The following is a 45,895-nucleotide window of genomic DNA, read 5'->3' on the forward strand; positions in this document are numbered from 1 at the left end:
CGCAAAAAGGTGGTTTTGCCCGCGCCGTTTTCGCCAAGTACAGCTAAACGTGTGCCCGCTTCCAGAATGAGGCTGCCATTTTTAAACAAGACTTCGTCAAAACCGTGACCGATATTTTCTAGGGTCAGGGCTTGGCGGTGAAGTTTTTTGTCTTGTTTAAAACGGATATAAGGTGACTGGCGGCTGGAGGCTTTAATTTCATCCAGCTGAATTTTGTCAATTTTCTTGGCCCGCGATGTTGCCTGTTTTGCTTTAGAGGCGTTGGCGGAGAAGCGACTCACGAAGGCTTGCAAATCTGCAATCTGGGCAGACTTCTTCGCGTTTTGCGACTGCATCCGCTCGCGGGCGGCGGTGGCGGCAGTCATGAAGTCATCGTAGTTGCCGGGGTAGACACGCAGCTCGCCGTAGTCGATGTCGGCCATGTGAGTACACACTTCGTTTAAGAAGTGGCGGTCATGCGAAATAATAACCATGGTGCTTTTGCGATCGTTGAGCACGCCTTCCAGCCAGCGGATGGTGTTGATGTCCAGGTTGTTGGTTGGCTCGTCGAGTAGCAAAATATCTGGATCAGAAAACAGTGCCTGGGCGAGCAGTACGCGTAGTTTCCAGCCTGGCGCCACTTCACTCATGGGGCCAAAGTGCAGGCCAAGCTCGATGCCGGCACCCAGCAAAATTTCACCAGCGCGGCTTTCGGCGCTGTAGCCGTCCATTTCCATGAACTGGGTTTCAAGATCGGCGACTTTCATGCCGTCTTCTTCAGACATTTCGGGTAGCGAGTAAATGCGATCACGCTCTTGCTTGATTTCCCACAGCTCGGTGTGACCCATGATGACGGTGTCGATAACCGAGTATTGCTCAAAGGCGAACTGGTCTTGGTGCAGCTTGCCAATACGCTCGTTGGGGTCGAGAGACACATTGCCGGAGCTGGGCTTTAAGCTGCCGTCCAGAATCTTCATGAAGGTGGATTTGCCGCAGCCGTTTGCGCCGATAAGGCCGTAGCGATTGCCACCGCCAAATTTAACGGAGATGTTTTCAAAAAGCGGCTTGGCACCAAACTGCATGGTGATGTTTGCGGCGGAAATCAATGTTGTATACCCAATGAGTGATGAAGTGGAAATTGCTAAAAGAGGACAATGTGCGGGGCGCGAATTATACGGGTTTATATACCGTGGGTCGAGGTGCCGCTGGTTTTTGGCGGGATATTCGACGAAAACGAGCTCAATTTCGAGCAAGTACAGTGATTTAGCGGTGATGAAGCGGCAACAGACCCTCGGCTCTCGTGCGAAAGTCACCCTTTGCCGACTTGCCCATGGTGTCTCGCCAAGCTATGTCGTTGATTAACAGTGAAGTCGTCGCGCGCCGCTATTCTAATTTTGACTGGTCGGCGTAGTTTAGAAGGCTTCTAATAAAACCATAATAAGCGAGGTAACTATGAATACGGTAACACGAGAGCCCGTTCCATTCTGGGCGCGGTTCTTTCTAGCTTTTGCAGATATCACCATCTTTAATGCCCCTGGGCGGCCGTTCATTAAAGTGGCGTGGGCGGTCGACCTTCATAAAATTTTCACCCTTTTTATTATTTACGCAATGATGAGTTACTACGGTAATTTCAGTGCTGGCGCTTGGGTGTTCTTAGCTTTACACGGTATCTATGGCTACTGTTGGCTGATCAAGGATTTGGGGTTTAGGGATCATCAGCTTGAGAATAAATTAAGCTTTCTAGGTTTTATCAATTTATATGTGTTGCTGATTGCCTGGTACTGGTTAATACCGTGGCTGTTTATTGCGCGGGCGATAGAGCCTAGCGGTTTGATGTTATTTATTGCCATTGCCATTCACACCCTGGGTGTCGTGACGATGGTTGCGGGCGACGGGCAGCGGCACTGGATTCTAAAATACCGCTCTGAACCCGGTTTGATTAAAGAGGGAATGTATCGCTACACCCGCAATCCTAATTATTTGGGAGAGTTAATGCTTTACGCAGCGTATGCTCTGCTGGCGAGCCACTGGATTGCGTGGGTCATTTATTCGTATATGGCGATTTACTTTTTGGCGCGAATGAAGGGCAAAGACAACGCGATTTCCCGTCACCCCGGCTGGCAGGAATATAAAGCGCAATCGGGTTTGGTCATTCCCTGGGCGCTTATAAACGGGCGGGCCCTTTTGGATAGAATCAACAAGAATAGTAAGAAAATCACGGGGACCCATATTCATGAAAAATAGCCGTGCTTGGCGGGGATTTTTTCAGTTCTCCGCAATTTTTAATTTTTCTGCCGCGTTTATGATGCTATTTGTACCAGAGTTTTTCTTTAGTATTTTGATGATGAGTGAGGCGCTTACTGCTGAGGCCATTCCCTGGCTTCATCAGTTTGGCGGTTTAGTACTGGTGTTTGGGATGGGCTATTGGCTTATATCTACCAACCCGATGCTGCATAAAGATATTGTCTGGATGGGCTGCGTAGGGAAGATCGTGGTCTTTACCATCGCGTGGATCGATATTGCATTTTTTGCTGCGCCAATCGGTTTTGGCATTTTGGTGATAGCGGATTTAATTTTTGCGATGTTCTTTGCAGCGTTCTTTGTAAAAAGAGGGGAAGCTAGGAAATAATTTTTCTATTAGTTTAGCCGTCTATTATATAATGATCCGACTTGTGAGATTCTATATCTGTTTGGGCCTCTAATCCAAACAGATATAGAATCTCACAAGCCCGATCAGTTTATCGCCGTGTTACAGCCAAGGATTGTTCATATATCCCAACTTGTGGAATTTCTCTATTAACTCGCGATGACCGAATGCGCCCGCCGCAGATTGGAAGCCAACCGCTTTAAGTTCACCGTTGAGGAGGCGCTCTGAAGCCTCTGTACATATTTCGCCGGTGAAGGTATAGGGTGCATTGAGTGACAGCGGGAATACGGTAGTGACCTGTCGGCCCTGACCAATACAGGTGATGACGGTGCGGTGAATGTCTGGGCTGTCTTTGGGTGGTTCTGCTGGCGTCATTTCATCGCCGAACTGGTTAGTCAGCTCTTCTTTTTGAGCTTGATTCATTCCCACTGATTCTTTGTTAAAGCGATGAATTAAGCCGACTACGCCTTCGATAATTTCGTCGCCAAAGGCGGTTAGAACTTTACAGTTTCTTACGCGTTCATCGTGCTCATACCAGACTGGTTCACAGCCGCCGCTCCAAGGTAGGGCCAGCGCGGGTTGCGACATATGAGGAACCGTAATGGTGAAGTGGCGGTCGCCCTGCCATTCAATCATTTCGTTGTTTTTGAGTAGATACTGGGGATTGTTCACCATGCGTAGAAAAGACTTTGTCGACGCTTGCGAGGGCAGTGCATCGTTAATTTGGTAGGTGAGATCCAGGCTGTCTACACCCTCTGTTTCAAGCGTCACTTCTGCGGCTAGTGCGCCGGCGCACCACATGTAGCTGTTTGCTGGACTAAGTAATAGATTTTTTTCTGCGAAGGCTTTGCCGTATTGATCGCGTACCGCGATAACAAAGTCTTGCTCGCCGGTGGTGTCTAGGTAGTGGCAATTTGCTTCGAGGCAGGTTTCAACAACCGGCCACGCTAATTGCATAAAAGGGCCGGCGACATTGATGACGACTTCGACTTTGTCGAACCACGGTAGCAGCTCCTCGCGGGAGTTGGCGGCTTGAACAATTGTCGCCGGTGCTTTGCGGCCCAGGCGCTCTTCAACGATGGCGAGTGAGGCCTCTAATTTGTCTTGGTTTCTACCAGCAAAATAGAAGGGCATGTCGCGTTGCGCCAGGCATTCGGCCACTAGTTTTCCGGTATAGCCGCTGGCACCGTATATGAGTATGCGTGGTGAGTTAGACATAAAATTACTCCGTTATTGTCATTATCAAAAATTATTATCAACCAGCGTGCAAAGAAAACTGGTGGTGATTTAAGGTATAGAAAGTGGCTAAATCTAAGAATGCGAATTACGGACAGGTTCTTGCGAAATTCGGACAGCGGTGCTAATTTAAAAATAAAAAGGTCGATATGAAGCCAAAGTATCATTCAGCAAAAACCATACTTTCTCCTCTGACACGTTTGCGAGAAGAGGGCATTTCCGTTGGCCAGGCCTTGACTGGAACAGGCCTTTCACTGTCGATATTAAGTAAGCCAGAGCAGCACGTTAACCTCAGCCAAGAGCTTATGTTTTTGCGTAATTTGCGCAAGGCGACAGGCAATCCGGCAATTGGTCTGAAGGTTGGCTCGTGCTATCCACTTAGTCTGTTTGGTATCTATGGCTATGCCTTGATGAGCGCGGCAACAGTGCGGGATGCCCTCAAACTAGCTTACGAGTTTGTCGAGCTGAGTTTTGCATTTTATGAACACAAAATGTCATTTCGCGGTGATCATATTGTGATGAGTATGAGCGCTGACGATTACAATGACGATGATGTCGCGATGCTGAATGAGCGCGAAATGATTGCCACGCTGATGATTTTGCGCGGTCTAATGGGAGAGGAATTTCGCTTGCATTCGGCAACGCTACGCAATGCGCCGCAGGCGTCTGCTGCCGAGTACGATAAATATTTTAATTGCCCCGTCACGTTTAACGCCGATGAAAATGCCTTAGTTTTTTCCGCTGATTTACTGCAGATTCCAATTCTGCAAAGCGATAGTGATACAGCGAGCTTGTGCATTGAGCGCTGTGAACGGTTAAAGGCAAGGTTGACAGAAGAGTATGATATTGAAGATGAGGTGCGGGAGTTAATACTGCTGCGACCGGGCTATTTTCCGACTATTGAAGAGTTAGCTGCCAAGCTAAATATGTCTGGCCGGACCTTGCGACGCAAGCTCACAGCGCAGGGAATTGGCTATCAAAAGATAATTGATGATTTACGTTTTCAACTGTCCCGGGAGTATTTGTCTACTACTAACATTAGTGTTGAGCAGATGTCGCTACTGTTGGGCTATAGTGATCCCGCGCATTTTTCTCACGCCTTTCGCCGCTGGGCTGGGGTGGCGCCATCAGCGTTCCGCTCGTCATTTGTCTCGGCCTCGCGATGACGGAGATCGCTGGGGTTTACGCCCGTCCAGCGCTTGTAGGCGTGACAAAAGCTGGATGAGTCTGAATAGCCAAGTCTTACTGCAATTTCCTCTATTGTAAATGTTGTGCTTTGCAGGTATTCGATCGCGAGATTTCTGCGCACATCTTCAAGGATATCTTTATAGCTCGTGCCTTCTGCGCTGAGTTTCCTCTGTACCGTACGCGCAGTCATATTTATGCGATCTGCAATCGTCTCTAGGGTAAAAATTTCCCGCGGTGAAGACAGGATGTGGTTGCGTACAACATCTGAGAATGTGCTGTTTCGCGCCAGCTGTAAGCAAATTTTGGCGCATTGATTGCTATAGATTCTCGCGGTTTCGGGCTCAGACTGCGCGAGTGGGTGATACAGTAGTTTACTGTCGAATGCGTAGTAATTTTCAGACGAATTAAAATGAATGGGGCATTTAAAATAGTCACTGTAGACGTGGGCATAAGTGGGCTTTGCTTGCTTTAAATGTACCTCAAAAACTGGGAGGTCTTGGCCCAGTGCTTCTTTAAAAATAGTGTGGGATGCAACCAGACCGCGATCGACCATATATTGGTAACTGCCACCTAGATCTCGCAATTTCTCTAGACTAACGTAGGCTTTATCTCCTCTAACTGTTGTATTCCACTGCATGTAGGTCCACGTCATTAGTATATTTTTATACAGCACCGCCATGCCAGATAGCAGGTTCTCGCTAGTCATTACCGCAAGGCCTAGTAGGCCGTAGGCAGACAAATGGTAGCGCCCACCTACCATTAAACCGAGTTCGGGGATGTTGATGCTTTCGATGACGGCGGTCGTAAAGTTTAGCTCTTGATGGGGTGTCAATTCGTATGTTGGATCTTCAAGTGCCTGAGGTGGAATACCCGACGCGTCAAGCATGGGGGCAGGATCTAACTTGTATTCCTTTAGTAAGGAGATCAAGGGGTTAAGCCCGTAGCTCAGATGTCGGGAGGGCGGGGTGCTTAATGACGACCTTAGCTCCATGACTGGAATCTCTTATTTTGATTATGAAGGCTGTCGTAAATTAACAACCATAATGTCCTCTGTAAACATCTAACTTCTCATTTTGCGCGGATAGTATGGTCACCTAATTATCGATTTCTCGAAAAACCATAAGAATAGAGGTGAAAAAATGACTAGTCAGTCTGCCCAAGAGCTAACACATCCAGAAAGTAGTGATCACAGAAATTTAGCTGCTCCCATTTATACTTGGGAAAGCACGCCAAAAGGCGCCTTGACTATGTCAGGTGCCGAGGCTGAGCTGCCTGAGCACATTGCTGAATTTCAGAAAACGCTGCGAAATTTTGCGCTGAATGTGATGCGTCCGATAGGCATAAAGCTAGATCGTATGACGCCGGAGCAAGTTATTGCGAAAGAGTCATTGTTTTGGGAATTTCGCAAAAAATATTTGGAGCTTGGTGTTACGGTTGAAGCACTAGGTGAAATGGAGCCGCAGGAAGCGGCCTTGCTGTTCTCTATTTTATTTGAAGAATTGGGCTATGGCGATGCAGGCCTGGCGATATCGGTCGGTGCGGGAATATTGCCTCAATGGTTGTGCGCGAAGTTTGGCCGCCAAGATTTACTTGATGAGTTTCCTGATGCGGTATTGGGTTGCTGGGGTATTACCGAGCCAGATCATGGCACGGATATGCTCGACCCGAGTCGTCAAATTGTTTATCCCGGTAGCTCCTACGGTCGCCCCAACTTAGTGGCCGATTTAACTGGTGACGACATTGTATTAAATGGTCAAAAGTCTGCGTGGGTTTCTAACGGGATTATTGCCGATGTGTGTATTTTGTATTGCGCGGCAGATTCGGGAAATGGGCCGTCAGCCACTGAAGGCTGCGCGCTGGTTTTTCCAATGGATTTACCCGGTATTAGCCGTGGCAAGCCATTAGATAAAATGGGGCAGCGGGCATTAAATCAGGGCGAAATATTTTTTGATAATGTGCGTATTCCACGCAAGTATTTGCTGGCCGGGCCAGAGGACTATCAGCGTGCCGTGTACTGTATTCACGCTGAAGCCAACGCCTTGATGGGGGCAACATTCACTGGTCTCGCGCAAGCGGCGGCTGATTTAGCGCTCGACTACGCCCACGAAAGAAAGGCGGGTGGCGTTCCGATTATTCAGCATCAATCTGTGCGCAGTCGTTTGTTTCATATGTTTAGAAAAGTAGAAATTTCACGTTCGGTTACCCGCCGTGGTTTGAATTTTAATAACGACCCTAAATTGGGCACGCCGTCGCTTTGCGCCGCGATGTTTTCTAAAACAACCGGCACTCAACACGCCTTTGAGGTCACTAGTGATGCCTTGCAAATCTTTGGTGGCAACGGCCTGAGCAAAGAGTATCCGCTAGAGAAAATGCTGCGCGACGCGCGTGCGTCTCTTATTGAAGATGGCTGTAATGAAGTCTTGGCCATCAAGGGCGGCAGCTACCTTATCGATAGTGAAAAACTTTCATAAGGAAGTAATACAGTGAAACAGAATGCTTATGTTGCCGGCGTCGGAATGACGCCGTTTGGCAACGCTATGGATAAAACCCTTAATGATTTGGCCTGTGCATCTATCAAGGATGCCCTGCAGGACGCCGGTATCCCCAAAGAGGAGTTGAACGCGGCCTATATGGGTAACGCTGCAGGTGGCGTTATTACCGGCCAGGTTTGTGTGCCTGGGCAGGTCGCCCTGCGCAGCATGGGGATTGGCAAAATACCGGTTATCAATATTGAAAACGCCTGTGCAACGTCTGCGACCGCTTTTCAGCAGGCTTGTACCATGGTGACTCTCGGGGTCTATGACGTGGTGTTGGTTTGCGGTTATGAAAAGCTTTATCACGAAGATAAAAACAAAACTTTTTCGGTTTTTACCGGCGCGATTGATGTCACCCAAACCGAGGCAATTACGCAGCGATTGCAAGCTCGTAATGACGCCATAGGCCAAGCGCTGGATATGAGTGGCGCGGGCAGTAGCCGTTCTATTTTTATTGATATATACGCGACGTGGGCGCGTGAGCATATGCATCAGTACGGCACGACCCGCGAGCAGTTGGCGGCGGTGTCAGCTAAAAACTCCGTGCACGGTAGCCTGAATCCAAAATCACAGTTTCAAAATGTTATCTCGATAGCGGATGTCCTCGCTGCTCGCGAAGTAGTTGCGCCACTCACCTTGCCGATGTGCGCTCCGATTGGTGATGGTGCGGCAGCGGTGATTGTTGTGAGCGAAAGTTATGCCAGGAAAATAGGCAAGGGACGCTGCATTAGGGTAAATGCCTCTAGTCTGCACAGCGGTTGGGATGCCGGTGAAAATGAACTGCCAATGGTGTCGGGCGCAGTTGCACAGCTTTATGAACAGGCAGGTTTGGGCGCTGAAGATCTTAACTGCGTGGAGCTTCACGATGCATCAGCGATTTCAGAAATAAAATATTACGAATACCTGGGTTTGTGCGCGAATGGGGCGGGCGGCGAATTTGTCGCTAGCGGAGCGTCATCCCTGGGTGGGCGCGTGCCGGTTAATACTTCCGGCGGATTGATGCGCAAGGGGCATCCTATCGGTGCCACTGGCGCGGCGCAAATTGTAGAGCTGGTCATGCAGCTTCGCGGCGAGGCCGGTGCGCGTCAGGTTGGTGGTGCCAGGGTTGCGCTTGCCGAGAATGGGGGCGGTTATATTGGTGCAGATGCAGCTGCCTTGGTACTTAGCATCTTGTCAAAAGAATAATAAGGGAAGGGATATGAAAGATCTCAGAATATTTTCGAATTTAATTGAAGATAAAAAAAATTCTAATCCAAACCTTGATGTGCTGACTTTCGTCAATGTGCTTCCCTGCGGCGATCTTGAGCATGAAACGAGAACGTATCGGGAGTTGTGGGAGCAGGGGCAGCGCGTTTTTGCCGGTTTGAAGAATGAAAACATGGCGCCGGGTGAAAGTTTTGCCATTGTTATGCAGAACCATCCGGAATTTGTAGATTGTATGGTGGGGAGCTCGCTCGCCGCGACCGTATTTGTTCCCATTGATCCGCGTACCAGCGGCGAGCGTCTGGAATACATGTTGAGTTGGGCTGATTGCCAGGGCGTTGTTTGCGCTGATTACTGCCTGAACAATGTATTGGCTGCCTGTAAAAAGTTACCGCAGATACGCTGGATCTGGGTTATGCACAGCGGCGAGTTAATGAAAATGCCTGGCAATGACCCGCGGTTGAAGAAATGGAGTGATATAGCGCACGCGGCGATAAATGAATCTGAGGGGCGTGTGCAGAGTGCAGATGAAACGATGCAAATGCTCTATACATCCGGTACCACCGGTGACCCAAAGGCTATTCGTGCACCCTACACTCGGTATGACACGGTGGCGTCAATAGGGCCAATGATAGGGCTCCGGGAAAATGACAGGCCTTATACAGGTTTGTCTTTTACCCATGCCAACGCCCAGTTAATTAGTTTGGGAAATATTTTAAAAATGGGTTTGCGTGGCGTTATCAGTCGCAAATTCACCAAGTCTAGATTGTGGGATATTTGCAGAGCTTATAGTTGCACCACGTTTAACTTGCTCGGCGGTATGACAACCGCAATTTACAGCGAACCGGTGCGGCCAAATGATGCCAATAATCCTGTGCGATTTATATTAAGCGCCGGCATGCCTGGTGCAATTTGGAAGGACTTCAGTAAGCGCTTTGATGTAGAGCTCTTTGAGTTTTATGGCGCTGCGGAGGGCGGCATGATGTTCAATCCGCCAGGTGTGGGACCTATTGGGAGTATTGGTAAGCCGCCTGCCAGTTTAACTGCCCGGATCATAGATGAGCAGGGTAATTCATGCGCACCGGGTGAGCGCGGTGAAATTGTTTTTGAAGCGGCGTCAGGCGAGCCCTTGGCTGTTGAATATTACAAAAACCCGGAGGCATCCAAAAAGAAGACGTCCGACGGCGTGCTGTATATGGGTGATATTGGGCATCAAGACGAAGATGGTTGGTATTACTTCGACAGTCGTAAAGGGGATGAAATTCGCCGCAACGGCGAGTTTGTTGATATCGCCAAAATAGAAAAAACCATTGCCGAATTTGATGATGTTGAAGATGTTTTTGTCTACGGCATTCCCTCTTTAAATGGTGCTCCGGGTGAGAAGGATGTGATTGCGGCAGTAGTGCCGGTAGAGGCCAGGTTATTCGATCCGGATGTGCTGGTGAAGCATTGTCGAGAGGTGCTGGGGCGCAACGATTTACCGAGTTATATACAGGTCATGTCGGAGATTCCCAAAACCGCATCTGAAAAGCCACAGTCACGTTTTTGCTACGAATTTTTTATGGAGCAAAAAAACCATGTCTATGACGTGGCTTCGTAAATAAAAAACAAAATAATAAATATTTTTGTGTCGTAAATTAACAGTGAAAGGGTCGGTAATGAGCATTACCGAAATGCAGGTTTAAAATTAGCATATGGTCATGATCTGATAAAAATATTTTGTACGTATATGAAATAAGAAGTGCATTGAATAAGCAACGAGGTCGTAACGCTAAATTTACAAACTTCTACATCGCGAAAGCAGGAAGTTTGTCGATGGATGAGATTCGGTTTCACTGCACAAAGATATCAAAACGAGATATAGGTTTGCGGTTATTGAGCCGAGAGCGCTTGTCGTTTCAGTTAAAAAGAAAAACCTCCCCATTTGGGCAGGTCTTTTCTAAATGATCGCGAAGTAGGATTGGTCCAGCAGGTTCTCAGGCAATAACAGCGCAAAGTGCTAAGTGTGTGCATTAGAGATTTATTGGATGATATGCGTGGCTAAGTGAGATGTAGCCGAACAGCGACACGATAATTGTGTGTAAAGAGCGTTTCATAGTGTCTCTTTGCCATGAAAGAGGTAGAAAACCTTAATGAATACAATAAGAAATAGAATAGCGTTAGCGGTGCTGGAGAATAGGAAAACTGCGTGGTTTTTCTTTATCGCCGTGACAATATTTTTTGCTATGGGCTTAAAGAACGTTGAGCTTAAAACGATATTTTCTGACTTGCTGCCCAAGGATGACCCCTTTATTCAAGTCTTTAAAGATCACCCAAATTTTGGTAATCCCTTAACCTTTACTTTGATGGTAAAAACTAAATCAGGGGATATTTACAACTCGGAAACGCTGGCCAAGGTGTGGCAATTAACACGTGATATCGATCTGTCTCCTGGTGTGGATCACGATCAGATATTGTCAATCGCGTCGGCCAAAGCGCGCTATGCGGAAGCAACCCCTTTCGGTATTGATGCGCAGCCTCTGATGGGTGATTCGGTGCCGGTTACCGATGAGGACATCGCGCAATTTAAGGAGAATGTGCGTAAATCACCTAATGCACAGCAGTTCTTAATATCTGGCGACGAGACCGCAACGATCATCTCGGCAACGTTTATTGAGCAGCGCCTGGACTATGGCGTCGCTTTTAAGTTTGTTAAAGATCTTGCCGATAATGCCCGCGATGCAAACCATGAAGTCTATATGGCGGGTCAGCCGGCGCTGACTGGCTGGGTGTACGAATACCAGCACCAAATGATCGGAATTTTTGCGATCACCTTAGGGGCCCTGGTTATCGCCTTAATTCTGTACACCCAAAATATCGCCGGTGTTGTTACGCCGGTGTTTGCCAGTATGGTTGCGGCAATTTGGGGGTTTGGTTTCGCCGGTTGGATGAAGCTGCCAATAGAGCCCTTGCTGATGATTGTGCCGCTATTACTTATAGCGCGGTCGTTCAGCCATTGCGTGCAGTTTACCGAGCGCTTTTATGAAGTATTTGCGCAGGTGGGTGACAAGGTGCGTGCTGCCGGTATTACCACTGGGCTTATGCTGGCGCCGTCAATCTTGGGGATTATCACTGACGCGGCGGGTATCTTTCTTATATCGATTGCGCCGATCCCCGCGATGGAACGTTTCTCTTTGTTTTGCGGCTTCTGGGCGATGATGCTTGCGCCAACAGGGGTCTTCCTTGCGCCGTTGCTACTGTCGGTATTACCTGCGCCCAAAAACCTTCACAAAATTATTTCCGAAGAGTCGGGCGGTGTGCACGGCCGAGTGAAGTCAGTACTCGCCTGGATTGCGACCTTTTCACAAGGAAAGCGCGCTCGCTATACCGCCGTGGTTGTGGTGCTGATAGCCGCTTTCTCTACCTACCACGCGATGCGTATTCAAATAGGTAACCCGGTCGAAGGCAGTAATTTGCTATGGGAAGACTCTGAATACAATGTGTCGGTCGCAAAAATTAATCAGCATTTTCCAGGCGTGAATACTCTTGAAGTTATTCTAGAGGCTAAGGACCCCAATAATTCAAACCGCGTTGCCCGTCAGGCGGAAACGGTTTCCACGATATCATGAAGTTAAGCCCCTGGGAATATCTTGAGGCCAGCTTTAAAAATCGCGGGCAGGCCAAATTTGATGACAAGGGTAATGTTGTCACACTGGATGGAAAACCGTGGATCGGAGGTATGCCCTTTCCCGATGCAAAAAACGGCCTGGAATTGTTTGCGGGCTTGACCATGAGCTGGGGGCGTCACGACGCTTCTTTTTATGCCATTCGCGAATACGATTTAAGTCGTGAAGGAAAAATAAACTACCAGTATGAAAACGGTTGGGCTGAGTATGCGCCGACTGGGCGACTGGTCTTGCCAGGAGTTTATTGGACGGGCCATGAAGATAAGTTGCGTTACCAGAGTGTCTTTTTTTCCGAACCGGATAGTGTGCGGGGCACATCGTATCTGAATATCTGGCATTACGATCAGAATAAATTCCCTGAGTTATACGGCTATATTCCTGACTTCAAGCGTATTCGACGCTTTCCTACTGACCAACGCTTTGAGCCCTTGGTGCCTGGCTCAAGTTTGTACTTGTCCGATGCCTGGGCCGCCGGCGACCCACTCCACACCTGGGGTAATTACAAGATTGTCTCCCGTGGTCCTATGTTGGCTGGTGTGAGCGGTGGCTGGAATTCGGCCAGCGAAAGCTGGGCGCACACAACCCACGGTGGCCCAAAAGGTGAGACCTTTTGGGATACCGATGTCGAGTTAGTGCCAGAGGCCATAGCGGTAGACGCCGAGCCGACCGGTTTTCCACGCGCCCCGGTGGGTAAGAAACGGGTGTGGTTTGACGCGAGAACACAGTTGCCGCTCGGCATGGTGTCCTTTGATCGGCGAGGGGAAATATTCCGCTCCTTTGATGGCGCTTACGGGCTCTATGAAGATGGCGACAAGCGGGTGATGGACGGTAAGCATCCGTATTGGTCGTGGGGCCATGTCCATGCCTTCGACGTTCAAACAGGGCAGATGACTCGACTCGAACAGATGGCCAGCATGAGCGGTGGCCACAAAATGATGGTGAACTCCCAGGATATTTACGATCGCTATTTAACGAATGGCGCACTGAGACGATTAGGTAATTAATAGTTTATTGTGAGGCAAATCCTATGACACAAACATACAAGGCATTAGTTGGCACTCGCCAGGATGGCAAGCTATCAGTGGGCTTTGCCCAGCTCGATGCGGCGGACATTGGTGATGGCGATGTGGAGATTGCAGTTGAATATTCTACATTGAATTACAAAGATGGCCTGGCGATAAGTGATGCCATTCCCATTGTGCAACAAGAGCGCCTGATCTTAGGTATTGATATGGCGGGCACCGTTGTAAGCTCTGACAGTTCCCGCTTTGCCGTCGGTGATAGGGTGGTGATGAACGGCTACGGTGCGTCCGAAACCCACAATGGTGGCTATACCGAGCGGCTGCGTACCAATGCGGATTACTTAGTAAAACTCCCCGACGGCATAACAACTCGTCAGGCGATGGCGATTGGCACCGCCGGCTACACCGCCATGCTCTCGGTTATGCGTTTAGAAAAATTAGACGTTGTGCCTGAGTCAGGCGTTGTCTTGGTAACGGGGGCATCCGGTGGTGTAGGGACGGTCGCTATTTCATTGCTCTCGGCGCTCGGCTACAGAGTGACGGCGTCTACCGGCCGAATGGAAGAGGCCGATTTTCTAAAGAGTCTGGGTGCCAATGATGTAATTAACCGCGCAGAGCTGTCCGAGCCTGGTGAAATGATGCAGGCGCCGCGCTGGGCGGCTGCAGTGGACTCCTGCGGTAGCCACACCTTGGCAAACGTCATCGCCCAGCTGCATTACAGCGGCGTTGTGACTGCCTGTGGTTTGGCGCAGGGCTTAGACCTACCAAGTAATATGATGCCATTTGCATTGCGCAATGTAACGCTGCTGGGTGTGGATTCGGTTCACGCACCTATGAGCTTGCGCGAAGAGGCGTGGCGGAGATTGGCTAAGGATTTGGATATGGCGAAGTTGGAAGCCTTAACGATCAATATTCCCTTTGATGATATACCGAGTGCCGCAGGGAAAATTTTGCAAGGCCAAATTCGTGGTCGCGCGGTAGTCGAGATCGCGAAATAATATTTTTTAACTAGCTGTAAATTAGAATAATAAGGGCAATGTTATGAGTAAAGAACTCGCCGTTTTTGGTTTGGAAGGTAAGGTTGCGGTGGTCACCGGCGCCGGTGCCGGGATTGGTGAAGCCTGCGCGCGCTTGTTTGCAAAAGCTGGCGCCGCTGTTGTGCTGGGTGATATCAACGTCGAGGCCTGCGAGCGCATAGCCGCCGAACTAAATGGACAGGGCTTGCAGGCTAAGGCCGTGCGCTTGGACGTGACCAGCGAGGAGGATTGGGCGGCGCTAAAGCAGACCCTGGTCGCATGGAAAAATCGTTGGGATGTGTTGCTGAATAATGCCGGTATCTATATAGGCGGTATGTTGGAAAACAATACTAGCGCGCAGGTAAGTAAAATCAACCAGATTAATATTGAGTCGGTATTTCTCGGCACTCGCGCTGCGGTCGAGTGCATGAAGCCGGGTGCATGTTTTGCGAATGGCGGTTCGATTATTAATCTATCGTCGATCGCGGGTTTGATTGGTGTGCCGGGGCATAGCATCTACGGCGCAACCAAGGGTGCGGTGCGCTCGCTTACCAAACATAGCGCCGTCGAGTTCGCCAAATTTGGCTACGGTGTGCGCGTTAATTCTCTACATCCCGGGCTTATCGAAACCGCGATGGGTGACCAGGCCTTGCAAGATTTTGTCGATATTGGTGTGGTAGCCAATGTGGACGAAGCCGCAGCGCTGCTTAAATCGGCCATGATCCCCATGGGGCGGCTTGGCAATGTGCAAGATATTGCCAACGCGGCACTGTTCCTGGCGTCGGATGCTAGCACTTATGTGACCGGAATTGAGTTGACCGTGGACGGCGGTTTCTGCGCAGCTTAAGGAGAATACTATGTCTTGTCAGGGAAAGGTGGCACTGGTTACTGGTGGTGGCGTGGGGATCGGTGAAGCCACCTGCCGAAGTTTGGCGGCGGCGGGTGCGATTGTTGTGGTAACGGATATTGATGAAGCGTCTGGTAGTCGTGTCGCTGAAGCCATCAATGCCGAGGGCAACTCAGCCATATTTATGAGGCTGGATGTCTGCGATGAGCCGCAGTGGCAGGCAGTGATTGCTCAGGTCATTGAGCGTTATGGCCGCTTGCAAATTTTAATTAACAATGCCGGTATAGCTAATATTTGCGGCATAGAAGATGAAACCTTGGCGGGGTGGAGAAAGACCAACACCATTAATAGTGACGCGGTGTTTATTGGTACCCGCGAAGCGATTCGCGTTATGAAAGAAACGGGTGGCAGCATCGTTAATATTTCTTCCATCGAGGGCATTGTCGGTGATCCTATGTTACCGGCTTACAATGCAAGCAAGGGCGCAGTGCGTGCGTTTACTAAGTCGGTTGCCTTGTACTGCGCAGATAAGAATTATGGCATTCGAGTTAACTCAGTACACCCCGGTTATGTGACGACACCACTGGTGAGCGGTGCTTTGGCGCGGTTAGCACAGAGCGACGCCGAGGCGTTTGCCCAACGCGTAGTGGCGAGCATTCCGATGGGGCGGATGGCGGAGCCAGCCGAGATAGCAAAAGGCATTGTGTTTTTAGCGTCTGACGATGCCAGTTATATGACGGGCTCTGAGTTGATTATGGATGGCGGGTACACGGCGCGTTAGCAATATATTCGGCTATTTGCTTCGGAAATAATAAAATTAAGTAAGCTTTGTCAGGGCTTCGTATGCGCGAATATTTAATTTTTCCAATGATCGCGCTGCTGGTCGGCGCGTGTATTCCGGTTCAGGCGTCGATGAATGCGGTGCTGAGTAAGTCGTGGGGAAACGTTTTTTATCCAACCTTGATTCTGTTTTCTGTTGCCTTGCTTTGTATTGCTATTGTGGTGGTTGCAAAGGGCATTAGGCCGCCAGATTATTCGGCTGTTATTGGTGCGCCCCCATACGGATATATCGCCGGCGTGATTCTGCTTAGCAATATATTGTTGATTACCTATTTAGCCCCCCGTATGGGAATGGGCAACGCGATATTCTATATTGTGACGGGGCAGATTGTTGCCGCAGTATTAATCGATCACTTTGCCGTGTTTGGGGCGCTTAAGGTACAGCTATCCTGGCAGCGAATAAGCGGCATTATGCTAATGGTGCTGGGAATAGGTTTGGCACGACATTAGCGCTCGCAAGACATAATGGCTTAAGTATAATGGGGCGACAATTAATCGCTTATCTGACGAGCCCCGGTGACGAGCCATTCCCATGACAGAAAATACCGAACTTAAATTATCTCCGCTGTGCCGTGTTATCGAGCAAGACGGCAAAACGCTTCGCGTTGAAATTTGTGAAGATGGCGACGGTGGCTGGCTACTTGAAGTCTTCGATGAGTTTAATAACTCCACCGTGTGGGAAGACGCGTTTGAATCTGATCAAGATGCCTTGTTTGAAATAGAAGCAACCATACGGGAAGAGGGCATCGATTGCTTAATTGGTCCTGTTGATGGCGGTATGCTGTGAGCGAAACACTTACAAACATGAACACGCCCGTTGCACTGGTCACTGGGGCCGCCCAGCGTCTTGGTGCGGAGATTTGCCGAACGCTGCATGCGCGCGGCTATAATATTATTATCCACTATCGACATTCCCTGGCACCAGCTGAGGCCTTGCGCGATGAATTAAATGCGCAACGTGACGCTTCGGCGGCAATACTGTGTGCTGATATGAACTCTGTGCTCGACGTGCAATCACTTGCTGAGCAAAGCTTGGCGCAATGGCAGCGACTAGATGTGTTGGTGAATAATGCCTCGGGGTTTTATCCGACAGCGCTTGAAAGTGCGGCTGAGAAAGATTGGGATGCCTTATTTAACAGTAATCTCAAGGGGCCATTTTTTCTTTCGCAGGCGGTGGCCCCAGCTTTGAAAGAAACTACAGGTTGTATTGTCAATCTCGTCGATATTTACGCTCAAAAGCCACTGCAGGGATTCCCTATCTACTCGATGGCGAAAGCTGGCGTAGCGATGATGACCCAGTCTTTGGCGCTTGAATTGGGCCCGGATGTTAGGGTCAATGGCGTGTCGCCCGGTGCTATTTTATGGCCTGTGGAAGAAACCGAATACAGTATCCAGGAAAAGCAGGATGTTAACCACCGCGTGCCACTGCGGCGTCAAGGTGAGGAAAGTGATATTGCTAGGACGGTGGTTTTTCTAGTGACGGATGCGCCTTATATTACCGGTCAGATTATTTCGGTTGATGGTGGTCGAACGGTGTCGATGTGAAGTGAGTCATTTGGCGAGTTATGAAAAAGTCTGCGTTAAAATATAAAAATATTATTTATCTTTCGATAAGTATTCTAAATACTGGGTCCCGGTTCGTATAGCTTGGGAAAGCGCCACATTCATTGCCGGCGCTTTCCCTGTAGGTCTATTTGTTGAGGCGATGATTGACGAGGTCGTCTACGACGGCTGGGTCGGCCAAGGTCGACGTGTCTCCCAGGGTGTCTAATTCATTCGCTGCGATTTTGCGAAGAATGCGGCGCATAATTTTACCCGAGCGTGTTTTTGGCAGACCGGGTGCCCATTGTATTAAGTCTGGCTTCGCTATGGGGCCAATCTCTTGAACACAGAGCGCGATAAGTTCTTTGATTAGCTGTTCGCTTCCTGTGATGTCATGCATTAGCGTGACGTAGGCATAAATTCCCTGACCTTTTAGGTCGTGCGGGTAGCCAACCACAGCGGCTTCCGCGACAGCCTCGTGTAGCACCAATGCGCTCTCCACTTCGGCTGTCCCCATGCGATGGCCAGAGATATTTAAAACGTCATCGACGCGGCCGGTGATCCAGTAGTCGCCGTCAGCGTCCCTGCGGGCGCCGTCGCCGGTAAAATAATAGCCGGGATGGGTGCTGAAGTAGGTTTCGATCAGTCTTTGGTGGTCGCCATAGACGCTGCGAATTTGTCCGGGCCATGACCGTTTGATGACGAGCAGGCCTTCACCGGCGCCTTCAATTTCATTGCCGTCGCTGTCTAGAATAGCGGGCTCTACGCCGAAGAAAGGACGGGTGGCTGAGCCCGGTTTCATATCGATGGCGCCGGGCAGTGGCGTGAGCATATGCGCGCCGGTTTCGGTTTGCCACCAGGTGTCTACGATGGGGCAGCGCTCCTCGCCGACGACACGGTGGTACCACTCCCACGCTTCCGGATTGATGGGTTCACCGACGGTGCCGAGTAATCGCAGGCTGCTGCGATCTGTTTTGTTAACGAATTCATCACCCGCGCCCATCAGTGCACGGAGTGCAGTGGGCGCAGTGTAGAAGATGCTGACATTGTGCTTATCAATTACCTGCCAGCAGCGCGAGGCGTCGGGGTAGGTGGGTACGCCTTCAAATAGCAGAGTGGTCGCGCCGTTGGCCAGCGGGCCATACACGATGTAGCTGTGGCCAGTAATCCAGCCGACGTCAGCGGTACACCAAAAAACTTCACCGTCTTTATAATCGAAAACGTATTTGTGACTCATTGCCGATTGCAGTAAGTAGCCCGCGCTGGTGTGCAGTACGCCCTTGGGTTTGCCGGTTGAGCCGGAGGTGTAAAGAATAAATAAGGGGGCTTCGCTTTCGACCTCGACGGCGGGGCAGTCTGCAGATGCGTTTGCTACTGCGTCGTGGTACCAAATATCGCGATTATCTTGCCAAGCTATATCGCCGCCGGTGCGTTTAACCACTAGGCAGGACTCAATACTTGGGCAGTCGCGGAGAGCGAGGTCGGCATTGTTTTTGAGCGGTATTTTTTTTCCGCTGCGCAGTCCTTCGTCGGCGGTAATTAACATTTTACAATCGGCATTTTGGATGCGGTCTTTTAACGCCTCTGGCGAAAAGCCCCCGAATACCACCGAGTGAATAGCGCCGATGCGAGCGCACGCTAGCATCGCATACGCGGCCTCTGGAATCATCGGCATATAAATGCAGACGCGATCGCCCTTGGCGACCCCTTGGGCGAGTAACACGTTGGCGAGTTTGCAGACGGCGGTATGGAGTTCGCGATAAGTTATATGGCTGGAGTCCGCTGGGTCGTCACCTTCCCAGATAATGGCGGTTTGATTGCCGCGGGTCTCAAGGTGACGGTCGATACAGTTGTAGCTGACGTTTAGTTTGCCGCCGTCGAACCAGCTGGCTTCGCCCTTTTTAAAATCGTACTTGTTTACGGTGTGCCAGCGCTTATCCCAGCTTAAGAATTCGTCGGCCTGTTTTGCCCAAAAGCTGTCGGGATCTGTAAGCGATTCTTGGTACATCTCTTCATATTTGGCTTTATTGATATGAGCTTGCGCGGCAAAGGCGGCTGGAACGGGGTGGACGGTAGACTTACTCATGACCTTGCTCTCTATAATGCGAATATTATGATTGTTGGGCTGCGGTAAGGCAGGAAACAGATCACTTTGAAAAGTGTATAAAGAGTCAGGATAACGGCTTGGCCGATAGGATTGAACCCTCAAGTAGACTAATTTTTATGGTTCATGGTGATTGTGTGGCGCAGGAGTAAGCTACCGCGACTTGGCAGTTTAAGATCTATTGGGGGGAGTGGCAGAGGCGAGCGCCTCTGCCAGATGATCAGGCGACCTGAACAGGGATGGCGTTGCTGGCGTGGCTAACGGTGTTGTCCGCATTCATATAAATAAGGCGCGGCTTGAAGTTGATTAGCTCCGCCTCTGAATATGTAGCGTAGGCGCAAATAATGATGACGTCGTCGACATTGGCTTTATGCGCCGCTGCACCGTTTATAGAAATGATGCCGCTATTGTCTTCGCCACGAATAGCATAGGTGGTGAAGCGCTCGCCATTGGTGACGTTGTAAATTTGAATTTGTTCAAATTCACGGATGCTCGACATATCGAGCAACTTACCGTCGATGGCGCAAGATCCTTCATAGTCAAGCACGGCGTGAGTCACGCGGGCTTTGTGAAGTTTCGCTTTCAGCATAACTGACTGCATAACGCTGTTCCTTTCTCTATCGGTCGTAACTGGCTTAATTAGCGGCCAGCATTCCCCAGTCGGCGCTGGGGTTAACATTCAGGGTGACGTTGTCGATCAAACGCGTACTGCCAAGTTTGGCCGCGGCGAGTATGACCACTTCTTCGGTGTCCAGATCAACTGGACGCAGAGTACGCGCATCGCAAATAGTAAAGTAGTCAGACTCTAAGCCAGCCTTATTCAGGCTGATTTTGGCGTGCTGTTCTAATTTACTGTAGCTGTCGTACCCGCAGGCAATTGCCTCTCGAGTTTCCTGTAACACACGATGTAAAACCGGTGCAATTCTGCGCTGATCGGCATTGAGATAGCCATTGCGCGAACTTAGCGCTAAGCCGTCTTCTGCTCGCGCAGTCGCCACACCAACGATGTTGATGGGCATACACAGATCGCGCACCATTTTACGGATAACGCTAAGTTGCTGAAAATCCTTTTCGCCAAACACCGCGGTGTCTGGTTGCACGATATTAAAAAGCTTGGTCACTACTGTTGCTACGCCGGTAAAGTGCCCCGGGCGACTTGCACCGCAGTGGTCGTCAGACAGCTCTGGCACAGAAATTTTGCTGTGGCTGTCCATGCCTTCCGGGTAAATTTCGCTTACCTGGGGAAGGAATAAAAATTGTGCGCCGGCGGCAAACAACTTTTCTTTGTCTGCGGCTAGGGTGCGTGGGTAGCTGCTGAGATCCTCGTTGGCGCCAAACTGCAGCGGGTTAACAAAGATACTGACTACTACGATGTCAGCGTGCTGGCTTGCTCGCTGAACAAGGCGCAGATGTCCCTCGTGCAGATTGCCCATAGTCGGTACAAAGGCGACGGTTTTACCCGCGCGTCTTCCCGTATTTAGAGCGGCCCTTAGTGATGCGGCTGTGCTATATGTTTTCATACCACCTAACTTCCCAATCTCATACTTCGCAGGGCGAAGGTAGTTTGCTGTGAAGTCAGTCCGCGCACATCGCGGGCTGGCGACCAATACACTGGCAATAAGGCCTTTAAAAGCTGAAAAGATTGTTCATAATCTGATCAGTTTGGCCAGTGGCGGGCAAGTATGCCCCAATCGGAATGGCCGTTCAATGCTTTGGTAACAAAAAAATCATGACTTTGTTACCTCAAAAAATGTTCCCCGAGGTAACAGTTTGGGATTATAAGCTCTTAGTCAAAACTATGCTCCTCTGCGGGGAAGCTACTGTCAATGACCGCGTCATTATAGCGTTTCAGGGCATCTTCTACACCGTGACTGCCCTCCGCAAAGTTACGTACAAACTTTGCGGTTTTCTCGGTGATACCCAGTAGGTCGTGTAACACCAGTACTTGGGCGTCGGTCACATTGCCGGCTCCTATGCCAATTACGGGGATTTTTAGCTCAGCGGTGATTTCAGCGGCGAGTTTGCGGGGTACGCACTCAAGTACCAACATCGCTGCGCCAGCGGCTTCTAGCGCTATGGCGTCGGCGAGAATGGCTTTCGCTTGACTGTCGTCGCGGCCCTGGACACGGTAGCCTCCGAGTACGTTAACGGATTGCGGGGTGAGTCCTAGGTGGCCGCACACGGGAATTCCGGCTTGATTGAGCAGTGTTACGCTCGCTGCTAGCCAGCTACCGCCCTCGATTTTCACCATGTGCGCGCCTGCGCGCATTAATGTGGCGGCGTTGTCGGCACATTGTTGCGGGCTATTATAGCTGCCAAAGGGCATGTCGCTGATGATGAGGGGCTGCTGGCAGCCACGTGCGACACAGCGGGTGTGGTAGGCCATGTCATCAATGGTGACCGGTAGTGTGGAGTCGCGCCCCTGCAGCACCATGCCCAGCGAGTCGCCGACGAGAATGGCGTCTATTCCCGCCTTTTCGACGAGTCTGGCAAAGCTTGCGTCGTAGCACGTCACTACCGCAAATTTTTCCTGCTGTTGCTTCTTGGTTAGCAGTTTGAGGATGTTGACCTTGCTCATTGAGTGCCTCGCAGGTACTTAAAAAAATGTGGGGTTAAAGTAATGGCGACCGCTTGGTATTTCCAGCAGATATTTTAATAATTGCTCATATTGACGGTCGTTGTTGGCGAAATCGATATCGCTGGCATTAATGATGAGCAGTGGGGAGTCGTTGTATGACAGGAAAAACTCACTGTAAGCGGCATTAACCTGTTCTAAATAGTCGCCACTCATACTCTGTTCAAACTGCACGCCGCGGTGCTGTATACGCTCTTTTAGAACCTTCACCGGAGCTTGTAAATAAATCACCAAGTCTGGGGTTGGAATATCAACCTGCACCTGTTGATAAACTTTTTTGTATAGCTCCAGCTCATTGGCGTCGAGCGTGATTTGCGCGAACAGAGGGTCTTTCTGAAAGAGAAAGTCGGCGATATGAGTTTGGTTAAACATATCGCTTTGGCGCAAGTCACTGAGCTGCTGGGCGCGCTGAAACAAGAAAAATAACTGGGCTGATAGTGCGGCATGACGCTGATTGGCGTAAAAGCGCTCTAGAAACGGGTTGTCCTCTGCTTTTTCGAGCAGCGTGTGGTAGCCGAGTGATTCCGCTAGGCGTCGCGTCAGGGTGCTTTTGCCAACGCCGATGGGGCCTTCAATCGCGATAAAGCACGGCGGCTTCTCGGCATTGATGATGGGCTCGTTAGGGTGTGATCGCTTTATCATCTGGTGCTAAAACCCATAAATTGTCGTTGTCGGAATAGTGTATATCGGTGTTCTCGCCCAAATAGTGGCGAAGTAGCTCGGGTGGTGCAATATCTGCGAGTGGGCGTAGCACAAAGTCCCTACTGAACATTCTGGGGTGTGGGACAATAAGTTCTGGTGTTTGAATATTTGCAGTGCCGTATAACAGCAGGTCGAGATCTAATGTTCTGGCCGCCCAGCGAATCTCGCGCTGTCTATGGTGCTGGGATTCTATGGACTGCAGGGTGGCTAGAAGCTTTGGCGCCGTGAGTGTCGTGTCGATAGCGATAACGGCATTAACATAGTTGTCCTGCTCGCCGGGGCCAATCGCGATCGATCCATAGAGCCGAGATTGCGAAATTAAAGTGCAATCTGGGGTGTTGGCAAGGGTCGTTATTGCCGTCAAAACTTGCTCTTTGGGCAGGTTTAAGTTGCTGCCCAGCGCAATATAGCTTCGAATCATCTGGGCTTGCGGGGGCGGCGGCGTCGCGGAGCGCGAGGTTTTTCACCAGCGGGAACCTGAGTGAGCATGGCGCCACGGGTGTCTGCGTGAGCCTCTTGGAATGCCAGCCACCACTGTCCTAATCCTGCCTCTACTTCTCCTGCTTGTTCGCGCAAAAGTAGGAAGTCGAAGCCCGCTCGGAAATAGCGATGATCTAAAAGTAACTCGGCGCGCTTACCTGTGCGGCGGGTGAGTCGGCACTGTAATTCCCATATGTCGCGCATTGGCAAAGAAAATCGCTTGGGAATGGCAACAGTTTGCTGTTGTTTATGCAATACGCGCTCGGCGGCTTGGTGTAGTGCTGGAATTTCTGGAACACCGCTATCCAGAATTTCTTTGTGAATACGTTTTACGACGGGCCACAGTAGTACCGCGTAGATAAATGCCGGGGTGACGTGTTTATCTTCGGCAATTCTCGCGTCGGTATTGATGAGGCCTTGTTGAATAATCGCCTCTGCAGCCGGCTCGTGCTGATTCAGCATTTTCTGGGTTGCGGGGAACAGAGGGCTGAAAAGACCGTAGCGCTGCAAAAGCGCGTAAGTTTGAATGCCCTGGCCAGACATTAGGAGCTTGATCACTTCATCAAACATCCGCGCAGCGGAAATGTCGGTCAGCAGTGGTGCCAGGCGTTTTAGTGGCTCTTCGGTGCGTTGTTCGATATCAAAGTTGAGCTTGGCGGCAAAGCGGACAACTCTGAGCATTCTGACGGGATCTTCGCGATAGCGTGTCTCAGGATCGCCGATAATGCGTATGAGCTTGCGCTCTAAGTCTTGCATGCCGCCAACATAATCGTAAACGCAGAAGTCGCGACTTGAATAATAGAGGGCGTTGATGCTTAGGTCGCGGCGCGCGGCATCTTCTTCCACCGATCCGTAAACATTGTCACGGGTAAGCATGCCTGATTCAGTGCGGGCGGAGTGCTTGTTGCGCTGAGCGCTGGAGGCGGGGGCGTCGTGGCCGCCCCGAAACGTGGTGACCTCAATGATTTCGTTGCCGAAGCGCACGTGCACAATGCGAAACCGGCGGCCGATGATTCGGCTGTTGCGGAATGCACCGCGAACTTGCTCAGGAGTTGCATTGGTCGCGATGTCAAAATCTTTGGGTTGGCCGCCCAAAAGCAAGTCGCGAACGCCGCCGCCCACCAAGTAGGCATCGAAGCCCTCTTCGTTTAGGCGTCGAATAACTTTAATTGCGGCGTCGCTGATATTTTTGCGGGAAACGCAGTGCTCATCTCGCGGAATAATGGTCGCGGAGTTTGGCGCGTATTGGGTGGGTTTGGAAAACTTGCCAGAGAGTTTTTTCCAGAGCCCGGTCACGGAGCTAGATGTCATTGATGTTTGTGCTTAGCCGATAACTATTATGAAGCCGGTATTCTAGCACAGGCTTATTTCTAGTGTTGTTAAAGGATTGGTGGAATTTTGGCTTTGTAACTGGAGGCAAGTTAAATTTTGGAGCTTCTAAAACGAAGAAGGGGAAAACATTGTCTTCCCCACCCAGGTCTCTTTGCTTTTGTATTATTATTATTCTTTCTCTGTTTTCTTATTATTATTTTGTTTTTTTATTATTCTTCGCTCCCAATATAGAGCATATGCCGTGCCAGTTTTGTTTTTTCCTTTACTATCAGTATCTTACTGTTTTTTGTGCTCGTATTTGGGCTTTGCATATTTGTAAATTGTTACCTTACTAAACGCCCTTTGTTACGATTGCTTGTGGCGGGTAACGCCTCCGTTTTAATTCTATGAGCCTGAACGGGAACTAACCTTCTTGCGTGGAATGCCCAATCGTTGGCGGCGCTCCCACAGACATTTTCTGCTGACGCCGAGTTTCTGTGCCAGTTCGGTTTCGCTCATAGAATCCTGGTGTTCGAGTACAAAGCGTTGGAAATAGTCCTCCAGTGAGAGGTCTTCGCTCGGGTCTGCATGTAACGGCTTACGGCGCTCTGGCGCGCTGTTACTGCTTATTTGCCGTGGCGGCGGGTCGTTGCGACGCCCGCGAATCTGGCTTATATCGACGAGCTCTAAATCAATGTCGAGTAATTCGTTGTCGATTTCTTTGCGGTCACAAAGAATCACTGCGCGTTCAATGGCATTCTCCAGCTCCCTAATATTGCCGGGCCAAATATAGGTGGTGATTGCCTGAATTGCCTTTGGACTGAAATGCATCAGCGGCTTTTTCATCTTTTCGCAGCGATTTTTAAGCAGGGTTTCGGCAAGTTCTAGAATATCTTTGCCGCGCTCGCGCAGTGGCGGCAGCTCTAGTTTCATGACGTTAATACGGTAGTACAAATCCTCCCGAAAGCGCCCGGAATGGGCCATGTCTTTGAGGTCCCGGTGCGTCGCGCAGATCAGTCTGACATTCACTTTGATCGACTCCACCGAGCCGATACGGCGAATTTCGTCCTCTTGGATAAATCGCAATAGTCTAGCCTGCGCTTCCAGTGGCAGTTCGCCGATCTCGTCAAGGAACAAGGTGCCGCCGTCGGCCGCTTCTATAAGGCCTGTACGATTGGTGTTGGCACCCGTAAATGCGCCTTTTTCGTAGCCAAATAGCTCGGATTCAATCAGTGTTTCTGGAATCGCGGCGCAGTTTACGCAAATAATAGGTTTGCCACTGCGGGTACTTTGATTGTGAATGGCCCTCGCCACTAACTCTTTACCCGTGCCGGTTTCGCCGTGGACAAGGATAGTGGCATCGGTTGGCGCTGCTCGGCGGATATGATCATATAGCTGTTGCATTGCTTTGCAGCTGCCGATCATGCCATTGGCATCTGCGATTTGCTTGCGCTGATTACTGCTCGGCTCGGGTGTGCTGTTTGCTTGCTGTTCGGTGGTGTTGCTATGAATGATACGCGCCACGGTTTCTAGCATTTCGTCGTGATCAAAGGGCTTGGCAATATAATCTATAGCGCCTTTTTTCATGGAGTCTACGGCGGACTTCAAGCTAGCGTAACTGGTCATAATCAAAACGGGAGCATCAGATTTATTGATTAGATCGGTACCCGCTCCGCCGGGTAGGCGTAAGTCACTGATTATTAAATCGTAGTCGTTTACATTGTAGCTGCTCAGTGCTTTTTGCACCGAGTCGGCCTCGTCCACCTGATAGTCATTCCTCTCGAGTAGGCGTCGCAGCGCCAGACGGATGACATCTTCGTCTTCGACTATGAGGATTTTGGGCATAATTCTCTCCGTGGGTTTGTTCAGCGATTACCGAACAGGCGCGTAGCCGAACAACATAACGCGATCAGCGGAATAATTCTAGTTTGACTCGGTGTCGTTTAGCGTGAGTCGGATATGGATACGGGTTCCGTAGCTGCCAAATTCTGGCACCGGGCTTTCAATGCTGATCTCGCCGCCTAGGTCATTGATAATGTTGTATACCAAGGCAAGGCCTAAGCCGGTGCCTTTGCCGGGGTCTTTGGTGGTAAAGAATGGTTCGAATATCCGGTCTTGCAATTTTTGGTCGATGCCTGTGCCGTGATCTGTCACCGTAATGCGCGCATTTGGAGTGTCTGATTGTGCGTTTATGGTGATTATCGCATTGTCGCTACTTGCATCTCGCGCATTGGATAGTAGGTTAATAAATACCTGCATTAATCGCTGGGTGTCGCCTTGCACAGCAATATCGACGGGGCAGTTGTTGTTGTAGTGGATTTGGCGAGCTTCATTGTCCAGGCTTAGAAGCTGTATCGCCTCGGACACGCAGTTGCGGATGTTGACGGCTTCCGTTGCTTGCGACGGTGCTTCGCGACCAGTGTGGGCAAAATTGACTAGGCTGTGCACAATACTGCTAATGCGCTGAGTTTGCTTAACGATTTGCGAGGCGGTTTCCAGGGTGTCTGGGTTTTCGGTTTCATAGCGTAGGTTTTGAGCGAGACAGGCAATGCCGGTGACCGGATTGCCTATTTCGTGGGCGACTCCTGCCGCGAGCCGGCCGATCGAGGCGAGGCGCTCTTGGTGAGTGAGCTCGTGCTCTAGTAGTTGGGTGTCAGTAATATCTTCTACTACCACGATCAATTCGTCGCGGCCCCACATCTGTGATTCAGTTCGATGTAAATTAAGCCAGCGCAAACCTTTTTCAGTCTCCAGGCAAAACTTACTGCGGTGCAGATCGCTACTCGCTAAAAAGCTAATTAAACAATTGGCCCACGGTGCGGATATGCCAGAGAGGCGTGAGCCAGTGACGTCGCTAGATTTGATAGCCGTTATATCAGCCATGGACATATTCCACAGCAAAATTTCTTGGTCTCGCCCTAGGGCGCAAACACCAATAGGAAGGTCTTCCAGCGTTTGCCGATGGTAGCGGCGAAGGCTGTCGAGGTCGGCGGCAAGGCCCGTGAGGTTGGTTTGGTAACGTTCTAGGCGCTCTTCGATATAGGTTATGTCTTCACTGCTGCCTAAAACACTATCCGTATAGGGCAGTACGCGATCAATAACCCGCCTAGCGCTGGAGGGCCCGACTAATGATGATAAGTTGATTTCTATTCTGTCGCGGATACGGCGCAGGGCATAAGGGCGTGTTTCTAGCTCATTAAGCTGTAGTTCGTCTAATGCCCGCCTAAATTCCTGTTCGGCGGCGTGGTCTCCGAGCGCCTCCTGTAAGCGCTGCCGTATTTCGCCGGCAGATTGTAGATTTAATGTGTGGCGGCTGGGGCGGTTAAGGTCGTCTAGAGTGCAGGCTTCCGCAGCGCTGCGCTCTTCATCAGAGGTTTCACTAAATATGGAAACAATAATGAAAAATGCACTGTTAACGCCTAGGGATACACTGGCCACGACAACCCAGAATAAGTCGCGATCGAGTGAATTGATATACAGCTTTTCTAGATAGGCGGGGTGTTCATTGGTGAACATGGGGATCAGTAATCCCAGTGCCCACACAATAAAGCCGGCAGTCAGGCCGCAGATAAAACCGTTTCGATTGGCCCGGGGCCAGTACAGCACGGCAAGCACGCCTGGCAGAAATTGTAGGCATCCACCGGCGGAAGCCACCGTAAGATTTGTGAGAGTTTGAGTGTCGCCGATTAACTCATAGAAAATAAAGCCGATTAAAATGATAGCGCATATTAGTAGCTGACGAGTCATCAGCAGCCAGCGATAGATGTCAACGTTGCGGCCTTTGGGGCGCAGGATTGGCAATACTAAATGGTTAAGGCTCATGGACGCGAGTGCGAGGGTGGTCACAATGATGGCGCCGCTTGCAGCCGAAAGGCCGCCGAGGTAAATCAGCGTTGTTAGCCATATATTCTCTATATTTAAAGACAGGCCAAGTGCGAAATAATCTGTGGCGATAGTTAGTCCCGACGCTTTTCCCGCCCAGAGTATGGGGAGTACAGGTAGGCTGATCACGAGTAGAAATAGTGGTAGCCCCCAACTTGCGGTGACGAGGTTTTGGCGACTGGGATTCTCAGCAAACAGCATATGGAACACATGCGGCATACAGACTGAGGCGGCGAAGAACATAATTAGCATTAGCCGGTTGGTGTCGCCGGATTGCGGGGCGCTAAGTTCCCTGAGTACGTCCGGGTTGCTGTTTAGCCACTCTTGCAATCCATCGAAGCTGCCAAACACTGACACTACTGCGACAATGCCGACCAGCACAATGGCTAGCATTTTGATAATGGATTCGAATGCGAGCGCGACCACTAAACCGCGATGGCTGTCTTTGGAAGCGAGGTTGCGCGAGCCGAATAAGATTGTGAATATCGTAATCACGACACAAAAAAGTAGTGCGGTGAGGTTTTTGAAGTGGGGTTGGTCGCCCATTAACGCGTCGCCAGCACTTAAAATCAATGTGGATTCAGAGACTATTTTTATTTGGATGGCGAGAAGGGGCCAAACGGCAAGCGCTAAGAATAATGTTGCTAGCGAGCCGGCCCAAGAACTGCGGAAACGGAAACTAAGTAAGTCAGCGAGTGAGTTAAGTCGGTAGCTTTTACAAATCTGATGCAGTGGTGCGAGCAGTATGGGAAGGAGAATTAACGCCGCCGAAATCCCAATGTAGTAGTTTAGGAAGCTATAGCCATAGCGCTCTGCAAAGCCGACGGCGCCGTAAACAGCAAAGCCGCTGGCGTAAACTCCCAAGGATAAAACATAGACGCTGGGATGGTTGACCAGTCGCGATGGCAGTAATTGGCGCTCGGTGGCGTAGGCGATAGCAAACAGTAGCAGTAAATAGCCAATGCCGATAAAAAACAGGGTATTGAGGCTAAGGGTCATTGCGGCGCTGATGCGATAGGCTGATAAAAACAAAAATAATAATTAGTAGCCACAATATATGATGCCGATACCAAAGATTGCTGGCGTCGTTAAGCCAACGGCCTATGGCTGGAGCATAAATAAAAGCAAATGTTACAAGCAGTAGCAGTGATGAGTGAATTTGCATGGTGACCGCGAGGTTTTCATCGTCGGCCTGATGTTACTGGAGCGTCTATGAAACTGCAAAATATTGCGGGCAAGTTTATAGCTTAAGCGCTGTTGTTTTAGGAATACTCTCGACACACCAATGTGCAGCTCCCCATTGCAGTATTTGCGCTACATCAAGTTCCGGTGGTGGGGGAGTTTGCTGCAGATAGCGCAGTACGGTTTGAATGTTTTGCTTGGCGAGGCGGTCGTCAATGGCGGGGGCAAAGCTTTGTTTACTCAGTTTATGGCCGTCATCGCCAACAATGACGGGTAAGTGAAGGTATCGAATAGCCGGCAGTAAAAGTGCCTGCTGGAGATGGAGCTGCCATGCCGTCGCATCTAGCAGATCGACGCCGCGCACGATGTCGGTAATGTGTTCAGCGGCATCGTCGACGACCACCGCAAGTTGATATGCATAAAGACCGTCGCGTCGCTTAAGTACTGGGTCACCTACTTGCGTTGTAAGGTAGTGTTGCTGGCCCTGTGCTCGGTCTAGGAAGGTGATACTTGGATTTTGGAGTTTAAGACGAATCGCGGCGTCACCCGCTATATAGGGTTTGATGCAAGCGGGCGGGTGTATTCCACCGTACTCAGCCAATTGCGCGCGTGAGCAGCTGCAGTAGTAGGCACTCCCATTGCGCAGTAATATATTTAGGGCGGTATCATACTGCGTGCTTTGCTGACTTTGCCACAGGATGGCGCCATCCCATTGCAGGCCATGGGCGATTAAACTGTTGATGATTAGGTTTGCTGCGTCCGCTTGTTCGCGGGGTGGATCGATATCTTCAATGCGCAATAGCCATTGGCCGTTATTGGCGCGGGCATCGAGATAGCTAGCGACGGCGGTAAGTAGCGAACCCAAGTGAAGTGGTCCGCTGGGCGAGGGGGCAAACCGGCCAATATAGCCAGTGTGAGGAGCAGTCATAGCGAGCCTGTTGCTTAGGGCGACAATTGCTGTCGCCCATGCAGATTAACCGCGTTCTTGACGCTCTTTGATCTCGTCTAGGGTTTTGCAGTCGATGCACAAGGTAGCGGTTGGTCTCGCTTCAAGGCGTTTAATGCCAATGTCTACGCCACAAGTATCGCAGAAACCGTAGTCGTCTTCGTCGATGAGATTGAGGGTCGAGTCAATCTTCTTGATCAATTTACGCTCGCGATCACGCGTGCGCAGCTCAAGACTAAACTCTTCTTCCTGGGTCGCGCGGTCGGCGGGATCAGGGAAGTTAGAGGCTTCGTCCTTCATGTGACTAACAGTGCGGTCAACTTCTTCCATCAGCTCTGCCTTCCAGCTAAGCAGAATTTGGCGGAAGTGATCCTTCTGATTGTCGTTCATGTATTCTTCGCCCTTTTTTTCTTTATAGGGAACGAAGGTCTTCAAATTTTCAGGTGTACTCTGCTGTGCAGGCATGGCTGGCCCTCTTCTGTACAAGCCGTTAACCGCAAACTGCGGACATGCGCGACGACGCTGTGTCGCCAAACCGGCAAAACTACCAGATATGGCCGCCTTGCGCTACACGAAATTCACCTTAAATCACATGGCTACCCTGTTGTGGCGATGTTAAGGCGTTGCGGATAAAGCTACACTTCACGTTTTGGCTGATAGGTACAGTATAGGTGATTAATAATTTTGCGCGTCGGCTGGCAGATATCGAGCCATTTCGAGTGGTTGAGGTTTTAACGCGTGCCAAGCAGCTCGCTGCGGCAGGTCGGGATATTGTTCATATGGAAGCCGGTGAGCCGGATTTTACAACGGTAGCAGCGGTTATTAATGCAGCGAAGGCGTCGCTAGATCGCGGCGAAACCTATTACACCCCCGCAGCTGGAATTCCTGAGCTGAGGCAGGCAATTTCGCGTTACTATCGCAGCGATTACGGCTTAGACATAGCGCCAGAGCGGATTATGATCACACCGGGTGCGTCCGGTGCCTTGCTTCTATTGGCGGGTTTATTGGTTAACCCGGGTGAGGGCATGTTAATGACCGATCCGGGCTACCCCTGCAATCGTCATTTCTTGCGATTGGTCGAGGGTGAAGGCCAGCTGGTGCCGGTTGGGCCGGAAGATCGCTTCCAGCTTAGTGCCGAAAAAGCGGAGCAGCATTGGCGGCCAAACACCAAGGGCATTATGGTGGCCTCACCCGCCAATCCAACGGGGGAAATATTAACGGCGACACAATTGCGCGACCTCCATTCACTGTGTGAGCGTAAGCAGGGTTTTTTATTAGTCGACGAGATTTATCACGGCTTAAATTACGGGGTAGATGCCCCCAGTATTTTGTCGATCACCGATAAGGCCTTTGTAATTAATAGTTTTTCAAAATATTTTGGCATGACGGGTTGGCGCTTGGGGTGGCTGGTCGCACCTGAAGAAGCGGTACCGCAGTTAGAAAAATTAGCGCAAAATCTTTTTATATCCATGTCTACTATGGGCCAGTACGCGGCATTGGCGGCATTTGAACCAGAAACTCGCGTAGAGTTGAATCGGCGTCGAGACGAATTTGCTGCACGGCGCGATTATTTGTTACCGGCTTTGCAGAGCTTGGGTTTTGATATCCCTCACTGTCCAGCTGGTGCTTTATATCTGTACGCGGGTATTGAGCGGTTTAACACCAATAGTCAGCAGTTTTGTTTAGATTTATTAGAGAATCATGGTATTGCCATCACGCCTGGTGAAGACTTTGGGCGCTATAAGGCAGACCAACACGTTCGGTTTGCCTACACAACAGGACTTGATCGTCTGGAGGAAGGTGTGGCGCGTCTGCGCCGTGTTTTGGCGTAGTACTGATTGAATTTAAGGTGTAAAGAATTGCACGCCGGTGCGCGGGTTATTGCTAGTTGATTTTTGTTCCAGGGCTGCGGCCATCGACTCCGCGATACGCGCGGCGCGGGTTTTCATTTTTGTGCAATTCGGCCCTTCAAAGTGGCGATCAATATTATTATTTAATAGGTGCAGCCAGCGAGAAAAATGATGCTGACTAAGCTTTGCCTGTTGGTGAATGTGTTGATGGCGTTCAAAAAGTTGACCTTGGTAACTCGACTCTCCGAATAGAATTTGCGCCCAGAAATCGATAACGCGAGGTAGGTGTTGCTCCAGCGAGAAGGCGATGACGTCTGTAAAGAAAAATCCGATGATACGGTCGCTTAAAACATCTTGATAAAAAAGCCTGAGCAGCGTTTCAAGCTCTTCGCGACTGGCAATATCCACTTTGTCATCAGAATGCATATGCGATGCGCCGTATTTTGTAGTGTCGGTAGAGGATCAACGTGTGGTGGTATTATAGTCATCATTTTATAGTGGTAGCGTTTTTTAAACGAGACGATTTTGCCAGCGGTGGGCGCTTTTGGGTGGTGCTGGCCGCGGATAAAATAACTACTGCATGCGGGTCTCGGTAAGCTTAGCGCTCGCGCGACAACTTGGCTTCGCGCCGGCTAAAGGGGTTGGTATTGATAGTAAACACACCTGAAGCGATGGCGCTTCAACATATTGTAGAGCGGCTAGATAAATTTAAGCCCCGCCAGCGTTGGTGGCGGCGATGGGTAAAGCGTTCAGCAGTGGCGATTATTATACGTGAGCTGAATGATCACCTTGAAATCTTGATGATTAAGCGGGCCGATCGCGAGGGTGATCCGTGGTCGGGACACATGGCATTTCCCGGTGGCCGCATGGATCGAGGCGATATTACCGGTTTGCGTACGGCAATGCGTGAAACAGAAGAAGAGACGGGTATTTATTTGGACAAGGCCGGCCACTGTATTGGTCGCCTGTCTGACATTGTGAGTCGCCCCCATTCTGGTCGCCAACCCATGGTGGTAACGCCCTACGTTTTTCGACTGCATACGGCGGTAAGCATCGAGGCCAATCATGAGGTGGCTGAGGCGGTATGGATTCCCATGAGCTACCTGATGGACCCGGTGCAGCGCGAGACTATGGAGTTAAAACGTGGAAGATTTGCAATGACATTGCCCTGTTATAATTATGGTAAGCGCCGTATTTGGGGGATGTCATTGAGGATGTTGGACGAGTTACTCAGTCTTGTTTGATGGCTCCTCGCTGTCATTGGTCTCAATGTTCGGCAGTCTGCTAGGCGGCCGGAAGTCGAGGTCATCTGCGTCCGGTAGGGGGTTGCGCCGCTCTTCCCACAGGTGAATTTTCGTTTCGTTGAGTAGTTGTCGAGCTTGGTTTTGTGGTTTTGATGCTTCGGCTATTGCTTGATCTGGCAAGATGTCTTTAATCCACGCGACAAATATCGACATAATTATCGGTGTCTTTTTGGTATCCAGGTATTGCCAGCGCGAGCCGTCCAAAATGTTTCCTGATACCCGCTGTTGCTTTACTGGCAGCCAGTAAACGCCGCAGCTGGAAAGGCTGAAATCGTCCTGGCGGCCAAAGCTGATATTTGCTTTGAAGGGATTGAATGCATCTGCTGGCGGATTGTCGATGCGCTTTAGCGCCATAACCCATTCGCTACCCGGGGTGAACTGCTCGGCTTCGGGGCGGCATAAATCATCCTTTTTCCCCCAGATTCGAATCTGCTCTCGGTATTCACTACCTTGTAAAACGGTGTCGACGACTAAATCAAAGCCATTGCCTTGGGTGTTGCTCACTTCGCCGTAAACTACCAGGTCGGCATTGGCGTAGACTGATTTGAATGGGCCTTCCCACAGGCATTCGCAAGCGGATGCCAAGGGGCTTGCAGTCAGGGCGGCGATCAGTGAAAGTGTTTTTAAGGGCATGGTGAGGGTCATATTTGTCAGCGTGGTTAGGCGGCGAAATAGTGTTTTGGAGATATCAGACAATATTAAACAAAAAAAGGCGCAATAGATTGCGCCTTTTTTATGATTCTTGTTGCGAAATTAGATGTCGATAACGACACCAAAAAAGTAACCGTCAACAGTGACTTTGGCTTCTTCACCATCGTCTTCAAGGTCGACGTCGAAGTTACGGTAGCCGAGCTCAAGTCCGACTACGCCGAATTCATAGCCTAATCCCACGCTCATATCAGTCACACTGCTGTCGCTGTAGGAAATCACGTTAGCTATCGCAGATGCGTAAAGACCTGTGAGTGGCAGGTCAAAGCGCGCATTGACGTAAGCCATTGGCACTGGCGCGTCTAACTCGATGGAGCCTTCGCGGCCGGTCGTTGCCAAGCGAACTTCACCGTCAAACATACGCACGGTTAAACCGACGTCAAGATTGACCCAGTTGTCGAGAATCTCATAGTACAGGGTGGCATCAGTATGCGTTAAGTCAGTGGTGGAGTTTACTGTGTCGGCTGCGGTGTAGACGTCGCCTTCAAACGTAAAGCTGCGAGATAGTTGATTTGATTCAGAAATGTCGAGGTCAGTTCGCTGTAGGCGAATGTTTGGCAAAACGGGGACGGGGTGTTCCAGGGCAACGTAGAAACTTTTACCTGTTTCGTCGTCATAGCCAAGGTCATCGTTCATATCGATGCTATCTGGTCCGGATTTTACATCGCCGTCCCAACTTTGTTTCCACATATAGGCACCAGCACTGGCGCCGACAATATCGGCCTGAGTAGAAACAGATGCACTTGCAGCCAATATGGCTAAGGCCAGTAGTCTTTTTTGCATGGTAGATCCCCTGTAATAGTTTGTTTTTATCATAGCTTACGATAAGCGCTCTGTGTGACAGCGTAAATACTAGTTATTCAGTAATAATGCCACGTCTTTGGCAAAGTACGTCAATACGCCATCAGCACCTGCGCGTTTAAAGGCCAGTAAGGACTCCATCATGACGGTATTTTTGTCTAGCCAGCCTTTTTCAAATGCGGCGCAATGCATCGCGTATTCGCCACTTACTTGGTAGGCATAGGTTGGTACAGCAAACTCATCTTTAACGCGGCGCACGATATCTAAATAGGGCATGCCCGGTTTGACCATAATCATATCGGCACCCTCAGCAAGATCCAGTGCACACTCGTGCAGGGCTTCATTGCTGTTAGCGGGATCCATTTGATAAGTATATTTATTGCCGCCACCCAAATTGCCCGCTGAACCGACCGCGTCGCGAAACGGCCCGTAATAGGCGGAGGCGTATTTTGCCGCGTAGCTCAGAATACAGGTATTGATATGCCCTGTGCTTTCTAATATTTGTCGAATAGAGCCGATGCGACCGTCCATCATGTCCGAGGGGGCAACAATATCTGCACCGGCGTCAGCCTGCGCTTTGGCTTGTAGACACAAAGCCTCAACGGTGCGGTCATTCAGCACATAGCCCTCTGCATCAATGATACCGTCTTGGCCGTGGGTGGTGTAAGGATCTAGGGCGACGTCGGTGATAATGCCCAGCTCTGGGGCGGCGTCTTTAATTGCTTTGATTGCGGTTTGGGCGAGGCCATTCGGATTGTAGGCCTCCTCAGCGAGCAGGGATTTTTTCTCAGCCCCGACCACGGGAAACAAGGCGATGGCGGGAATACCCAGCGCGGCGAGCAACTTGGCTTCCTTCACTATTAGGTCAACGCTTAGACGCTCGATACCTGGCATTGAGCCAACCGCCTGGCGTTCGCCGCTACCTTCGCAAACAAACATAGGATAAATGAGGTCATTCACACCAAGTTGGTGTTCACGCATTAGGCGACGAGTTACCTCTTTCGCGCGCATGCGGCGCAATCGGGTGTTGGGGAAAACGCCCCGCGTTAGTGATATAGCCATAATCTGTTCTCAGCGCAGGGTTTTAAAAACATGCTCGGCAATGTTCAGGGTTTCTTCAATATCGGCATCGCTGTGTGCCGCGGATAAAAAGCCGGCTTCATAGGATGCGGGGGCGAGATACACGCCGCCCTCAAGCATACCGTGGAAGAATCGATTGAAGCGTTCGGTATCACAGGCCATGACCTGCTGGTAGTTGGTGATGTGCTCTGTCTCGGTAAAAAACACCCCGAACATGGTGCCGACATGATTGCTCGTCATGGCAATACCTGCGGCATCGGCGCGCGCCTTTAAGCCTGTGATGAGGTTATCGGTTTTTTGAAAAACCGGTTCATAAAAGCCGTCTTGTTCAATGTGTTTTAGCATGCAGAGTCCGGCAGCCATGGCAATAGGGTTGCCAGAGAGCGTTCCTGCTTGGTACACCGGTCCGCTTGGGGCGATGTGTTCCATGATATTGCGTTTGCCGCCAAAGGCCGCAACCGGCATGCCGCCGCCGATAACCTTGCCGAGGCAGGTGATATCCGCGGTCACACCGTAATAGCCTTGGGCACCTTGCAGGCCGAGGCGGAAGCCGGTCATGACTTCATCGATAATAAGAACTGCGCCGCTTTGGTCGCAGCTCTCTCTTAGGCATTCGAGAAAACCGGGTATTGGTGGAACGCAGTTCATATTGCCGGCAACCGGCTCAACGATAATGCAGGCAACTTGATCGCCATATTCCGCGAAGGCGGCGCGCACGCCCTCTATATCGTTATAGCTGAGCGTTATTGTGTGCTCTGCCAGCGCGGCGGGTACGCCGGGTGAGCTAGGGACGCCCATGGTGAGTGCGCCCGATCCGGCTTTGATGAGCAGTGAGTCGGAGTGGCCGTGGTAGCAGCCTTCAAATTTAATAATTTTGTCGCGTCCGGTATAGCCGCGGGCGAGGCGGATGGCGCTCATGGTCGCTTCGGTGCCGGAATTAACCATGCGCACCATGTCCATGCCGGGCATGATGCTGCAAAGTTTTTCCGCAAGTTGAGTTTCGATTTCCGTTGGTGCGCCGAAGCTAAGGCCTTTTTGCAGCTGGGCGGTGACGGTGGCAATGACGTCGGGGTGAGCGTGGCCGAGTAACATGGGGCCCCACGACAAAACGTAGTCGATATATCGCTTACCTTCTACGTCAAATAGGTAGGGGCCTGAGGCGTGGTCGATGAACCTCGGGGTGCCGCCAACCGCTTTAAAGGCGCGAACTGGACTGTTGACTCCGCCAGGGATGAGGTGGCGGGCGGTCTCAAAAAGTTGCTCGGAGCTAGTCATATAAAAATCTTAATTATAAAAAATGTCAGTGGGCATTATCACGTGCTGAGCTAATTATCGCCAGAGCAGGCAGCGTCTAATCATTAAAAGGGTTTCAGGACGGCAAGTAGCACTATTGCAAACAAAGCGACGACCGGGGCTTCATTAAACCAGCGATAAAAGACGTGGTTTCTCGTGTTGTGATCGTCGGCAAAGGTTTTCACTAAATGACCGCAATACAGGTGGTAAGCAATTAGAGCAGCGACAAAAAGTAGTTTAAGGTGCAGCCAGCCAGCGCTTAGGTAGTATTCAATATTTTGCGCAATTAGCAGTGCGCCGAAAGCGATAGTCAACACGGCAAAGGGGCTAACAAAACGATAGAGCTTACGCTCCATGACTTTTAAATAATCGCGTGTCGCTTGATCTTCTGCCATGGCGTGGTAAACAAATAGCCTAGGGAGATAAAAAATTCCGGCGAACCAGCAAACAATGGCGATGATGTGGAAAGCTTTCAGCCAAAGCATAATGCAGTACCTAAATAAATTGTTTCTGGGTGGCGTGATTTAGACACATTGTCATTGCTATCATCGGTGTCTGATAAAATCACTTTTTGGGCGCTGGGTGTTGCCAGTGAATTAGCATACAATATCTGCTAGCCAATTGTGGCTTGCCGTATTAATTTTTATCTCGCGCATTCTCATTAAGCTCTGCCGCCTGCACAGGCCTCTTAATTACATGACCGCCAAAAATAAACGTACTCAGACTGCTCGCAGACTTCGTCTGTGGTGGACGCTGGGTAATCGACATACCCGTCGTCAGCTAGGTACGGTTGAAGATTGGAAGACGCGCGGTGTGTTTTGGTTTGGCGCGCTAACAGTCGGTTTGGTTATTCAGAGCTTTGCATGGCTGTCTGAAGAAAGTTTTTCGATAACAGAAGCTGTTTTTGACCGTTACCCCTATGCCTTTCTATTGATCACCCCGCTTGGGTTGATGGCCATTGTGTGGGTGATGAATTGGGGAGGCAAAGCAGCCCGAGGCAGTGGTATCCCGCAGGTCTTACTAGCACATAAACAGAGTTACCATTGGCTGCGTGGACCTTTTTTGTCGCTGCGGGTGGCAACGCTTAAGGTCTTGCTAACTTGTGCAGGTTTACTGGTAGGTGCAACGGTGGGGCGCGAAGGTCCCAGTGTGCACGTCGGCGCAGCCTTGATGTACAAATTTGGTATCTGGGCAAAGTTAAAACAGCGCCAGGTGGAAAGCAGTTTAATTGTGGCGGGTGGCGCGGCCGGTGTTTCCGCGGCCTTTAATGCGCCACTTGCGGGTATTGTGTTCGCGATTGAAGAGTTGCAGCAATCGATGGAGGCGCGAACTACCGGTACGTTTATTATGGCGATCATCCTGTCGGGGGTGGTGGTGTTGGCCTTTGCGGGACACTATAGCTATTTCGGTGTCCCAGATGTTACGGCGGTGCCATTCTCTAATTACCCCTATATTATTGGTGTAAGCGCGGCGTGCGGTTTGTTGGGCGGGCTATTTAGCTTGTTTTTGGTTCAGGGTAATCGTGCGATTGCACCGTTAGTAGCGCGGCGGCCGCTGCGAGTTGCGTTTGTTATTGGTATATTTTTAGCTGCTATGGCAATACTGTCCGATGGGCTAACCATGGGTAGCGGTTATGTTGAGGCCAGGTCACTTTTAGCAGGGCAGTCAGAGGGGAGTTGGTTAACTGCTGCGGGCAAAATACTGGCAACGCTACTCACGTATTTCAGCGGTATACCCGGCGGTATCTTTTCGCCGAGTTTAGCTGCTGGGGCCGAGCTGGGGTCTGCTATGGGGCCGCTTTTTCCGCAGGTTCCGGTGGTGTCATTGATCTTGGTTGGTATGGCCAGCTATTTTGCCGGTGTGGTTCAGCGGCCAATAACGGCCTTTGTCATTGTGCTGGAGCTGACAGGTAATAATCACGATATACTGCCGGCTTTAATGGTAAGCGCGCTAGTCGCAACTGCGGTGTCGAAATTGGTAATGAGCGAGCCCGTGTATCATGTGTTAGCGAGGGATTTGGTTCGCGGCTGGGATCACCTGCTGCGCGAGAAAGACGAGTCGGTGTTGACGACGGGTAAGAACGTTATCGAACCGCAAAATGAACAGCGTTAAGGGAGAGAAAGTCTAGTGTTAAAAGTTGGGATAGTAGGTGGTACTGGTTATACAGGTGCAGAATTACTGCGTTTATTGTCTACCCATGCTGAGGCCGAAGTGGCGATGATTACATCGCGCGCAGAAGACGGTGTGGCAGTAGATGAATTGTTCCCGAGTTTGCGTGGCGTGGTTGATCTGCGCTTTACCGCGCCAGATGTGGATGCATTGGCAAGCTGCGATGTGGTTTTTTTCGCGACACCTCACAATGTCGCGATGAATATGGTGCCCGAGCTGTTGGCGGCAGGTACTCGTATAATTGATTTGTCTGCAGATTTCAGGATTGCGGATGCTGAGTTGTGGTCAAAGTGGTACCACGAGAAGCATATTTGTCCGGACGTGCTCGCGATGGCGGTTTACGGTTTGCCAGAGCGAAATGCGGATAAAATTCGTAACGCGAAGTTAATTGCTTGTCCCGGCTGCTATCCAACGGCGATCGAGCTCGGCTTTATTCCTTTGCTTGAGCAAAAGCTGGTTGATCCCAAGCGGTTGATTGCAAGTGCTGCCTCGGGTGTGAGCGGTGCGGGTCGGCAGGCGAAGATCGACAATTTGTACGCAGAATTGTCCGAGAGCTTTAAAGCTTATGGCGTGGCCGGTCATCGGCATTTGCCAGAGATCGAGCAGGAGTTGGCCTTGGCTGCTGGTGGTGCGGTAGGTTTGACCTTTACGCCCCATCTATTGCCGCAGGTGCGCGGTATTCACGCCACCTTGTATTCCGAGCTGTTAGATCCCGCTGTGCCCTTGGATGAGTTGCAGTTTATGTTTGAAAAGCGGTATGCCGATGCACCGTTTGTGGATGTGATGCCCCTAGGCAGTTTGCCGCAAACGCGCACAGTGCGGGGCGCAAACACGTGCCGCATTGCTTTATATCGTCCGCAAAATAGAGATACCGTTGTTGTGTTGTCGGTTATTGATAACTTGGTGAAGGGGGCGTCTGGGCAGGCTATTCAAAACATGAACTTAATGTTTGGTTTGCCAGAAACGATGGGGCTGCAAGGCGTGGCATTGCTGCCGTAAAAGGTGTCGGGCGGCAAATACTTGACTAAATTAGTCGGAAAAGAAGATAATTAGGTTAGTAGTGGCGCATATTGGCGCACGGGTAGTAGTGAGGTGATATATGTCTGCGGTTGAACAATTCACACCGTCAGTACTAACATTGACGGATAAGGCGGTTGCTAAGGTTAAAAACTTAGTTGAGTCCGAAGCCAATGATGATTTGAAATTGCGTGTATTTGTTACCGGTGGTGGATGCTCGGGGTTTCAGTACGGATTTACTTTTGATGAAATCGCCGAGGAAGATGACACCTTGGTTGAGCGCGATGGAGTAACGGTTCTCGTCGACCCTCTAAGTTATCAGTATATTGATGGCGCTCAAGTTGATTACACCGAGGGTCTCGAAGGTTCTCGATTTGTAGTTAGTAACCCAAATGCCAGCACTACCTGTGGCTGCGGATCTTCCTTCTCTGTTTGATTTTCGTTGGCCTAGTATCTGCTAGGCCTCGCTAGCATCCTGCCGTTTTCTTCTTTTTTCCCCGCTTTGCTATCTGAGCTAGCGTATTTGTAATCACGCTGGATAAATTGCGCCAAGAATGCGTGGTCCTTTCGCACCAGTTACAGCCGGTATATTACCTGGCAGATGGCTGAGTGTTTGCTTGGCCAGCCACGCAAATGCGACCGCCTCAACCCAGTCTGGTGGAATACCAAGTTGCTGGGTATCTGATACTGATCGCTGGGTAAGTAACTCTTTAATGCGTCTGCGAAGCGCTAAATTTGCACTGCCGCCACCGCATAAAAATACTGGCGCCTGATTCTCGCTGGTTTTTTCTATCGCATCGCAAATGCTGCGTGCGGTGAGTTCAAGTAGCGTGGCTTGGACATCGTTAGGCGCCATCGATGGGAATTTCTCAAGCGTGTCCAGAATGGTCTGCAAATTGAATTGCTCGCGTCCTGTGCTTTTGGGGCCGGTTTGGCGGTAGAAATCGGTGTTCAACAGGTGCTGTAAAAGTGCGTCATTTGATGTGCCGCTGGCTGCCCAGTTGCCGTCGCGATCAAAGTCTTGATTCAGGCTGATTTTTATCCAGCTATCCATAAGAACATTGCCTGGCCCAGTGTCGAAACCGATTACGTCGCCATTCTTTTGGAGGAGGCTGATGTTTGCCATGCCGCCAATATTGAGAATAACTCGGTCTTCGGTTTGGCTGGCAAATACTGCGGCGTGAAATGCCGGTACCAGCGGTGCGCCTTGGCCAGCCGCCGCTATATCGCGGCGGCGAAAGTCGCCAATGGTGGTAATACCGCTTATTTCCGCGATGGTGTTGGGGTCGCCGATCTGTAGGGTAAAGGCTTGCGTGTGATGGCGGGTGCTATCGGGTGGCCGGTGCCGCACGGTTTGTCCGTGGCTGCCGATTGCGGTGATATCTTTGGGGTCGAGTTTAGCCGTCTTGCATAATTGCAGGGCTGCATTGGCGAAAACACGAGCGATTTCACGATCTGTTCTGCCCAGTAGTTCTATTTCGCCATCACTCGTTGAGCACAGTTGTAATATGTCTGCTTTTAGCTCTGCGGGGATGGCGGCTGACACGCTGGATACAAACTGGACGGTGTTGTCGCCGTCCACGTCAATTAGAGCGGCGTCTATGCCATCTAGGCTGGTGCCCGACATCAGGCCAATGTATTTCGAGCCCATTAGCCCGCGTCAATACTGTTGTAGTTACGCTGCGCGGCGTAGGTTTTAAGCTGCAGCTGCATGCCAGATATTTGATTTTTAAATGTCGACATTTCTCCACTGTTCACCTTTGTTGGTGGTGGCAGCTTGGTGACAATGGTGGCTGGATTGCGGTGTACGCCGTTAACTAAAAACTCATAATGCAGGTGTGGTCCGGTGGCGTAGCCTGTGGAGCCAACCCAGCCGATGGTTTCGCGTTGCCGAACACGCTCACCCTTGGATACGGCTCGCTTATGGAGATGCAGGTACTTGGTGATATACGCTTCGCCATGTTTGATGAAAACGTAATTGCCATTGGCTTTTGAGTACCCGGCGTCTGAAACGCGGCCGTCGCCGGCGGCGTAAACTGGTGTGCCGCGCGGTGCTGCGTAGTCTATGCCGCGGTGCGGGCGCACGGTTTTGAATACAGGGTGTAGGCGCTTGGGATTGAAGCCCGAGCTGATCCTGGTGAAATCTAGCGGTGCCCGTAAAAAGGCTTTGCGCATGCTTTCGCCGCTTTCAGAGAAGTAGTCGACTTCGCCTTTGGTGTTGATGTAGCGGTATGCTTCAAAGGAGCGACCTTGATTAAAGTACTGCGCCGCAAGAATTTGCCCGCTGCCTAGCCGTTCGCCGTTTAAGTATAGTTCTTCATATATAACAATGAAGTAATCGTCTTTGCGGACGTCATAAACAAAGTCTAACACACCGCCGAATATATTGGCGAGTTCCATAATTATACTTTGGTTTACCCCTGCATCCTGCGCAGCTTTATATAGTGAGGAGGTAATTGTTGCGCTGGCAACGCGTTGTCGGATTTCTGGTGTTTCTGCTAGCTCGGTTGTGCCGAAGCCAGTTACTCCGCGTTCGAAAACGAGGCTATTTAACTTGTCTAGCTGGTAACTCATTGCAGAGAGTTCGCCGCTATCATCTATTTGGAACGATAATTTTTGGCCGGGACGAATTTTGTTGAGTGCCTTAGCTTTCGGTGCAGTGGTTAGCAGTTCGTGAAGGGCTTGCGGCGTGAGATTGGCGCGGCTAAAGATTGCCGACAATGAATCGCCAGCTTTCACTTGCACTTCTGTCCAGGGTTTTTCGGCATCTTCTATTGGCGGTGGCGTTGTATCGGCTGGGCTGCTAGCTGCTCGAGCCGGGCTGAGCTCTAAATTTAACGGTATGGCAGTGCGCTTGGCCTCAGCATTTTCACCGGGCAATAAGAGAAGTGATAAGCCAAGAGCAATAAGCGTTGATGCAGCAAGGGCCAAGTGGCGTCGCGGAAATTTGCCATTGCCTAATTTGCGAACGGCGTGCCTTTTGGGAATCCATTTTTGCATAGGTCTAATACTACATGCCCGTTGATGATTTTTTGCGCAGTATAACAAATGTACTGCGTGCTTGAAGCCCGTAATTACCGAGAGTTAAAGTAGATTCTAGCTTGAGTGCGGCGGCATGTCAGCTTTTCCGAGTTTGCATTTTTTGTCGGTTGTTGTATCTTGCCGGCACTTCGGTATTTTCCTATTTTTGCAAATCATCTGCATCAGGTGATTTGCGCCATCTATTTAATTGAAGGTCGGCGTATGACAGCAGTAAATGCAGATTTACTCCCTGAATTAGAGGCGAGAGGTCTTGTTGCCCAGATGACGGGTGAAAATGGTTTGTCTGAGTATCTTGCTGAGGGTCCTCGAACGCTGTATTGCGGCTTTGATCCCACTGCGGATAGCCTTCATATTGGTCATCTTGTGCCGTTATTGGCATTGCGTCGTTTTCAGCAGGCGGGGCACAAGCCGATTGCGCTTGTTGGTGGTGCAACGGGCCTTATAGGTGATCCAAGTTTTAAGGCTCAAGAGCGCCAACTTAACACGCCGGATGTGGTTGCGTTGTGGGTCGATCGTCTGAAGGCTCAAGTTTCGCGTTTCGTTGATTTTGACTGCGGCGAAAACTCTGCTGAGGTGGCAAATAACCTCGATTGGTTTGGTCCAATGACGGCGTTGGAGTTCTTGCGCGATATAGGTAAACATTTTTCTGTAAATACAATGATTGCGAAGGAGTCAGTGAAGCAGCGCATCAACAGGGAGGGTTCAGGGATCTCGTTCACCGAGTTTAGCTATTCATTATTGCAGGGCATGGATTTCTCTGAGTTGTATAAAAGACATGGCTGTACTTTGCAGCTAGGTGGATCCGACCAGTGGGGGAATATCATTGCGGGGGTTGATCTAACTCGCCGCCAGCATGGCGCAGCGGTTCACGGGTTGACGATGCCGCTGGTTACCAAAGCTGATGGCACAAAGTTTGGCAAGACCGAGTCCGGTACGATTTGGCTTGACCCTGCAAAAACTTCTCCTTATGCCTTCTATCAATTTTGGTTGGCTACTGCTGACGCGGATGTCTATAAGTTTCTCCGTTACTTCACTTTTTTGTCTTTGGCGGATATTGATGCAATTGAGGCTGATGACCGAGAAATGGGTCGCCCTTCGGGCCAGCGCGTATTGGCAGAGGAGATGACCAGGCTTATTCACGGTGACGATGAGTTGGCTGGTGCGCAGCGAATTACCGAGGCGCTGTTTTCCGGAGAGTTGGCGGAGCTGTCGGCTGCAGACTTCAGGCAGTTGCAGTTGGATGGGCTGCCGACCGCAGATTTAAGTCGTGCAGACTTAAAAGATAGACCTTTAACACAATTACTTGCTGATATCGGTATGGGGGCCGGCAAGCAAATAAAAGACGCCTTGGGTCGAAATGCCGTTTTGGTAAACGGTGTGGCGATAGGTTTGGCGGATAATATGAATGTCGGGGGTGTGTTTTCTGAGGGGCGTTCATTATTTGATGGCTATTACCTTGTGAAGCTCGGTAAAAAGAAATATCAGCTGGTGGTGATTAAGTAGCCAAGTTGCTTACTTATTCATCGTTAAGTGGTTGATAGTTAACCGAAGTGTTTGGTTTTTGTACGGACTTAAATGTTTTTAAAATTCTTTTAAAAAGTGTGTTGACTCCCACCATGGTATCTCTATAATGCGCCTCCTCAACTGCTGAGGCGGACGTCACCGAGGTG

Annotated in this window: 42 protein-coding genes (1 of these 42 running past the window's edge); 20 read left to right on the forward strand and 22 right to left on the reverse strand. The window is 50.3% G+C overall.

Annotated features, from left to right (window positions below; genetic code table 11):
* Nucleotides 1-1,085: the 5' portion of an ABC-F family ATPase gene (locus AAC007_RS11990; RefSeq protein ID WP_339677136.1), read on the reverse strand. It extends 511 nt beyond the left edge of the window; only the first 1,085 of its 1,596 coding nucleotides appear in the window; its start codon is at nucleotides 1,083-1,085; the stop codon falls past the left edge of the window.
* 346 nt (nucleotides 1,086-1,431) lie between these two features.
* On the opposite strand from AAC007_RS11990, the gene AAC007_RS11995 reads away from it, so the two are divergent.
* Together AAC007_RS11995 and AAC007_RS12000 are read left to right on the forward strand one after the other, a co-directional pair.
* The gene (locus AAC007_RS11995) at nucleotides 1,432-2,223 is read left to right on the forward strand and encodes a DUF1295 domain-containing protein (RefSeq protein ID WP_339677139.1); all 792 of its coding nucleotides are present in this window, start codon (nucleotides 1,432-1,434) and stop codon (nucleotides 2,221-2,223) included.
* Entirely contained in the window at nucleotides 2,213-2,608 is a 396-nt protein-coding gene (locus AAC007_RS12000) for a hypothetical protein (RefSeq protein ID WP_339677142.1), read from the forward strand. The genes AAC007_RS11995 and AAC007_RS12000 overlap by 11 nt, the downstream gene beginning before the upstream one ends.
* 120 nt (nucleotides 2,609-2,728) lie before the next feature.
* Here AAC007_RS12000 and AAC007_RS12005 read toward each other — a convergent pair whose 3' ends face one another.
* Nucleotides 2,729-3,844, reverse strand: coding sequence for a DUF5938 domain-containing protein (locus AAC007_RS12005; protein ID WP_295877812.1), 1,116 nt, complete (start codon nucleotides 3,842-3,844; stop codon nucleotides 2,729-2,731).
* A gap of 167 nt (nucleotides 3,845-4,011) precedes the next feature.
* Here AAC007_RS12005 and AAC007_RS12010 point away from each other — a divergent pair, with 167 nt between their 5' ends.
* Nucleotides 4,012-5,028: an AraC family transcriptional regulator gene (locus tag AAC007_RS12010; RefSeq protein ID WP_295877811.1), complete on the forward strand. Its 1,017-nt coding sequence runs from the start codon at nucleotides 4,012-4,014 to the stop codon at nucleotides 5,026-5,028.
* Here the strand turns inward: AAC007_RS12010 and AAC007_RS12015 are convergent.
* Nucleotides 4,956-6,041, reverse strand: a complete 1,086-nt coding sequence (locus tag AAC007_RS12015) for an AraC family transcriptional regulator (protein ID WP_339677149.1) — start codon at nucleotides 6,039-6,041, stop codon at nucleotides 4,956-4,958. The two genes, AAC007_RS12010 and AAC007_RS12015, sit on opposite strands and share 73 nt — an antisense overlap.
* 148 nt (nucleotides 6,042-6,189) lie before the next feature.
* On the opposite strand from AAC007_RS12015, the gene AAC007_RS12020 reads away from it, so the two are divergent.
* The 11 genes from AAC007_RS12020 to AAC007_RS12070 all read left to right on the forward strand — a co-directional run bounded on the left by AAC007_RS12020 (nucleotide 6,190) and on the right by AAC007_RS12070 (nucleotide 17,722).
* Complete coding sequence (locus AAC007_RS12020; RefSeq protein ID WP_295877809.1) at nucleotides 6,190-7,521, forward strand: acyl-CoA dehydrogenase family protein; 1,332 nt, start codon at nucleotides 6,190-6,192, stop codon at nucleotides 7,519-7,521.
* Between the two features lie 12 nt (nucleotides 7,522-7,533).
* Nucleotides 7,534-8,769 (forward strand): thiolase family protein, encoded by a 1,236-nt coding sequence (locus AAC007_RS12025; protein WP_295877808.1) that lies wholly within the window; start codon nucleotides 7,534-7,536, stop codon nucleotides 8,767-8,769.
* Nucleotides 8,770-8,782: 13 nt separating this feature from the next.
* Nucleotides 8,783-10,387, forward strand: a complete 1,605-nt coding sequence (locus AAC007_RS12030; protein WP_295877807.1) for an AMP-binding protein — start codon at nucleotides 8,783-8,785, stop codon at nucleotides 10,385-10,387.
* 532 nt (nucleotides 10,388-10,919) lie between these two features.
* The gene (locus tag AAC007_RS12035) at nucleotides 10,920-12,395 is read left to right on the forward strand and encodes a hypothetical protein (RefSeq protein WP_295877806.1); all 1,476 of its coding nucleotides are present in this window, start codon (nucleotides 10,920-10,922) and stop codon (nucleotides 12,393-12,395) included.
* On the forward strand, nucleotides 12,392-13,456 hold the full coding sequence (locus tag AAC007_RS12040; RefSeq protein ID WP_295877805.1) for a DUF1329 domain-containing protein: 1,065 nt from the start codon (nucleotides 12,392-12,394) through the stop codon (nucleotides 13,454-13,456). Before AAC007_RS12035 ends, AAC007_RS12040 begins: the two co-directional genes overlap by 4 nt.
* A gap of 23 nt (nucleotides 13,457-13,479) precedes the next feature.
* Nucleotides 13,480-14,472: an MDR family oxidoreductase gene (locus AAC007_RS12045; RefSeq protein ID WP_295877804.1), complete on the forward strand. Its 993-nt coding sequence runs from the start codon at nucleotides 13,480-13,482 to the stop codon at nucleotides 14,470-14,472.
* A 43-nt stretch (nucleotides 14,473-14,515) separates the two neighbouring features.
* Nucleotides 14,516-15,337: a glucose 1-dehydrogenase gene (locus tag AAC007_RS12050; protein WP_295877803.1), complete on the forward strand. Its 822-nt coding sequence runs from the start codon at nucleotides 14,516-14,518 to the stop codon at nucleotides 15,335-15,337.
* A 10-nt stretch (nucleotides 15,338-15,347) separates the two neighbouring features.
* Nucleotides 15,348-16,118 (forward strand): glucose 1-dehydrogenase, encoded by a 771-nt coding sequence (locus AAC007_RS12055; RefSeq protein ID WP_295877802.1) that lies wholly within the window; start codon nucleotides 15,348-15,350, stop codon nucleotides 16,116-16,118.
* Between the two features lie 62 nt (nucleotides 16,119-16,180).
* Entirely contained in the window at nucleotides 16,181-16,627 is a 447-nt protein-coding gene (locus tag AAC007_RS12060) for a DMT family transporter (protein ID WP_295877801.1), read from the forward strand.
* Between the two features lie 82 nt (nucleotides 16,628-16,709).
* Entirely contained in the window at nucleotides 16,710-16,964 is a 255-nt protein-coding gene (locus AAC007_RS12065) for a hypothetical protein (protein WP_295877800.1), read from the forward strand.
* Nucleotides 16,961-17,722: a pteridine reductase gene (locus AAC007_RS12070; protein WP_339677158.1), complete on the forward strand. Its 762-nt coding sequence runs from the start codon at nucleotides 16,961-16,963 to the stop codon at nucleotides 17,720-17,722. Before AAC007_RS12065 ends, AAC007_RS12070 begins: the two co-directional genes overlap by 4 nt.
* A gap of 145 nt (nucleotides 17,723-17,867) precedes the next feature.
* On the opposite strand, the gene acs is transcribed toward AAC007_RS12070, so the two are convergent.
* From acs to dksA, 11 genes are all read right to left on the reverse strand, one after another.
* Nucleotides 17,868-19,805, reverse strand: a complete 1,938-nt coding sequence (gene acs / locus AAC007_RS12075) for an acetate--CoA ligase (protein ID WP_339677161.1) — start codon at nucleotides 19,803-19,805, stop codon at nucleotides 17,868-17,870.
* A 238-nt stretch (nucleotides 19,806-20,043) separates the two neighbouring features.
* On the reverse strand, nucleotides 20,044-20,424 hold the full coding sequence (gene panD, locus AAC007_RS12080; protein ID WP_103684416.1) for an aspartate 1-decarboxylase: 381 nt from the start codon (nucleotides 20,422-20,424) through the stop codon (nucleotides 20,044-20,046).
* Nucleotides 20,425-20,458: 34 nt separating this feature from the next.
* Nucleotides 20,459-21,343: a pantoate--beta-alanine ligase gene (panC, locus tag AAC007_RS12085; RefSeq protein WP_339677169.1), complete on the reverse strand. Its 885-nt coding sequence runs from the start codon at nucleotides 21,341-21,343 to the stop codon at nucleotides 20,459-20,461.
* 266 nt (nucleotides 21,344-21,609) lie between these two features.
* A complete protein-coding gene (gene panB / locus AAC007_RS12090; protein WP_295877796.1) occupies nucleotides 21,610-22,401 on the reverse strand; it encodes a 3-methyl-2-oxobutanoate hydroxymethyltransferase in 792 nt (263 codons plus the stop codon).
* Nucleotides 22,402-22,419: 18 nt separating this feature from the next.
* Nucleotides 22,420-23,100: a deoxynucleoside kinase gene (locus tag AAC007_RS12095; protein WP_219043651.1), complete on the reverse strand. Its 681-nt coding sequence runs from the start codon at nucleotides 23,098-23,100 to the stop codon at nucleotides 22,420-22,422.
* Nucleotides 23,078-23,581 carry a 2-amino-4-hydroxy-6-hydroxymethyldihydropteridine diphosphokinase gene (gene folK / locus AAC007_RS12100; protein ID WP_339677175.1) on the reverse strand — a complete coding sequence of 168 codons (504 nt, stop codon included), beginning with the start codon at nucleotides 23,579-23,581 and terminating at the stop codon, nucleotides 23,078-23,080. The genes AAC007_RS12095 and folK overlap by 23 nt, the downstream gene beginning before the upstream one ends.
* A complete protein-coding gene (gene pcnB, locus AAC007_RS12105; RefSeq protein WP_219043653.1) occupies nucleotides 23,578-24,951 on the reverse strand; it encodes a polynucleotide adenylyltransferase PcnB in 1,374 nt (457 codons plus the stop codon). The genes folK and pcnB overlap by 4 nt, the downstream gene beginning before the upstream one ends.
* Nucleotides 24,952-25,356: 405 nt before the next feature.
* On the reverse strand, nucleotides 25,357-26,796 hold the full coding sequence (locus AAC007_RS12110) for a sigma-54 dependent transcriptional regulator (protein ID WP_339677178.1): 1,440 nt from the start codon (nucleotides 26,794-26,796) through the stop codon (nucleotides 25,357-25,359).
* Nucleotides 26,797-26,874: 78 nt separating this feature from the next.
* On the reverse strand, nucleotides 26,875-29,832 hold the full coding sequence (locus AAC007_RS12115) for an ATP-binding protein (protein WP_339677179.1): 2,958 nt from the start codon (nucleotides 29,830-29,832) through the stop codon (nucleotides 26,875-26,877).
* A gap of 241 nt (nucleotides 29,833-30,073) precedes the next feature.
* Complete coding sequence (gene gluQRS / locus AAC007_RS12120) at nucleotides 30,074-30,943, reverse strand: tRNA glutamyl-Q(34) synthetase GluQRS (protein ID WP_339677180.1); 870 nt, start codon at nucleotides 30,941-30,943, stop codon at nucleotides 30,074-30,076.
* Nucleotides 30,944-30,988: 45 nt separating this feature from the next.
* Nucleotides 30,989-31,426 (reverse strand): RNA polymerase-binding protein DksA, encoded by a 438-nt coding sequence (gene dksA, locus AAC007_RS12125; RefSeq protein WP_219043656.1) that lies wholly within the window; start codon nucleotides 31,424-31,426, stop codon nucleotides 30,989-30,991.
* A 206-nt stretch (nucleotides 31,427-31,632) separates the two neighbouring features.
* Here dksA and AAC007_RS12130 point away from each other — a divergent pair, with 206 nt between their 5' ends.
* On the forward strand, nucleotides 31,633-32,793 hold the full coding sequence (locus AAC007_RS12130) for a pyridoxal phosphate-dependent aminotransferase (protein ID WP_339677181.1): 1,161 nt from the start codon (nucleotides 31,633-31,635) through the stop codon (nucleotides 32,791-32,793).
* A gap of 12 nt (nucleotides 32,794-32,805) precedes the next feature.
* Here AAC007_RS12130 and AAC007_RS12135 read toward each other — a convergent pair whose 3' ends face one another.
* Nucleotides 32,806-33,237, reverse strand: coding sequence for a group III truncated hemoglobin (locus tag AAC007_RS12135; protein ID WP_339677182.1), 432 nt, complete (start codon nucleotides 33,235-33,237; stop codon nucleotides 32,806-32,808).
* Between the two features lie 221 nt (nucleotides 33,238-33,458).
* On the opposite strand from AAC007_RS12135, the gene AAC007_RS12140 reads away from it, so the two are divergent.
* On the forward strand, nucleotides 33,459-34,055 hold the full coding sequence (locus tag AAC007_RS12140) for a CoA pyrophosphatase (protein ID WP_339677184.1): 597 nt from the start codon (nucleotides 33,459-33,461) through the stop codon (nucleotides 34,053-34,055).
* Here AAC007_RS12140 and AAC007_RS12145 read toward each other — a convergent pair.
* From AAC007_RS12145 to hemJ, 5 genes are all read right to left on the reverse strand, one after another.
* Nucleotides 34,038-34,811, reverse strand: a complete 774-nt coding sequence (locus tag AAC007_RS12145; RefSeq protein WP_339677186.1) for a hypothetical protein — start codon at nucleotides 34,809-34,811, stop codon at nucleotides 34,038-34,040. The genes AAC007_RS12140 and AAC007_RS12145 overlap by 18 nt on opposite strands.
* A gap of 57 nt (nucleotides 34,812-34,868) precedes the next feature.
* Nucleotides 34,869-35,606, reverse strand: a complete 738-nt coding sequence (locus AAC007_RS12150) for a TIGR04219 family outer membrane beta-barrel protein (protein ID WP_339677188.1) — start codon at nucleotides 35,604-35,606, stop codon at nucleotides 34,869-34,871.
* Between the two features lie 69 nt (nucleotides 35,607-35,675).
* Nucleotides 35,676-36,686, reverse strand: coding sequence for a porphobilinogen synthase (hemB, locus tag AAC007_RS12155; protein ID WP_339677189.1), 1,011 nt, complete (start codon nucleotides 36,684-36,686; stop codon nucleotides 35,676-35,678).
* Nucleotides 36,687-36,695: 9 nt separating this feature from the next.
* Nucleotides 36,696-37,979, reverse strand: coding sequence for a glutamate-1-semialdehyde 2,1-aminomutase (gene hemL / locus AAC007_RS12160; protein WP_339677191.1), 1,284 nt, complete (start codon nucleotides 37,977-37,979; stop codon nucleotides 36,696-36,698).
* Nucleotides 37,980-38,062: 83 nt separating this feature from the next.
* Nucleotides 38,063-38,482, reverse strand: a complete 420-nt coding sequence (gene hemJ / locus AAC007_RS12165) for a protoporphyrinogen oxidase HemJ (RefSeq protein WP_339677192.1) — start codon at nucleotides 38,480-38,482, stop codon at nucleotides 38,063-38,065.
* Nucleotides 38,483-38,693: 211 nt separating this feature from the next.
* On the opposite strand from hemJ, the gene AAC007_RS12170 reads away from it, so the two are divergent.
* From AAC007_RS12170 to erpA, 3 genes are all read left to right on the forward strand, one after another.
* A complete protein-coding gene (locus AAC007_RS12170; RefSeq protein WP_339677194.1) occupies nucleotides 38,694-40,109 on the forward strand; it encodes a chloride channel protein in 1,416 nt (471 codons plus the stop codon).
* Between the two features lie 15 nt (nucleotides 40,110-40,124).
* On the forward strand, nucleotides 40,125-41,165 hold the full coding sequence (gene argC, locus AAC007_RS12175; protein ID WP_339677196.1) for an N-acetyl-gamma-glutamyl-phosphate reductase: 1,041 nt from the start codon (nucleotides 40,125-40,127) through the stop codon (nucleotides 41,163-41,165).
* Between the two features lie 100 nt (nucleotides 41,166-41,265).
* Nucleotides 41,266-41,619: an iron-sulfur cluster insertion protein ErpA gene (gene erpA / locus AAC007_RS12180; RefSeq protein WP_219043666.1), complete on the forward strand. Its 354-nt coding sequence runs from the start codon at nucleotides 41,266-41,268 to the stop codon at nucleotides 41,617-41,619.
* Between the two features lie 93 nt (nucleotides 41,620-41,712).
* Here the strand turns inward: erpA and AAC007_RS12185 are convergent, their stop codons facing one another.
* The gene (locus AAC007_RS12185) at nucleotides 41,713-42,834 is read right to left on the reverse strand and encodes an anhydro-N-acetylmuramic acid kinase (RefSeq protein ID WP_339677198.1); all 1,122 of its coding nucleotides are present in this window, start codon (nucleotides 42,832-42,834) and stop codon (nucleotides 41,713-41,715) included.
* Nucleotides 42,834-44,183 carry a peptidoglycan DD-metalloendopeptidase family protein gene (locus AAC007_RS12190; RefSeq protein ID WP_339677200.1) on the reverse strand — a complete coding sequence of 450 codons (1,350 nt, stop codon included), beginning with the start codon at nucleotides 44,181-44,183 and terminating at the stop codon, nucleotides 42,834-42,836. The genes AAC007_RS12185 and AAC007_RS12190 overlap by 1 nt, the downstream gene beginning before the upstream one ends.
* Before the next feature lie 243 nt (nucleotides 44,184-44,426).
* On the opposite strand from AAC007_RS12190, the gene tyrS reads away from it, so the two are divergent.
* Entirely contained in the window at nucleotides 44,427-45,728 is a 1,302-nt protein-coding gene (gene tyrS / locus AAC007_RS12195; protein WP_339677202.1) for a tyrosine--tRNA ligase, read from the forward strand.
* The last annotated feature ends 167 nt before the right edge of the window (nucleotides 45,729-45,895 follow it).

Origin of the sequence: uncultured Zhongshania sp. (assembly GCF_963975605.1) — a bacterium.
Lineage (GTDB): Bacteria > Pseudomonadota > Gammaproteobacteria > Pseudomonadales > Spongiibacteraceae > Spongiibacter > Spongiibacter aquimaris.

Bases quoted from the DNA above. Each gene is read 5' to 3' on its own strand.
- panD (WP_103684416.1), bottom strand. From the start codon at position 20,424: ATGCAGTCAGTTATGCTGAAAGCGAAACTTCACAAAGCCCGCGTGACT.
- AAC007_RS12015 (WP_339677149.1), bottom strand. From the start codon at position 6,041: ATGGAGCTAAGGTCGTCATTAAGCACCCCGCCCTCCCGACATCTGAGC.
- AAC007_RS12010 (WP_295877811.1), top strand. From the start codon at position 4,012: ATGAAGCCAAAGTATCATTCAGCAAAAACCATACTTTCTCCTCTGACA.
- hemB (WP_339677189.1), bottom strand. From the start codon at position 36,686: ATGGCTATATCACTAACGCGGGGCGTTTTCCCCAACACCCGATTGCGC.
- AAC007_RS12030 (WP_295877807.1), top strand. From the start codon at position 8,783: ATGAAAGATCTCAGAATATTTTCGAATTTAATTGAAGATAAAAAAAAT.
- gluQRS (WP_339677180.1), bottom strand. From the start codon at position 30,943: ATGACTGCTCCTCACACTGGCTATATTGGCCGGTTTGCCCCCTCGCCC.
- dksA (WP_219043656.1), bottom strand. From the start codon at position 31,426: ATGCCTGCACAGCAGAGTACACCTGAAAATTTGAAGACCTTCGTTCCC.
- AAC007_RS12060 (WP_295877801.1), top strand. From the start codon at position 16,181: ATGCGCGAATATTTAATTTTTCCAATGATCGCGCTGCTGGTCGGCGCG.
- hemJ (WP_339677192.1), bottom strand. From the start codon at position 38,482: ATGCTTTGGCTGAAAGCTTTCCACATCATCGCCATTGTTTGCTGGTTC.
- AAC007_RS12020 (WP_295877809.1), top strand. From the start codon at position 6,190: ATGACTAGTCAGTCTGCCCAAGAGCTAACACATCCAGAAAGTAGTGAT.
- panB (WP_295877796.1), bottom strand. From the start codon at position 22,401: ATGAGCAAGGTCAACATCCTCAAACTGCTAACCAAGAAGCAACAGCAG.
- AAC007_RS12170 (WP_339677194.1), top strand. From the start codon at position 38,694: ATGACCGCCAAAAATAAACGTACTCAGACTGCTCGCAGACTTCGTCTG.
- AAC007_RS12115 (WP_339677179.1), bottom strand. From the start codon at position 29,832: ATGACCCTTAGCCTCAATACCCTGTTTTTTATCGGCATTGGCTATTTA.
- folK (WP_339677175.1), bottom strand. From the start codon at position 23,581: ATGATTCGAAGCTATATTGCGCTGGGCAGCAACTTAAACCTGCCCAAA.
- tyrS (WP_339677202.1), top strand. From the start codon at position 44,427: ATGACAGCAGTAAATGCAGATTTACTCCCTGAATTAGAGGCGAGAGGT.
- AAC007_RS12135 (WP_339677182.1), bottom strand. From the start codon at position 33,237: ATGCATTCTGATGACAAAGTGGATATTGCCAGTCGCGAAGAGCTTGAA.
- erpA (WP_219043666.1), top strand. From the start codon at position 41,266: ATGTCTGCGGTTGAACAATTCACACCGTCAGTACTAACATTGACGGAT.
- AAC007_RS12040 (WP_295877805.1), top strand. From the start codon at position 12,392: ATGAAGTTAAGCCCCTGGGAATATCTTGAGGCCAGCTTTAAAAATCGC.
- AAC007_RS12000 (WP_339677142.1), top strand. From the start codon at position 2,213: ATGAAAAATAGCCGTGCTTGGCGGGGATTTTTTCAGTTCTCCGCAATT.
- AAC007_RS11995 (WP_339677139.1), top strand. From the start codon at position 1,432: ATGAATACGGTAACACGAGAGCCCGTTCCATTCTGGGCGCGGTTCTTT.
- AAC007_RS12055 (WP_295877802.1), top strand. From the start codon at position 15,348: ATGTCTTGTCAGGGAAAGGTGGCACTGGTTACTGGTGGTGGCGTGGGG.
- AAC007_RS12185 (WP_339677198.1), bottom strand. From the start codon at position 42,834: ATGGGCTCGAAATACATTGGCCTGATGTCGGGCACCAGCCTAGATGGC.
- AAC007_RS12095 (WP_219043651.1), bottom strand. From the start codon at position 23,100: ATGATAAAGCGATCACACCCTAACGAGCCCATCATCAATGCCGAGAAG.
- panC (WP_339677169.1), bottom strand. From the start codon at position 21,343: ATGAAAACATATAGCACAGCCGCATCACTAAGGGCCGCTCTAAATACG.
- hemL (WP_339677191.1), bottom strand. From the start codon at position 37,979: ATGACTAGCTCCGAGCAACTTTTTGAGACCGCCCGCCACCTCATCCCT.
- AAC007_RS12150 (WP_339677188.1), bottom strand. From the start codon at position 35,606: ATGCAAAAAAGACTACTGGCCTTAGCCATATTGGCTGCAAGTGCATCT.
- AAC007_RS12005 (WP_295877812.1), bottom strand. From the start codon at position 3,844: ATGTCTAACTCACCACGCATACTCATATACGGTGCCAGCGGCTATACC.
- pcnB (WP_219043653.1), bottom strand. From the start codon at position 24,951: ATGACATCTAGCTCCGTGACCGGGCTCTGGAAAAAACTCTCTGGCAAG.
- AAC007_RS12190 (WP_339677200.1), bottom strand. From the start codon at position 44,183: ATGCAAAAATGGATTCCCAAAAGGCACGCCGTTCGCAAATTAGGCAAT.
- AAC007_RS12065 (WP_295877800.1), top strand. From the start codon at position 16,710: ATGACAGAAAATACCGAACTTAAATTATCTCCGCTGTGCCGTGTTATC.
- AAC007_RS12050 (WP_295877803.1), top strand. From the start codon at position 14,516: ATGAGTAAAGAACTCGCCGTTTTTGGTTTGGAAGGTAAGGTTGCGGTG.
- AAC007_RS12035 (WP_295877806.1), top strand. From the start codon at position 10,920: ATGAATACAATAAGAAATAGAATAGCGTTAGCGGTGCTGGAGAATAGG.
- AAC007_RS12045 (WP_295877804.1), top strand. From the start codon at position 13,480: ATGACACAAACATACAAGGCATTAGTTGGCACTCGCCAGGATGGCAAG.
- acs (WP_339677161.1), bottom strand. From the start codon at position 19,805: ATGAGTAAGTCTACCGTCCACCCCGTTCCAGCCGCCTTTGCCGCGCAA.
- AAC007_RS12110 (WP_339677178.1), bottom strand. From the start codon at position 26,796: ATGCCCAAAATCCTCATAGTCGAAGACGAAGATGTCATCCGTCTGGCG.